Below are 57,548 nucleotides of genomic sequence, written 5' to 3' on the forward strand. Positions count from 1 at the left end.
CTCGAACGAGGGCTTTTTTGCTTCTTTCCGCTGTGCGCAGAACGTCAAAGCATCACATCCGCACCGGTTTCGCTCGACTTCAGCATGGCGATGCACATTTCCAGCGTGCCCTTCGCCCATTCGCCGTCGTGCAGCGGCGCGCGTCCGTCGACGACCGCGCCATACAGCTCGTCGACCACCTCGGCACGCGGTACGGCCGGCGGCGGCAGCGGCAGCGTTTCGCGCCGCGCGTCGCCGTAGACGACAATCGAATCGGGCAGCGGGCGCACGTCCGCGTGTTCGCACGATACGATCACCGGGCCAAAGTGCTGATGAAAGCGCCGCGGCTCATCCGCAGTGGACAAAGGCGGCTTGTATGCCGAGCCGCCGTATGTGCCCGCGGCCTTGAGCCTGGCCTCGTCGCCCGACGACGCCAGCGTCTCCAGGCGACGCCGGGCGCTGCCGTATGTGTCGGGGCTCGTGCGCTCGCCCATCTCGCCGAACCAGCCGTTCCACTCGTCGGTGTTGAAGTGGCCGTAGCCGTTGTACGACAGCGAAGCATAGGCGCCGTTCTCGAACCAGATCAGCGCCGAATAGGCGCCTTCGGTCGGGCGCGACGGATCCCACCGACCGACGCTTGCACGCAGCCGCGTCGCGCGTGCACCCGCCAGCAGGCGCACGATGTCGACCTGGTGCGCTGCCTGGCTGAAGACGGCACCGCCGCCTTCAGCCGTTGCCAGTTCCTCGGGTCGCCGAGGACGATACAGGTAGTCGGTGTAGTTCACCGCCTGGATCATCTTCACTGCGCCGAAATCGCCGAGGCTGATCAGCTCGCGCGCCCGAAGATACGGCGTATCGAAGCTGTGGCAATGGCCGACGATCAGATGGACGTTCGCCGCGCGGCATGCCGCGATCATCCGATCGCAGTCGGCCGCGGACAGCGCCATCGGTTTTTCGACCAGCACGTGCTTGCCCTTCGCAGCGGCAATTTCGGTGTGCTGCGCGTGGAATTGATGCGGACTGGCAACATAGACGACCTCGACGCTGGCGTCGTTCGCCAACGTCGCCACGTCGTCGTAAGCGGGCGCGCCGAAGTCGGCCGCGAACTGCCGTCGTGCTTCGTCACGCGGGTCGCATGCGGCGACGAGCTGAACCCTGGGATCGCGCAGGAAGGTCGGCAGCATCAGCGAGAATGCCCGTCCCAGTCCTGCGACCCCGATGCGCAATCGGCGCTGTTCCATGGTCGTGGCCCCCGTTATTGCTGGACCTGGTAGTCCGTGGCGATCGCAGAGGGCTGGTCGGCGGGCTCCGGGTTCTGCTTGCTGACGTAACGCGCGTCAAATGTGCGCCAGTCGATTTCCTTCGGCACGACGGCCTGGTACGAACACACGTTCGGCGGAATCGCCTTCGCGCCCGTGCCGATCGCGTCGCCGCCCTGCTGGAGTTCGGCGATCGCATCGATCATCCGACGACGGAATTCGACGATCGCGAGATCGCTTGCGCCGAGACGCTCGTCCGAGCGGTTCGCGATCGGGCCCATCGTCACCCACATCGCGATGTCCTGGTTCGGGAAGCCCGTAATGCCCGTGAAGTTGCCGGCCTTCATCGCTTGACGATCCTGCCAGAAGCGGTTGTCGTGATTGCGCAGCGGACGATAGTACGAGTCGAGATCGATGCCGACCTGCTGACGCAGGAATTTGCGCCAGGTTTCGGTTTCCGGCGTGGTGTCCGGATCGCCCCACGCGATGAAGTAGAACGCCGTGTTCGTGTCGTCCATCGGCACGTTGATGTTCGCGACGTTGTAGAGATTGTTCGGCGGAATCAGCACCGTCCCCGGCGCCACGAACACCGTCGAACGCACATAGTCGTGCGTGCTCGCGTTGAAGATCGGGCGGCGCAGCGCGGCGTAGCGGAAGCCATAGTCGGTGCGTTCGACCTGCAGGCGCGGCGCCTTGTCGGTGGACGGGCGCAGCCAGTTCTTCGAGGTTGCCTCGGCGCCGCCGACGCGCGCCGGCACGAAGTCCGACGAATGCAGGCTGGAGCTGTGTGCGGAGTCGATCGCGCCTTCGAGAATCTGTGCCCAGTTGCACGGCAGGAGCGCTTTCGCGATGCTCACTCGCGTGTCGGCAGTCGGCGCCCAGGCCGGCGGCGCGAACGCGGGGACGGGGTCTTGCGGGCCCATGTACGCCCATACCATGCCGCCCCATTCCTGCACCGGATAGGCCTTGTGCTTGACCTTGTCGGTCATGCAGCTCGAGGCCGGCTCGGAAACCATTTCGAGCACGTTGCCGGCGACGTCGAACTTCCAGCCGTGATACAGGCAGCGCAGGCCGGCGTCTTCATTGCGACCGTAAACGAGCGAGGCGCGGCGGTGCGGGCAGTACTCGTCGAGCACGCCGACGCGGCCGTCCGAATCGCGGAATACGACCAGATCCTCGCCGAACACACGCGCTTTCACCGGGGCGCCGTCCGGCTCGCTTACCTCCTCGGTCAGGCACACCGGCGTCCAGTGCCGGCGCATCAACTGGCCCATCGGCGCGTCGCCTTCGACGCGGCACAGCAATTCGTTTTCTTCGTTGGTCAGCATGTCATGTCTCCCGGCGATCGCTCGCCTTTATCAGCAGGTGTTGACCAACTATATTAGAGATCTAGTTAAAATGGCAAGCGACTTTTCGGGCGTACTCGGGAAACTACGAATGGTCTGGCGGCAGCGATCGTAGCGACGGGGCCAATATGTCGATAGCTCGAGGAATGCTGGCGTGGATGAATCGGGTAGACGAGACCGCGCGAATTCGACCCACGGCCACCATGTCCCCCGCCCACTCAACGCCGCGCCACCTCGCCGCTATCCGCCGACCACCCGCCGCCGAGCGACTTGTACAGCGCGACGAGCGCGAGCGCCGTATCGCGCTCCGTCTGTGCGAGCTTGTCGTCGGCCGCGTGCAACGCGCGCTCCGCATCGAGCACCGGCAGGAAGTCGGTGAGCCCCTGCCGGTAGAGCCGCGTCGCGACCGTCACCGCGTCGCGATCCGCCGTGACTTCCTCGGCGAGCCGGTCGCGCCGCACCTGCGTGCGACCGTATGACGACAGCGCCGTTTCGACGTCGCGCAGCGCGCCCAGCACCGTGCGGCGGTACACGGCAGCCGCTTCGTCGGTACGCGCCTGTTCGGCGCGGACCGCGAAGCGCACCTTGCCCGCATCGAAGATCAGCCAGCTGATGTTGGGGCCGACTTTCAGGTAGCGGCTCGGCATCGCGAGGAATGACGACGCGTCGAGGCTCTGGAGGCCGGCCACGCCCGTCAGCGAAAAGTGCGGATACAGGTCGGACTGCGCGACGCCGATGCGCGCGTTGGCCGCCGCAAGGCGCCGCTCGGCCGCGCGGATGTCGGGGCGGCGCTTCAGCAGGTCCGACGGCAACCCGATCGGCACATCGGCGACGGGCGCGGGAATCGGGCCGGGCGCGTCGAGCTCGGCCAGCACCTGTTCCGGCGGATGCCCGACGAGCGCGCCGATCCGGTAGATCGCCGCGCGCGCGTCCGCCTCGAACGCGGGAATGTCGGACTCCGTGTCGGACACCTGCGCCTGCGCGCGCAGCACGTCGAGGCGCGATGCGAGCCCCGCGTCGAATTGCGAGCGCGTGAGCGCGAGCGCGTCGCGCTGCAATGCCGCATCGTCGCGCGCCACCGCGAGGCGGCGTTGCGCGCCGCGCAGCTCGACGTAGTTGCGCGCGATTTCCGCGAGCAGCGTCAGCATCGCATCGCCGTGGTCGGCAACCGCCGCGTCGTACGACGCATCGGCCGACTCGACGGTGCGCCGCGTGCCGCCGAACACGTCGATTTCCCACGACGCATCGAAGCCGGCCTGGTACAGGTTGCCGTTGGTGCCCTTGCCGAGCCCGCCGGGCTGCACGCCGACCGGCACGTTCGCGCTGCCGTGCGTGCGGTCGTACGCGGCGCCCGCCTCGAGCGTCGGGTAGTAGGCCGAGCCCGCGATCCCCTGCCGTGCGCGCGCCTCGCGCACGCGCGCCTCGGCCGCGTCGAGGTCGGGCGCCGAACGCAGCGCGTCGTCGATCAGGCGGTCGAGCACCGGGTCGCCGAGGTTCTTCCACCACATGTCGGGCGCGGCCTGCGCGGTCGCAAGCGGCGCGGCGGGCCGCTCCGCATAGGTCGCCGGCAGCGCGGGATGCGGCGCGACATAGTCGGGGCCGACCGTGCAGCCGGCGAGCCACGCACAGAACGCCGCGGCCGCGATCGCGGCGATCGACCGGGTGCGCCGCACTGACGGAACAGGCTGCACTGGCAGCGCGGACAGAGCAGACTGAACGGGCCTCATGCCGCGCGCCATCAATTCAGGAATCCGAGCCATGCCGGCAGCTCCCGAATGGCGATGCGCGTTTCGACCGACATGCCGGGCGAGATCCAGCGCAGCGCGTCGCCCGGCTTGTCGAACACGATCTTCACAGGCACGCGCTGCACGACCTTGACGAAATTCCCGGTCGCGTTTTCCGGCGGAAGCAGCGCGAAGCGCGCGCCGGTGCCGCGCTGGATGCTGTCGACGTGGCCGCTCAGGCGCAGGCTCGGGAATGCGTCGACGCGGATCGTGACCGGCTGGCCAGGACGCACGTCGGTGAGCTGCGTTTCCTTGTAGTTCGCGATGATGTACAGCGTTTCCGGCACGACCGACAGCAGCACCTGGCCCGGCTGCACGAAATTGCCGGGCTCGACACTCTTCCGCGCGACGGTGCCGTTCTCGGCCGCATAGACCTTCACGTACGACAGGTTCAGGTTTGCTTGCGACAGCGTCGCGCGCGCCTGCTCGACCGCGGCCTCGGCCGTCAGCGCCTGCGAGCGGGCGAGCCGCGCCTGCGCCTGCGCGGCGTCGATGCGGACCTGCGCGGCGACCGCGGTCGCGCGCGTGCTGGCCGCCGCCGCCTTGCCTTCGTCGACGCGTTCCGACGACACCGCGCGGATGTCCGACACGGACTGCAGGCGGCCGAGATTGGCCTGGGCGAGCCGCGCGTTGGCCTGCGCGACGTCGAGCTCCGCGCGTTGCCGGGCGACGTCCGCATCGGCGACCGGAATCTGGTCCTGCGCTTCGCGCAGCTTGCCCTGCGCATTCGCGAGGCTCGCCTGCGCCTGCGCGAGCTGCACCGCGTAGTCGCGCGGATCGAGCTCGACCAGCAACTGGCCTGCGTGCACCTTGCTGTTGTCGTCGACGTACAGCGTCTTCACGTAGGCCGGGATCTTCGGGATGACCGACACGACATGCGCATCGACGTACGCATCGTCGGTGGTCTTCTCGTACAGGCCGGGCACGACGAAATAGAGCGCGGCGAGCGCGAGGATCGCGACGCCGGAGATGGCGATCGTCAACGAACGGCGGTTGCCGGCTGGCTTCTCGGCCGGCTTCGCGGGCGGATTAGCAGCCGAACTCGCGGCCGACGGCGCGGCGCTCGCCGGGGCGTCGGGCTGCTTGGGCGGCAAGGTTTCGTTCATGGCGATTCTCGGCGGGGAGGGCGTGGTGGCGTCGTGAGACGGCGGGCGGTCACGTGGGTCCTTACTTGGTCTGAACAGGAGTGGGCGGGACGATCGGCAGCACGCACAGCGCGAGCACGCCGACGATCGCCATGAAGGCGAACGCGTCCGCGTACGCATAGGTCGCGGCCTGGCGCGCGCCGTGCTCGGCGAGCACGCGCAGCGCCGCTTGTCCGCCTTCGATCGGCGTATAGCCGCCGTTCGCGCCGAGCGTCGACGCGACCCTGGCGAGCCAGTCGCGGGTGACCGGGTTGTCGACGCGGACATGGTCGTAGAGCCGCGCCGAATGCAGCGTCTCGCGATGCGAGATCAGGATCGTCAGGATCGCGACGCCGAGCGACGCGCCGAACTGCCGGAACGTCATGTACAGCGACACGCCGTCGAGCAGCCGGTTCTGGTCGATGCGCGCGACCGTGCCGCTGCCGACGGCCGGCAGCAGCGGCGCGAGGCAGCACGCATACAGCACCAGCGGCACGACGAAGTACGGGCCCGGCGTGCCGGACGTCATCAGCCGGTTGAACGTGACCATCGACGCGATCAGCAGCAGCAGCGCGATCGCGATCGCCTTGCGCTGGCCGATGCGCGCGATCAGGTCGACCATCGACGGCCGGATCGCGGCCGCGAACAGCGCATACACGCACATGATCTGCCCGGTCTGCGACGCGCTGTAGGTCTGGCCGGCGAGATTGCGCAGGAATTCGGGCAGCACGAACACGCTGCCGGACAGGATCATCCCCGTGAACACGCCGAGTACCGCCGACGACAGCACGTTGCGGTCGAGCAGCAGCTCGAGGCACAGCAGCGGCGTGCGGTTCGACGGGCTCGACTGCCACGCGATGAACAGGATCAGCGCGGCCGCGCACGTGAAGCCCAGCGCGCGCAGGTGGGCGGAGCCGAACCAGTCGTCGATCTCGCCACGGTTGAGGATGATCTGCAGCGACACCAGCGCGATCGCGAGCAGCACGATGCCGGGCCAGTCAGTCGCGATGTGGCGTTCCGACGACGGCCGCGGCAGCGTCGGGAAATGACGGGTGATCAGCCACAGCGCGCCCGCCGCGTACAGCAGGTTCGGCAGCAGGATCAGCCGCCAGTGATAGTGGTCGGTGATGTAGCCGCTCGCGAGCAGGCCCGCGGCGCTCGACAGGTACAGCACCGTCGATACGCGCATCAGCGACGGGCTGCGCTGCGGCTTCGGCATCAGCACGTAGATGCTCGCCCGCCACCAGACGACGAGCCCCGCGCCGGAGAACCCCTGCAGCGCGCGCCAGAACAGCATCGAATCGAGTTCGGGCGACAGCATGACGCCCATCGACGTGGCCGCGAACGCGACGACGGTCGCAAGCAGGAAGCGCTTGTAGCCGACGTGTCCCGCGAGCCAGATCGACACCGGCACGCCGAGGAACAGCGCGCTGCTGTAGACGGTCAGCAGCCAGCTCGCCTCGTCGGCGGACACGCCGAGCGAGCCGGTGAGGTCCGGCAGCACGAGGTTCATGCTGTCGAACGTATAGAACTCCATCCCGGTCGCGAGGCCGAGGCCGAGCAGCAGCAGGCGAACCTGCGCGGGCGTCATCGCGATTGCGGCGGCAGGCGGCGCGGCCGCCGCGGGCGGGGCGGAGGAAGTGGTTTCGCTCATGTCTTGCCAGGCAGGCGCGGCGGCGCGTCGTGATCGGCGCGCCGCCGCGGTACAGGACGGTGCAGGTCAGTGGCCTTCGCTCGCGCCGAACATCGTCTTCGCGTAGATGATGCCGAGGCCGTATGCGCCGCCGAACTGGGCAGCCGTCGTCGTGGTCTGCACGTAGGTGTCCGTGCGCGCCCAGTCGCGCTGCAGTTCGAGCAGGTACTGCAGCGACGTCATCGGACGTGCGCCGGCCTGGATCATGCGCTGCATCGCGCGCTCGTGCGCTTCATCGGACACGTCGCCGCACGCGTCGGCGATCACGTAGACCTCGAAGCCCTGGTCGAGCGCGGACAGCGCCGGGCCGACGATGCAGACCGACGTCCACAGGCCGGCCAGCACGATGCGGCCCTTGCCGATCGCGTTCACGCGCTCGGCGATGCGCGGATCTTCCCAGGTGTTCATCGACGTGCGGTCGATCAGCTTCTCTTCCGGAAACACCGACGTGATTTCTTCGAACATCGGGCCCGAGAAGCTCTTCTCGGCGACGGTCGTGAGGATCGTCGGCACCTTGAACTCCTTCGCGGCCCGGGTGACGAGCGCGGCGTTGTTGCGCAGCGAGACGGCGTCGATGGACTTGGTCGCGAACGACATCTGCGACTGGAAGTCGATCATGATCAGCGTGTGATTGGTCGGATCGAGCAGCGCCTTGCCGGGTTGGGCTTTTGCAGTGGGCATGATGAATCTCCGTTGCAGGTTGGGTGGACAGTCGGACGTGGTTCCCGGGTCAGGCGCCGCGACCGGCCAGATCGGCCGGCCGTCGGGCTGCCCCGGGGACGAAAGTCGTCGCATGCGGCGCAAGGCGCGATGCCGCGGCGCAGCGACGGTTGGGCGAATCAGTGTCAGTGTCGGCAGGTGTCGGCTCGCGTCACTCCTTCCGGCCGGAGCCGGGGATCAGGCCGCAGGCATGCACGCGGCGGCGCGATGGGCCGCATCGCGAACACCTGCGACGGTTCGGCTCATCGGCGCGTCCCGCTTCGTCCGCTACAGGCTCAGCCACGCGGCGAGCGAGTACTGGCCCGCACCGGCGATCACGAGCGTGCCGAACATGATGATCAGCATCCACGCGAACTGCGCCTGCTGCGCGGTCCATTCCGGATGCACGCGCAGCAGCGCGATCGCCGAGATGATCATCACGGGCAGCGACGCGAGCCGCGTCGCGAAGCCGACGATCACGAGCAGCGGGCACAGCACTTCGGCGAAGATCGCGAAGACGATCGACAGCAGCTTGCCGAAATGGAACGGATCCTCGATCGCTTCTTCCTCGCTCGTGAAGTGCCGGATCTTCGGCAATCCGTGCACGATCAGCAGCAGCACGCCGGCGCTGACGCGCAGGAACAGCAGTCCGAGGTCCGTCGTATGCGCGGTGAACTGGGTCAAGGTGTCGTTCATGTCCGGTGGAGCAGGGGGTGCCGATCGTTCCGATGGTGCATGGGGCCGTGTTTCAGAATGCGAAGCAGCTGCAGCCGAGCGCGCCCCAGAAGCCGTTGTCGTCGCTCACGGGCACGTTGCTGCGCCACGCGAACAGGTGGCCGTGACCGTGTACGCCGCACAGTTTCGCGCAACCGTCCACGCACGCGCGCTCGGAGGCGGACGCGACGGGCCGGTAGCGGCTGTAGCCGCCGAATTCGGCCACCGGCGACCACGCGGGGCTGACCGGCAGCGGCGGCGGCGCGAGCGGCGCGAACTCCTCGTCCGCGTGCACGACCTTGCCGTTGACCACCGTCAGCACCGACGACAGGTACTTGATTTGCAGCTCGTCGACCGTGAAGTAGTCGTCCGTCAGCGCCGCGAAATCCGCGTACTGGCCCGGCACCAGCGCACCCTTGCGGTCGTCCTCGCTCGAGAACCACGCGCTGCCGACCGTGTAGCGGCGCAGCGCCTCCATCCGGTCGAGCCGGTTGCGCTCGGTGTACAGCGCGGTGCCGCCGACCGTACGGCCCGACACCATCCAGTACAGCGACACGAACGGGTTGTAGCTCGCGACGCGCGTCGCGTCGGTGCCCGCGCCGACCGGCAGCCCCGCCGCGAGCATCGTGCGGATCGGCGGCGTGCGCGTGGCGGCTTCCGCGCCGTAGCGGGAAATGAAGTATTCGCCCTGATAGGCCATCCGGTGCTGCACCGCGATGCCGCCGCCGAGCGCGGCGATGCGCGCGATGTTCGCGTCGGAAATCGTCTCGCAGTGGTCGAAGAACCAGCGCAGCCCGTTGAACGGAATCTCGCGGTTGACGGCCTCGAACACGTTCAGGAACCGGCTGATCGATTCGTCATACGTCGCGTGCAGCCGGAACGGCCAGCGGTGCTGCACGAGCAGTCGCACGACGGCGGTGAGCTCTTCCTCGAGCGACGCGGGCAGGTCGGGGCGCGGCTCCAGGAAGTCCTCGAAGTCCGCGGCGGAGAACACGAGCATCTCGCCCGCGCCGTTCACGCGCAGGAACTCGTCGCCGTCGCCGGGCTTCGTCATCTTCACCCACTTCGCGAAGTCTTCGATCTCTTTCTTCGCGTTCTGCGTGAACAGGTTGTACGCAATGCGCATCGTCAGTTCGCCGCGCTTCGCGAGGTCCATGATCACTGCGTAATCGTCGGGATACGCCTGATAGCCGCCGCCCGCGTCGATCGCGCTCGTGACGCCGAGGCGGTTCAGCTCGCGCATGAAATGCCGCGTCGAGTTGATCTGGTCGTCGTGGCCGAGCTTCGGCCCCTTCGCGAGCGTCGCGTACAGGATCCCCGCGTTCGGGCGCGCGATCAGCATGCCGGTCGGGTTGCCGTGCCGGTCGCGCTGGATCTCGCCGCCGGGCGGGTTCGGCGTGTCCTTCGTATAGCCGACCGCGCGCAGTGCGGCCCCGTTGAGCAGCGCGCTGTCGTACAGGTGCAGGATGAAGACGGGCGTGTCCGGCGCGATCGCGTTGATCTCGTCGAGCGTCGGCAGGCGCCGCTCGGCGAACTGCAGCTCGTTCCAGCCGCCGACGACGCGCACCCACTGCGGCGCGGGCGTGCGCGCGACCTGGCGGCGCAGCATGTCGAGCGCGTCGGCGAGCGACGGCACGCCGTCCCAGCGCAGTTCCATGTTGAAGTTCAGGCCGCCGCGAATCACGTGCAAATGCGAATCGTTCAGGCCCGGGATCACCGTGCGGCCTTGCAGGTCGACGCGCGGCGTGCCGTCGCGCGCATGGCGCATGATCTCGCGGTCGTTGCCCGACGCGAGGATCCGGCCGTCCTTCACCGCGAGCGCGGTGACGAACGACCGCTTGTCGTCCTGCGTCGCAATCTTGCCGTTGAAAAAGATCGTGTCCGCTACCGCGGCGTCATTCGTCTGGGCTGTCATCTGGCGTTTCCCGTGGGTGCTCGCGATGCGAGCCGTGAGGGCGTGCCGACACGATGCAACATGTCGGCGTCTTGCCCGCAACATTAGGCAAGCCGGCGATGAAAGTCCTGAGAACCACCTGAAATGTTCTGAAAGGCCGTCGATGGCGCGTGCACGCGCTGCGCAGAAGCAAGCACGCCGGCCCGCGATACGGGTACGATCGCGCGCGCAGGCAGCCGACGTTCGTGCGTCGCGTGGAACCGCCAGGACCGTGTCACCCGCGTGACGGATCGCATTGTGCGTTGCGCAAGGCGGTCACAGGCTGGCGCGATCGCGGGCGCGACAGACATGTTCGCGCGCGAGCCGGGCGAGCCGGGATGGGCGAGCCTATCGCGCGACGAATGCGGTCGTTCGCATATTCAGTTTCATCGCCGAGTTTCAACGTCGCCGAGCCGCTGCAGCCGGATCACCAATAGCACTCGTAAAAGAATCCTTGATTACCCAATTCAGCCGGTCGGGAATCCTCATGCGAAACGGCTGTCCGTTTTAATGATCGAAACAGCGGCGGGGGCCGCCTGTCTTGACCGAAACGCCGGCATTCGTCCGGAAAAAAAGACCGGGTTTCGGGGCATTCGTATTTCGGACAATCGTGGCCACATCTTCTGCATCAATTCAAATAATTCGATCGTTGAATTCCAAATATTCAAATCATCACACGTTGTAAATGACGTAGCATAGGGCTCCCGAATGGCGCCCCGTTGTACTTGTATCAGGCGTCGCCGATCGACTCTCGGAAACACCGTCTCGCCATGATCCGGATTGGGCCCCTAGACGTCCTTCTCGACAAACGCGAGGTTCGCCGCGACGGCGAGCCGCTGCGACTCGGCAGCCGCGCGTTCGATGTCCTCGAACTGCTGATCCAGGCCGAAGGCGGCCTGGTATCCAAGGACGAACTCATGCGCCACGTGTGGGCGCATACCATCGTCGAGGAAAACAACCTCCAGGTGCAGATTGCTGCGCTGCGCAAGGCGCTCGGTGCAGACCGCGGCCGGATCGTGACTGTTCCGGGGCGCGGCTACCGGCTCGTCGCCGCGCACGACAGCGTAGGCGCCGAGGCCGACGCCGCCGTGCCGGCCGCGCCTGCGCCGTTCGCGCTGCGGCCCTGCGTCGCGTCCGATGCGTCGGCGCTGGTCGGACGCCAGCACACGATCGCCGACATCCTCGCGGCACTCGAGCGCTCGCGCGTCGTCACGCTGGTGGGCGCGGGCGGCATCGGCAAGACACGCGCGGCGGAGGAAGCGGCCGCGGCCGCGCACGCATGCGCGCAGTTCGAGGACGGCATCGTATTCGTGCCGTTCGCGTCGGTATCGAATCCACGTTTCGCGCTCGATGCGCTCGCGAGCGCGCTCGGGATGCCGCAGCCGGCGGGCGGACTGTCGCTCGACGCGATCGTCGCGCATCTGGCCGGACGCCGCATGCTGCTCGTGCTCGACAACTGCGAGCACCTGATCGACGCCGCCGCGCAGATCGCCGGCGCGATCACCGACGCGCACCCGGGAATCGGCGTGCTGGCGACCAGCCGCGAGGCGCTGCGCATTCCGGGCGAACGGCTGCAGCCGATCCCGCCGCTCGACGTACCGGCGGAGGATGACGGCGACGACACCATCCTGCATGCCGCCGCCGTCCAGCTGTTCGTCGCCCGTGCGCGGGCCAGCGACCCGCGCTTTCCGCTCGATGCGGCGAGCCTGCGGTTGATCGGTTGCGTGTGCCGCCGGCTGGACGGGCTGCCGCTCGCGATCGAACTCGCCGCGGCGCGCGCGGCCGTGCTCGGCATCGAGGTGCTGGCAGAGCATCTCGACGACCATTTCCGGCTGCTGGCAGGCGGCTTCCGGACGGCATTGCCGCGCCACCAGACGCTGAAGGCGATGCTCGACTGGAGCTACCGTCTGCTCGACGACACCGAGCGCGTGCTGCTGCGCGCATTGGGCGTGTTCCTCGACGGTTTTTCACTGGATGCGGTCTATCACATCGCCGACGCGCGCGGCGTGTCGCGGGCTGCGGCGCTCGACGCGCTCGGCGGGCTCGTTGCGAAGTCGCTCGTGATCCGCGAGAGCGCGCACGGCGCGACGCGCTACCGGCTGCTGGCCGTCACGCGCGCGTACGCGTTGCAGCAGCTCGAGGACAACGGTGAACGCAAGGCCGCTGCGCTCGCGCATGCGCGGTATTTCCGGACGCTGCTCGCGCAGACGCCGCGCGCGAGCGACACGGCACAGCCCGGCGCATGGCTCGACGCGTTCCGGCACGAACTCGGCAACCTGCGCACCGCGCTCGACTGGGCGTTCGCGCCGAGCGGCGACCGGACGGTCGGTGTCGAACTCGCGACGATGGCGGTGCCGTGCCTGTTCGACCTGTCGCTCGTCGCCGAATGCTGCGAACGTGCGCGCATCGCGCTCGACGCGACGCTCGATCCGGAGATCGGGCCGGTCTCCGCCGGCACGCGGATGCGGCTGCTCGCGGCCTACGCGGCGTCGCTCGCCTATACGGCCGGGCCGACGCGGGCCGTGCATGACGCGTGGGCCGACGTGCACGCGCTCGCGATCGCCGAACGCGATACCGAATACGAACTGCGCGCGCTATGGGGCCACTGGAGCGCCTGCCAGCAGGCGGGCGACGTGCGCGCCGCGCTGCAGTGGGCCGGCCGGCTGAGCGAGCGGTCCCGGGTGCTCGATCACCCGGCGTCGCAGGTACTGGCGCTGCGCAGCGAAGCCGTCGCGCTGCACTATCTGGGCGAGCAGGACACGGCCCGCGAACAGCTCGACCGGATGCTGGATGCGTACGAGCACGGCGCGCATCGCTGGACGAACCTCGGCATGCACATCGAGCAGGGGATCGTCGCGCAGGCGACGCTGGCGCGGGTGCGCTGGTGCCAGGGCAGCAAGGACGACAAGGACGAAGCGCTGCGGCTCGCGCAGCAGGCGTTCGACAAGGCGTGCGTCTATGCGCACGATCTCGTGACCGGCTATGTGCTGGTCGAAGGGCTGGTGCCGATCGCGCTGCTGTCGGGGGCGCTCGACGTGGCGGCGCAAGGCATCGCCGCGCTGCGCACGTGCGCAGCCCGCGCCGGATGCGCGACCTGGCTCGCGTGCTGCGATTGCTACGACGAATATCTGCGTGCCGATACCGATGCCGGCACGTCGCGGCTGCCGCAGTTCGAGGCGGCGCTCGATGCGCTGCGCGCAACCGGGTTCCGCGCACCGCTCGCGCTGCTGCTCGCGCGCTACGCACGTTGCCTGTACGACGACGGGCGGCTGATCGAAGCGGCCGAAACGTACGCGCTGATGCGGCAGCATGCCGACACCAGCGGAGAGCGCTGGTTCGTGTCGGAACTCGAGCGGTTGCGTGCCGATCTCGCGCTGCCGGCGCGTGCGTTGCATGCGCCGCCCGTTACGCGCCAGGTGCTCGACGCGTGGTGGAACGCTTAGGGCAAGCCCGTCATCGGCGTGAACAGGCGCTGATCAGATCAATGCGGTGAAACGGTCGACGAGGTCGGTGCGGTCGAGTTGCTCGACCCACCAGAGCAGCGCGCGTCCGGCCTCGTCGTCGCGCCACGCGAGATAGCAGTGGGTGGTGTCGCGCATGCCCGTCACCTGGCGCGCGACGAGCTTGCCGTCCGCGATCGCGCGCGCCGCGATGCATTCCGGCAGCGTGCCGACCGCGAGCCCTTCGCATTGCGCGGCGAGCTTCGCGGCGAGCGTCGGCACGGCGAGGTACGGCTGGCCCGCATCGATCGCGACCGAGCGCGGCTGCGATTCGCGCGACGTATCGCTGATCACCGCGCCGCGATACTGGACGACCGACGTCATCGACAACGGCTCGGGCAGTTCGGCGAGCGGATGGTTCGGCGCGACGGCGAACACGTGCTTCAACGAGCCGATCGGCCGCGCGATGATGTTCGGCAGCACCGGCGGTTCGCCCGCCGCGCCGACGACGAGATCCGCGCGGCGTGAAATCAGCGCATCCCAGGTGCCGCCGAGCACTTCGGTCGACAGGCGCAGCCGCGTATCCATGTTGAGCCCGTAGAACGTGTGCACGTACGGCCACAGCGCCTCGAACGGCAGGATTTCGTCGACGCAGATGCGCAACTCCGTTTCCCAGCCGTCCTGAACGCGTTGCGCCTTCAATTCGAGCGCCTCGGCGGCGCGCAGCAGCCGGCGGCCCTCCTCGACGACGACGCGGCCCGCGTGCGTGAGCTTCGCGCGCCGGCCGCTGCGATCGAACAGCGCGATGTCGAGGTCGCTTTCGAGCTTCTGCACGAGATAGCTCAGCGCCGACGGCACGCGGTGCAGGAGTTCGGCGGCCTCGGCGAACGTGCCGGTCCGGTCAATGGCGTCCAGCGCCTCGAGCGCTTCGAATGACAACTTCATCGCGGGTCCAAAAGGGAGAGTGCATCGGATCGTCATGCTACCGGCACGGGCCTGCATTCTCGCACGCGATCAAGAAGATTTCAGTCGTGAATCCCCGAATGGGCGATCGCGCGACGTCGAACAAGCGGTCGCGCAATACGCGTCAAGCCGCCTCGGACAGCGTCGCGCAATCAGGAAAATTCAGGCCCGGTTCAGGACATCTGCACGGCGTTCGCCTAGCGTGTAGACGCGATGCCGGCCCCCAACGACGCCGGCCGCCGCCGTGTGCCACCTCGTGTGCGTACGCGCCGTCTTTCGACAATCGACAATTCACGACACAAAGGAGAACTTGCCATGATCCGGATTCGCGTGGTCTCGGCAGTGGTGGCGGTGGCGGCATCGATCGGTCTGACGCTCGTCGACCCGCCGGTCGCCGCCGCGCAGGATGCGACGCAAGCGGCTTCCGTGCCGATGAGCGCCGCGTCGGCGAAGCAGGTTCGCAAGGCGCAACGCAAGGCGGCCCGCAAGGCCGCGCGGGCGAAGCGCAACGCGGAACTGAGCACGCTCGAGAAGAACGGCTATCGTATGAACGGCGGCAACCAGAACGACTACCCGGAGAATCTCCAGAACGCCGAGCGCAAGGCCGCGGCGGCCAAGGCTGCCGCCGGCGGCGCCGGGACGACTGCCCCGTCGCAGTGATGGCGTGAATGCCGCGACGACACGGCGCCCGCGCGCAGCGGCGCCGTGTCGTACGCACCCGCACCCGCACCCGCACCCGCACCCGCACCCGCACCCGCACCCGCACCCGCACCCGCACCCGCACCCGCACCCGCACCCGCACCCGCACCCGCACCCGCACCCGTTTCCCCGGGCGTGACGCCCATCCGAGTGCAAACGATTGCCGAAATCCTTGCGCATTCGGCAGACTCCATCTCCCTTTGCCAAATGAATTTTCAGGGTTAACGCTCTGTTCAACGCACCGCGCTGGCGTGTATATTTGCATCAACTTATGCAAACGATTGCAAAAAGGATATCATGTCAACGATAGATCGACCGAACGGAATCATCGACGACGTGGCTTCGGTCACGTCGATCGTGAAGGCGGCAATGTCCGGCACGCAGGATGCGCGTCTGAAGGAAATCGTCGATGCGCTCGTCGAGCACGGGCACGCGTTCCTGAAGCAGGTGCGCTTGACCGACGCGGAGTTCGAACAGGGGCTCGCGTTCCTGCGCGAGGTCGGGCAGGCGTGCAACGACCGCCACAACGAAGTCGTGCTGCTCGCCGACGTGCTGGGTTTCTCGACGCTGGTGGCGTTGCTGAACAACGCGGATGCGAGCGGGCGGACGCCGGGCGCGTTGCTGGGGCCGTTCTATCGCGGCGGCGCCCCGGCGTACGACAGCGACCATTGCATCGCGTGCGACGGGTCGCCCGGCGCGCCGCTGTTCGTCCGTGCGCGCGTGCTCGACACGCGCGGCCTGCCGGTCGCGAATGCGCAGGTGGACGTGTGGCAGGCGTCGCCGGTCGGCCTGTACGAGAACCAGGACGACAGCCAGCCCGACCACAACCTGCGCGGCCGCTTCCGCACGGATGCCGACGGCGCGTTCAGCTTCCGCAGCGTGCGTCCGGCAGGCTATCCGGTGCCGACGGACGGTCCGGTCGGCGCGTTGCTCGCCGCCCAGCAGCGCCATCCTTACCGCCCCGCGCACCTGCATTTCGTGATCGTCGCAGACGGCTACGCGACGCTCGTGTCGCAGGTGTTCGCCGACGATTCCGACCATCTGGACACCGACGTCGTGTTCGGCGTGAATCGCCGCCTCGTCGGCACGTTCGAGTACTACACGGCCGGCACCGGCCCGCACTCGGACCAGCACGTCGCGTACTACACGCTCGATTTCGATTTCATCCTGGCCGAAGGGACGCCGACGTACCCGACGCCGCCGATCAAATGATGAGGAATTGTCGATGACCAGCATGCTGCAAGGAAAAGTGGCCGTCGTGTTCGGCGGTACGGGAGGCATCGGCGCCGCGACCGCGATGCGGTTCGCGCGGGCCGGCGCGCGTGTGGTCGTGGTCGGCCAGCACGACGCGGAGAAGGCCCGCCAGGTGGCCGCCGGGTTGCCCGGCGACGGGCATCGCGGCGCGGTCGCGTCGATCACGGACAGCGCCGCGCTGAACGCGCTGGCCGACGACGTGCGCGAGCGCGAAGGACGCGCCGACATTCTCGTGAACGCATCGGGCTTCACGAAGGCGGTCAGGCACGCCGACCTCGATGCGCTGACCGACGAGCTGATCGACGACATCATGAAGGTGAACTGGCGCGGCCAGTTCGCGGCGATCCGCGCGTTCCGCACGCTGCTCGATGCGTCCGGCAGCGGCGTCGTGGTCAACGTGTCGTCGATCGCGGCGACGACGGGCGTCGGCAGCAACATCGCGTACTGCGCGGCGAAGGCCGGCCTCGACGTGATGACGGTCGCGCTCGGCCGCGCGCTCGCGCCGCGGATCCGCGTGCTCAACGTGTCGCCGGGCGTCGTCGACACCGGTTTCGTGCCGGGGCGCGGCGACGATTTCAACGACAAGGCGGCCGCGACCACGCCGCTCGGCCGGATCGGCGCGCCGGACGACGTTGCCGCCGCGATCGAGGCGTGCGCGACGCAGCTCACGTTCAGCACGGGCGTGACGATTGTCGTCGACGGCGGCCGGCGGCTGAACTGACGGACAGGAGAACGACATGCATGCACGCAAGACCCTGATCACCTGCGCGATCACCGGCAACATCACGCGGCCCGACCAGCACCCGCGCCTGCCGGTCACGCCGGAGCAGATCGCCGACGCGTCGCTCGAGGCCGCGCAGGCCGGCGCGGCCGCGGTGCACATTCACGTGCGCGATCCGCAAACCGGCCGCCCGTCGATGGACGTGCGCCTGTACCGCGAAGTCATCGAGCGCATTCGCGCGGTCGACCGCGCACTGATCATCAACCTGACGACCGGCCCCGGCGGACGCTTCATCCCGAGCGACGACGATCCGAAGGTCGCCGCGCCCGGCACGACGCTGCTGCCGCCCGAGAAGCGCGTCGAGCACATTCTCGAGCTGAAGCCGGACATCTGCAGCCTCGACCTGAACACGATGAATTCCGGCGCGGAGGTCGTGATCAACACGCCGAAGAACGTCGAGCGGATGGCGAACGTGATTCGCGAGGCGGGCGTGAAGCCGGAGCTCGAGATCTTCGATTCGGGCGACATCCATCTGGCGCGCGACCTGATCGCGTCGGGCGTGCTCGACGGCCCGGGCCTGTGGACGCTCGTGACGGGCGTCAAGTACGGCTTCGCGGCCTCGCCGGAGACGCTGCTCTATGCGCGCGGCCTGTTGCCGCCCGGTGCGATCTGGTCCGCGTTCGGGATCGGCCGCTACGAGTTTCCGATGGTCGCGCAGGCCTGGCTCGCGGGCGGGCATGTGCGGGTCGGGTTCGAGGACAACCTGTACCTCGAGAAGGGCGTGCTCGCCGACAGCAATGCGGCGCTGGTCGCGCGTGCGAAGGACATCGTGACGATGCTCGGCGGCGAGGTGGCCACCAGCCGCGAAGCGCGCGACATGCTGGGGCTCGCATGAGCGTTCCGTGTGAAAACAGACTGAAAACACACCGTAGGGGAGAACAAGCTTGAAGAACATCCGCGTTCAGGAAAAGAGCAAAGACATCGATTCGCTTTCGCTGGCGATCGAGACGCAAACCATGCCGGCCTGCGGCGACGCCGATTGCCTCGTCGAGATCGCGAGCGCGGCGGTCAACCCGAGCGACGTGAAGGCCGTGCTCGGCTTCATGCCGCACGCGGTGTGGCCGCGCACGCCGGGCCGCGACTACGCGGGCCGCGTGATCGACGGGCCGGAGGCGCTCGTCGGCAGGGCAGTGTGGGGCAGCGGCGGCGAACTCGGGATCCGGCGTGACGGCACGCATGCGCGCTACCTCGTCGTGCCCGCGCACAGCGTGCGCGAGAAGCCGGTCAACCTGACGATGGACGAAGCGGGCGCGATCGGCGTGCCTTTCATCACGGCGTTCGAAGGGCTGCGGCGCGCCGGCGGCGCGAAAGCGGGCGACGTCGTGCTCGTGCTCGGCGCGAACGGCAAGGTCGGGCAGGCGGCGATCCAGCTCGCGACGATGGCGGGCGCGCAGGTGATCGGCGTCGAGCGCGCGGGGCAGCCCGGGGTGCAGTCTGACATTGGCCACGCGAGCGACAAGGTGCTGATGATCGACGCGTCGTCGCACAACCTCGACGAAGTCGTGCGCGACGTCACGAACGGGCACGGCGCGGACATCGTCTACAACACGGTGGGCAGCCCGTATTTCGAGCGCGCGAACCGCGCGATGGCGACGGGCGGCACGCAGATCTTCATCTCGACGATCGAGCGGCCGGTGCCGTTCGACATCTTCGCGTTCTATCGCGGCCAGCACACATATGTCGGGATCGATACGCTCGCGCTCGACGCGCGCCGCGGTGCGGCGATCCTCGACGAGCTGCTGCCCGCGTTCGAACGCGGCGCGTTGAAGCCGTTTCCGATCGACGACGAATACGTGTTCGATCTCGATGACGCCGCGCACGCGTATCAGGCCGTGTATCGCGGTGCGGCGCAACGCGTGCTGCTCAAGCCATGAACGTGACCCGCTTCGGCGACGCGCCGCAGTATTTCCCCAGCCATCACTTCCTGATGCGCTGCGTGCGGTTGCAGGGGCACGAGGCGGGGCCCGCCGAATCGCTATGGCTCGGCGTGTCGACGCTCGAGCCGGGCGGGCACACGTTGCTGGACGCGTCGCCGGTCGAGAAGCACTACGTGGTGCTCGACGGTGAAGTCTGCGTGGAGTCGAACGACGGCGAGGTCGTGATGCGCCGCTTCGATTCGTGCCGTCTCGCGCCCGGCGAGCCGCGTGCGCTGCACAACCGCACGAACCGCCCCGCGATGATCCTGCTCGCGATGCCGCTGCTGCGGCCCGCTTCGCAGTGACGGCGGCCGATCGCATGCCAGCGCCGCACGATGCGCGGCCCGACGATGACGACGCCTGCCGGCTGTCGGAGATCCGGTTCGAGCCGGGCACGCGGCACACCGTCGAAGCGGACGCCGGCGGCCGCTTCGTGCAGGTGCTGAGCGGCGGCGTGTGGATCGGCAGCGCGCGGCGCGCGCATTGCGTGATCCGCGGCGGCGGCGTGTGGCTGCCGCCGTCGGTCGCGCACCGGCTCTATGCGCCGTACGGCGCTGCGCTGCGCGAGCTGCGCGTTGCGCCGGCGTCGAGCGCCGCGCATGTGCATTCGCGCCGGATCGCCCGCTGCTCGGACGTGCTGACGTCGCTGCTGTCCGACAGCGGACGCGGCGCGCTTGCGCGTTCTCCGGCGGCGTTCGCCGCGCTGCTGCTCGACGAGCTCGATGCGGCGGCACGCGACGGCGCATGGGAACTCGCGATCGACATGCCGTCACCGGTGAGCCGCATCGCGCCGCTGTGCGACGCGATGATCCTGGACCCTGGCCGCGACACGCGGCTCGACGCCGTCGCCGCACGGGCGGGCATCAGCGAACGGACGCTGCACCGGCTGTTCGTCGACGAACTGGGCATCAGCACCGGGCGTTGGCGGCAAACCGTCCAGGCCGGCGGCGCGATGTGCGCGCTGGCGCTCGGCATGCCGGTCGCCGCGGCCGCGCGTGCGCTCGGCTTCACGCCGAGCGCGTTCTCGACGTTCTTCAAGGCGCGCGTCGGCCGTGCCCCTCACCATTGGCTCGCGCAGCGGGCCGCGCGGGACGGCGCGCGCACCGAATGATGTGCTGTTGTGCCTGCGAGAGGCATCTGCGGATTGCCTGGATGATGTGATACGTCCGCGAGAGGCGTCTGCCGATTGCCTGGATGGCGCGATGCGCTCGCGTGAGACGTCTGCGGCTTACCTGGACGCGGCGCGCGGCGGCGCCGTGGAGCCGCGCACCATCAGTTCCGGCGGCAGCGTGATGCGCAGCGGCGCGGCGCCGGGCGTCGCGATCCGCCCGAGCAGCAGCCGGGCCGCCTGGCGGCCCATCTCGCGATGCTGGATCCGCAGCGTCGTCAGCGGCGGGTGCAGCATGTCGACGAGCGGCATGTCGTTGTGGCCGATCACCGAGATGTCGGCCGGGCACGCGATCCCGCGCGCGGCGAACACGTCGTAGCAACCGAGCGCGATCAGGTCGTTCGCCGCGATGATCGCGGTCACTTGCGGATGCGCGTCGAGCAGCTGCTCGCACGCGGCGCGCCCCGCTTCGCGCGTGAACTCCGCGGCCTCGACGACGACGCTGCCGGTCACGCCGTGCTGGTGCGTCGCGATCTGGAAGCCCTGCAGGCGCGACAGGCCGGTGGCGAGCCGCTCGGGGCCGGACAGGTGCGCGATGCATGTGTGGCCGAGCCCGACGAGGTGCTCGACGGCGAGCCGCATCGACAGGAAATCGTCGTTGACCACCTCGGGCACTTGCCCGCCGTCCTCGCCGCGATTGACGAGCACGACCGGCACGCCGTCGAGCAGGCAGCGGCGCACGAGCGGATCCTGCCGCGCGGCCGTCGCCAGCACGAGCCCGTCGACCTGCCGCTCGAGCATCTGCTCGAGCATGCGTTCCTGGTCCTTCGGCTTGCCGACGATGTTCGAGATCAGCACGCCGTACCCGCCGGCCGCGAGTGCTTCCTCGATGCCGCAGACGATCGGCGGAAACACCGGGTTCTCGATATCCGGCAGGCACACGCCGATCACGTGCGACTGCCCGCCGCGCAGCGCCGACGCGAGCCGGTTCTGCCGATAGCCGAGCGATTTCGCGGCGGCCAGCACGCGGCGCACGACTTCGTCGCCGATCAGGTGGCGCGTCGCAGGGTTCAGCACGCGGGAGACGGTCGATGCGTTGACGGAAGCGGCGGCCGCCACTTCGCGGATCGTGACGCGGCCGGCGCCGCGCGTATCGGATGTCGTGGTCATGGAACGGGTCGGTGGATGTGCGCCGATTGTATCGGTGCAAAGGGTTGCCATCAATGTTGCAGGTAAAAACCCTAGTGATTACGGCGGCGAGTACGCATTGACAACGGATTGCGCAGCGCTAGTATATGCATACGTTTGCATTGAAGTCATCCGCAACTTCGGATCACGAATGACGCGGATGCAGACGGGCGTGACACATGACCGTGCGGGACCGCGCATTCATCCGGCACGAAAGATCAGACGAATAGGCGTCGGCGCCTTTTGAAATCGGCGCGGTTGCAGATCCGTCGGGTGGCTGGCGCGTGAGGCGGCCGCAGGTCGCGTGCATGATTCACTACCGGCCGGATCTTTGCGTCCGGATATGCAAACGGTTGCATAAGTATCAACGGGTATCGACAAGTATCGGGCCGCCCGGCGGACCGGCAGCGCGACGGATGGTGTCGCGCCGGAGCACGCGGGCACGCGAGGACGCGCGGGCAGCCCGGCCGAAGCGAACGAACAGGTGGAAGGAGACGGACTTGAAACGCAGACAGGCAGCTTCAGGCAAGTGGTCCGGCGTGCGTATGGCGCTCGGATGCGTCATCGCGCTGGGCCTCAGCAACGGCAACAGCGCTCTCGCGGCGAACGAGACGCTCGCCGCGTTCTACAAGAACCAGGTCGATCCGCATTTCGCGCTCGTGCATGCGGGCGTCGATTCGGCCGCGAAGCGGCTCGGCGTGTCCGTCACGCACTACGCGCCGACGCGCCCGAACGATCTAGGCGAACAGTTGAGCGAGCTCGAGGACGTGAGCGTCCGCAAGCCCGGCGCGGTGCTGTTCATGGGCGTCAACCCGCGCGGCGTGGTGCCGGCGATCGAGAAGATCAACGGAATCGGCATCCCCGTCGTCAACTACAACGATCGCGTCGCCGGCGGCAAGTTCGCGTCGGTCGTCGTCGCAGACGACTTCAACCTCGGCCATGACGTCGCCCGCTATCTGTTCACGAGCCTCGGCGGCAAGGGCAATGTCGTGATCCTCGAAGGCGTGAAGGGCTCGACGACGAGCGACGAACGCGTACGCGGCTTCCGGCAGGCGCTTGCGGAATTCCCGAACGTGCACCTGCTCGCGTCGCAGCCCGCGAACTACCAGCGGCTGCAGGCGCTGCAGGTGACGGAGAACCTGATCCAGTCGAATCCGAAGATCGACGGCGTGCTCGCCGCGGCGGACGTGATGGCGATGGGCGCGATCGAGGCGCTCGAAGCGGCCGGCCGCAAGGACACGAAAGTCGTCGGCATCGGCGGCGTGCCGGAATCGGTGAAGGCGATCAAGGACGGGCGTCTGCTCGCGACCGCGGAGTTCAACGGCTTCAAGATGGGCTGCATCGCGACGATGGCTGCGGTGCGCACGCTGCGCCACGAGCCGGTGCCGCCAACCGTGCTGATCAAGGGCATCGTGATCGACAAGACGAACTACGCGCCGTTCGAGCTGCCGGGCGACCAGCGGCAGTGTCCGGCATGGGGCGACGTCGTCAGCAACTGACGTGACGGCGCCGGGAGCGACGATGCGCGGCGAGGCGCGCATCGTGCCGCGCTTCCGACCGCGCCGTCCACCTCCTGGGGGAAAACATGGAAACCACGACTTCGGCCCCGACGGTGCCGCGGCTCGAGTTGCGCAAGATCTGCAAGAGCTTTCCGGGCGTGCGCGCGCTGTCGGACGTCGACTTGCAACTGTATCCGGGCGAAGTGCACATGCTGCTCGGCGAAAACGGCGCCGGCAAATCGTCGCTGATGAAGGTGCTGTTCGGCGCATACCGCGCCGATGAAGGTGAGTTCTTCTTCGACGGCGAGCCGGTCTCAATCGGCTCGCCCGCCGATGCGAAGCGGCTCGGCATCGCGGTGATCTTCCAGGAGTTCTCGCTCGTCCCGCATCTGTCGATCGCGCAGAACATCTATCTCGGGCGCGAGCCGCGCAACCGCTTCGGCCTCGTCGATCATCGCCGGATGCACGCGGACGCCGCGGCCGTGCTCGGCGAACTGGGGCTCGCGTACGACACGCGCATGCAGGCCGCCGAGCTCGGCGTCGCGCAGCAGCAGATGGTCGAGATCGCGAAGGCGCTGTCGCACGATGCGCGCGTGCTCGTGATGGACGAGCCCACGGCCGCGATCTCGGACCGCGAGGCCGACGCGCTGTTCGCGGTCGTGCACCGGCTGCGCGATGCGGGCGTCGCGATCGTCTACATTTCGCACCGGATGAAGGAGGTGTTCGATCTCGGCGATCGCGTGACCGTGCTGCGCGACGGTCGCCTCGTGAAGTCGATGCCGGCCGCCGACACGACCCCCGACGAACTGATCGCGCTGATGGTCGGCCGCTCGGTCGGCACCGTCTACCAGCGGCGCTACATCGGCGAGCCGGGCGACATCGCGCTCGACGTGCAGCAGCTGACGACCGCGACCGGCGTGAAGGGCGTCGACCTGCACGTGCGGTGCGGCGAGATCGTCGGCCTGTCCGGGCTCGTCGGCGCCGGGCGCTCGGAGGTCGTGCGGGCCGTGTTCGGCGCGGACCCGATCCAGGGCGGCCGTGTCGAGATCTTCGGCGAAGCGGTGACGGGCGGGCCGCACAAGATCGCCGCGCGCGGCGTCGGCCTGATTCCGGAAAACCGCAAGCACGAAGGGCTCGCGCTCACGCGCTCGGTGCACGAGAACCTGCTTGCCGCGAGCCTGTGGCGGCTGTTTCCTAAGGGCTGGTACCGCGCGGAAGAGGCCCGGCGCGCGACGCGCGAGCTGATCGATTCGCTGCGGATCGCGCCCGGCGACCCGGCCAAGCGCGCGCAGTTCCTGAGCGGTGGCAACCAGCAGAAGATCGTGATCGGCAAATGGCTCGCTGCCGGGTGCCGGCTGTTCATCTTCGACGAGCCGACCCGCGGCATCGACATCGGCGCGAAGACCGAGATCTTCGCGCTGATCGAACGCCTCGTCGAAGGGGGCGCGGCGGTGCTGCTGATCAGTTCGGAGCTGTCGGAGATCGTGCACGTGTGCGATCGCGCATACGTGATGCGGGAAGGTGCGATCTCCGGCGAGCTGCCGCGAGACCGCTTGAGCGAGCGCAACATCCTCGCGCTCGCGATGCATGAGGAGGCCTGATGAATACGAATGGACAACAGCAAGGACAGCGCGCGGCGGCGCGGCGGCGGCGGCCGCTGCCGTCGATCGTCTGGGCGAGCGCCGCGCTCGCGGTAGCGGCGGCGCTCGGGGTGCCGGGCTTCGCGTCCGGCGGCAACCTGTCGGACATCGGCCTGCAGATCGCGATGCTCGTCGTGATCGCGATGCCGATGACGCTCGTGATCCTCAGCGAAGGGCTCGACCTGTCGGTCGGCGCGGTGCTGAGCCTCGGCGGCGTCGTATTCGCGCAGACGCTCGCAACGGGCGCCGGCGTCGTGCCCGCGCTGCTCGCGGCGGCGGGCGTCGGCGCGCTGGCCGGCGGCGTGAACGGCACGCTTGTCGCGCGGCTCGGCCTGCCGCCGTTCGTCGTCACGCTCGGGATGCTCGGCATCGCACGCGGCATCGCGCTGGTGCTGACCGACGGCAACGCGGTCGTGGTCGCGACGCCGTCGGTGGCCGGGCTCTACGCGTCGTCGATCGCCGGGATTCCGTTTCCGATCGTCTGCGCGCTCGCCGCGTGGGCGCTCACGCATCTGCTGCTCTATCACACGAAGTTCGGCACCTACGTGTTCGCGATCGGCGGCAACCGCGATGCGCTGACGCTGGCCGGCGTCAACGCGAAGGTGTTCCACGTCGCGATCTACGTGCTGAGCGGACTGTTCGCCGGGCTCGCCGCGCTGCTGCTCGTCGGCCGGATGAACGCGGCCGAGCCGAACGCGGCGATCGGCATCGAGTTCGACGCGATCGCCGCCGTCGTGCTCGGCGGCACGTCGTTCGAACGCGGCGACGGCTGGCTCACCGGCACCGTGCTGGGCGTCGTGACGATCGGCATGCTGCGCAATGCGCTCAACCTGCTCGGCGTCGAGTCGTCGCTGCAGGTGGTGTCCGTCGGCGTGCTGGTCCTGCTCGTCATTCTCGTCGACAGCCTTCGCAAATCCCGTTTCCTCGGAGCGCACGCATGAGTATCCAGAATCCTTCCCGGTTCGTGCTGAGCCAAGTCGGCCGGCTCGACGTCCGCCGCCACGTTCGCGACGAAACCGCCGCGCTGATCTACCGGCTGCTGCTGGTCGCCGCGATCGCGCTGGCGCTCACGATCGCAACCGACGGCTTCGCGACGTCGGCGAACCTGCTCAACGTGCTGCGGCAGGCGAGCCTGATGTTCCTGCTGGCGTCGGGGCTCACGCTCGTGATCCTGTCGGGCGGCTTCGACCTGTCGATCGCGGCGAACCTGACGCTGTCCGCGTGCCTCGCGGCGGGGACGATGAAGGCCGGCGGCTCGCCGCTGCTGGCGGTCGCAATCGCGATGGCCTGCGGCACATCGATCGGACTGCTGAACGGTCTGGCCGTCACGCTGCTGCGGCTGCCGCCGTTTCTCGCGACGTACGGGATGCTGTGGATCGTCCAGGGGCTCGCGTTCCACTACATGGGCGGCAACGAGATCTTCGGCTTTCCGGCGGGGTTCCGCGCGCTCGGCACCGGGTTCTGGCTCGGCGTGCCGCTGCCGGTCTACATGATGCTGATCGTGCTGGCCGGCGGCACGATCGTCACCGCGTGCCTCAATTTCGGCCGCGAGATCTATGCGATCGGCGCGAATGCCGAGGCCGCGCGTCTTTCCGGAATTCCGGTGCGCCGGCGTCGCATCGCGGTCTACACGATCAGCGGCCTGATGGCCGGCATCGCGGCGATCGTCTATCTGGCGCGCGTCAATGCGGCGGATTCCGCGATGGGCGAGCCGATCCTGCTGCCGGCGATCGCCGCGATCCTGATCGGCGGCGCGTCGTTGTTCGGCGGCACCGGCACGCTGGTCGGCACGCTGTTCGGTTGCGTGATCCTGTCGCTCGTGATCGACGGGATGAACCTGCTGAATCTCGATGCGAACTGGCAGCCGATGATGGTCGGCGCAATCCTGCTGCTCGCGGTGCTGGCCGATGCGCTCGCGCGGCGGCAGGGCGGCCGCAAAAGCTGACTTCTCGCTGACTTCGCGAGGTGCGCGACGCGTTCGATCGCGTCCGCGCATCCGTCCGATCCCGTCGCCGCTTCGGGACCGGACATAACAAAGAGACGATTTGACAAGCGGCGAGACTGATCGGCGAGGTGTTCTCGCCAGTGCCTGTCTAACATCGAGTTAACGATGCGGCGTGCAGGTTGCCGGGGCGGAAGAGACGAGAACCGATCGAGCGGATGCGGCGGACCTGACCGGATTCGATACTTCCTCACGCGACGGCTTGACACGACAGAAAAACAATTCGTAGTGCAAATGTATTGGAGTTCGTTTGCGATCAACGTCCGGCCGGTGGCCGGAAACATGGAGGGGAAAGGTGGAGATGAAGAGAAAAATGATCGCCGCGCTGGTGGGTACGGCGCTGAGCGGCACCGCGATGGCACAGAGCAGCGTCACGCTGTCGGGCAAGCTCGACGAAGGCATTACCTACGTGACGAACGAGGGCGGCCACTCGAACACGAAGATGGATAGCGGCGTGCTGTTTCCGAACCTGTGGATCCTGTCCGGCCACGAGGATCTCGGCGCCGGCTACAAGGCGGTGTTCAAGCTGTCGTCGCTCTTCAACCTGAACAACGGCGAACTGAACCAGCCGAACACGCTGTTCGGGCAGCAGTCGTGGGTCGGCGTCGAAACGCCGTACGGCACGATCACGCTCGGCAACCAGTTCGATTTCAGCGCCGACTACTTCGGCCAGTTCAACGTCAGTTCGTCAGGCAGCGGCTATGCGATCCACCAGGGCGACTTCGACCGTACGAACAACGACCGCCTGAAGAACTCGATCAAGTACACGAGCCCGACGCTGTTCGGCGGGCTGTCGTTCGGCGCGATGTACGGCTTCAGCAACACGCCGGGCAGCTTCCACGACAACAGCGGCTGGAGCGCGGGCGCGCAGTACGCGAACGGGCCGCTGACGATCGCGGCCGCCTATACGTACGTTGCAACGCCGACGATCGATCCGTACGCGCAGATCGGCGTGCATTCGTTCTTCGGCCAGCAGGTCGCGAGCGTGACCGACAACGTCGCGACCGATCTCGCGCCCGAGTTCCAGATCCGCTCGCTCGGCACGCTGGGCGTCGGCGCGTCGTATGCGATCGGCGACGTCACCGTGTACGGCAACTACAGCAACACGGTCCTGAAGTATCTCGACACGAAATCGGTGATGCATGTCTACGAAGGCGGCGCGAGCTGGCAGGTGACGCCCGCGTTCCAGCTCGTCGGCGGCTATCAGCACACGGGGTTCGAGGGGCATGCGTGGAACCAGGTCACGGCAGCCGCACTGTATGCGCTGTCGAAGCGCACGCAGGTCTACGTGTCGGGCGATTACCTGAAGGCATCGGCCGGCGTGGACGCCGTGATCGGCGCGAGCTTCGCGCCGTCGCTGACCGGCAAGCAGGGCGACGTGCGCGTCGGCATCTACCACACCTTCTGAGCGTGAGCGCCGAGCGCGCAGCGCAGAACACGGGTTTCCATCCCGGCGCAGGCCGGACACATCAACACGAGGTTGGAGGAGTCGAAACATGAAAAAAGTCATTTACGTGGCCGCACTGGCGGGCGCCGTCGCGGCAGGCGCGATGGCATGGGCGAGCGATGCGCCCGGCAACGGGCCGAAGCTGATCTCGAACATTCCGGTGACGAGCGCGAAGCCGTTCGGCTTCGACATCAGCGCGGCGTCGGACGGTAACTACTACCTGGCCGACGGCTCGAACGCGACGCTGGACGTATTCGATGCGAAGACGATGACGCTGCGCGACCGGATCAACGCCGATTTCGCCGGCATCGGGCCGACCCACGACAAGTCGGGGCCGTCCGGCGTGATCCCGATCCCGGGGTCGTCGATCGTTTATGTCGGCGACGTGAATTCCGTCAAGGTCGTCGACGTCGCGTCGAAGCAGCTCGTCAAGCGCATCGAGGTCAGCACGTCGGGCGTGCGCGCCGACGAAGGGTGCCTCGATCCCGTTCACCACGTCGTGATGTTCTCGAGCGGTGCTGAGGAGCCGCCGTTCGCGACGTTCATCAACACGGATACGCAGTCGGTGATCGCGAAGCTGCCGCTGAAGGATTCGACCGGCCTCGAGGCCTGCGCGTACGACCCGAAGGCGCAGAACTTCATGCTGAACAACGACGGCACGAAGGCGAACCCGAAGGGTGAAGTCGACCTGATTCCGGTGAAGGCGGTGCTCGAAGGCAAGCCGGAAGTGGCGGCCGTGTTCAAGCTGAAGGGCTGCGAAGGGCCGACCGGCATCGCGATCGGGCCGGGCAACGATGCGCTGATCGGCTGCGATCCGGATGAAGGCGGCAAGCAGACCACCGTGATCATCGATCGCACCAACGGCACGCCGCTCGCCGAGCTGCCGTTCGGCGGCACCGACGAGGCCGTCTACGACCCGGTGTCGAACCGCTACTTCCTGGCCGCCGGCCACCATTCGGCGAACAACGTGTCGCAGGTCGGCAACAAGGCCGCGAAGTTCGATCCGGCGCTCGGCATCGTCGACGCGAGCACGCGCAGCCTCGTCGCCGTCGTGCCGACGGGAACCGGGTCGCACTCGGTGGCGGTGGACGGCGAATCGCACCACGTGTTCGTCCCGTTCGCGAAGGGACCGTCCCCGCAGTTCGAAGGCACCGGCGTGTCGGTGTTCGCCACGGAGTAACCGGCGTACCGGCGTGACGGGCAGCTATCTCCAGTGACGGGCTGCGGCTTTCCCGCGAGGCGCGTGAGCGGCCGCCTCGCGGGTTTTTTTCGCCGGAACCGGGGGCGTTGCTGCACCGGGCTCAGGTCGGCTGTGGCGCGGTCGTGCCGGGCGATGGCTGCGCTGCATTCCCCGGGGTCTGCTGCTGTTGGGAAGGCGGGTGGTATCGCGGGTACGTGTGTTCGTGATGGACGTGGAAGTGCTCGTGCGCACCGGACGTTGCCGTCGCGAATGCACCGAGCGCGAATGCGGCACCGAGTATCCAGATCTTCATGGCGATTCTCCGGGCGCCCTGTCGAGAGCGCCTGAATCTAGGCTAGGCAGCGCCGGCGGTCCGCATTTATACGTGAATACCCTGAATCGTGGCCGGAAATGAAAGCGTGTCGCGCATGCGTTCGATTGCCGGCCACGGCGGCCGTGACGGAAACGCGATGCACGTGCCGGGATTTTTCGGACTTGCTGGTAAGCGCCCGGGCTTTACGGTCAACGGAATTCGACGATCGGCCCGTACGCTGCGGTGTAACACGAATGGTTGGAGACAACGAAGTGATGAAGTCGAACGTCAGGTTCCCGTTTCGTCGAGCGCGTCGAGCGGCATGCGCAGTCGCCGTGGCGGCCAGTTGCGCGGGTGTCGCGCCGGGCGCGAATGCGCAGCAGGCCGCGCCCGCGCCGACGACGAGCTACGCGCTCAGCTATGCGCAAACGCAGAAGCTGCTCGGCATCGCGGTGGCGGCCGCCAACGCGCGGCATCTCGCGATGAGTTTCGCGGTGGTCGATCCGGGCGGCCATCTGCTCGCGGCGGTGCGGATGGACGGCGCACCGTTCGCGACGCTCGACTTCGCGCGCGGCAAGGCGTTCGCGTCCGTCGCGCTCGGCGGCCAGTCCGGCGCGACGCTCGAGCAGCGTTATCGCGACGACCCGTCGGAGTACAGCAACGTATCCGGCGCCGCGTATTACGCGCCGTTCCTGCCCGCGCGGGGCGTGTTTCCGGTGTTCCAGGACGGACACCTGCTGGGGGCGGTCGGCGCGGGCGGCGCGCCTTCCGCGATCGACGACGAAGTAATCAAGGAAGCCATCGAGACGTTCGGCGCGCGAGTCGCGCGATGACGGCGTCTCTTCATTGAAAACATATCAGGATGACTTATGAAAAACACCACGGATAAATCCGGTCAGTACGACGTCGACGCGAACGGCATCGAACCGGCGCGCGCGACGACGCAGGACGGCACCGCGCTCTGCCGGCGCACGATGCTCAAGCTTGGTTTCGGCGCGCTCGCGGCGGGCGCAACCGGGTTCGCGGGCGCCGCGCGCGCCGCAACGGGCGCGGCGTCCGCAAGCGGCAGCGCGATGCGGCCGTTGCCGGGCGGCAAGATCGTGCGTCTCGTGCCGTCGTGGGACACGGTGCAGGTCGGCCGGATGGAGCCGGGCACCCCGTCCGCAGTGACGGTCCGCTCGGGCGACACCGTGTGGTACGACGGCACATGGACCAACTGGGGCAACGAAGCGAAGTACGGGATGACGTTCAAGGAGCGCGAGCCGATCCGCAAGAAGTATCCGAACGGCGCGTTCTCGCTGATCGGGCCGGTTGCGATCGACGGCGCGCAGCCGGGCGATCTCGTCGAGTGCCGGCTGCTGAAGATGCGGCCGATCGACTGGGGCTGGAACTCGGCGCCACCCGGAGTCGGCGCGCTGCCGCACGACTTCGCGCCGTACCTGCGCTATCTGAAGTTCGACGATCAGCGCACTTACGCGTCGTACGTGCCGGGCGTCAACATTCCACTGAAGCCGTTCCAGGCCTATCTCGGCACGCAGCCGCCCGGCGACCGGCCGACCAGTGCGAACCTCGCGGGCAGCTATGGCGGCAACCTCGACTGCGCGGTGCTGAACGTCGGCAGCTCGGTGTTCCTGCCGGTGCATACGGCCGGCGCGCGCGTGTGGACGGGCGGCTCGATGGGCGCGTCCGGCGAAGGCAACGTCGACCAGACGTCGATCGAAACCGCGTTCGAGGAAATGCGGATCCAGTTCGTGCTGCACAAGCAGAAGGGGCTCGACGGTCCGATGGCGGAAACGCCCGAGCACTGGATCGGCTTCGGCTTCTCCGACAGCCTCGAAAGCGCGCTCGTCGCGTGCCTGCGGCAGATGATCGGCTGGCTGTCGGCCGCCACCGGCATCGCGCCCGAAGACTGCTACGGCATCTACAGCGTGGCGGGCAGCTTCCGCGTGACGCAGTACGCGAACCAGACCCATACCGTCTACGCGACCGTGCCGCCGAAGGGCATCCACTGCATGTTGCCGAAGCGGATCTTCTCGGCCGAGCTGCAGCGGCGCATTTCCGCGTACGTGCGTGCCTAGTGCGCGCCTGGTGCACGCGTAGTGCACGACGCATCGTTCGTTTTGTGTGTGCATGCGGCCGCGCGGTCGTTCGGGTTCCGGACGCGCGCGTGCCGCAAGGAGGCAGGATCATGAATGTGAAAGACCCGAAGCCGGTTGCGATCGGCGACGTGAGGCCCGACGCGGGCACCGGCAGCACCGCCGGTGCGACCGGATGGCGTTTCGCGCTGTTCGTCTGTTTTCTCGTCGTGGTGCTCGACGGCTTCAACACGACGTCGATTTCGTTCGTCGTGCCGACGCTCGCGCACGACTGGCAGTTGAGCGCCGCCGCGTTCACGCCGGTGTTCGTCGCGACGAACGTCGGCGCCGCGCTCGGCTTCATCGTGACGGGGCCGCTCGCGCAGCGCTTCGGCCATCGGCTCGTCGGCTTCGCGAGCGTCGTGCTGTTCGGTGGCGCGACATGGCTCACGATGTATGCGGGCAGCGTCGCCGCGCTGTCGGCGATGCGCGTGCTCGCGGCGGTCGGCCTGGGCGCCGCGCTGCCGATCGCAATCTCCGCGTCGGCGTCGATCATCGGCGCACGGCACAAGGTTGCCGCGTCGCTGCTCGTGACGACCGGCATGTCGGTCGGCGCGGTGATCGGCGGTGTCGTCGGCGGCCCGCTGATGCACCGGTTCGGCTGGCAGGCGGTGTTCATGCTCGGCGGCGCGCTGCCGTTCATCGTCGTGCCGGCGTTCTACCGGATCCTGCCGGCCGGTGCGCCGTCGCGCGCCGAGCGTGCGCCGCAGCAGCGCGCGAACCCGGTCAAGGCGCTGTTCGGCGACGGCTTCGCGGCCTACACGGCGCTGCTCTGGCTGTTCTCGTTCCTGATCTTCATGGACGTCTATGCGCTGCTGTTCTGGCTGCCGACGCTGCTGCTGTCGTTCGGCTTTTCGCTCGACCACGCACCGGCCGGGATGGCGGCGTTCAGCATCGGCGGGCTCAGCGGCAACCTGCTGATGACCGCGGCGGTCGCGGCAATGACGCTCGCCGGCACCGTGCGCGTGAAGTCTGCACTGACGGTCGGCATCGTGGTCGTGATCGCGGGTATCGCGACGCTGTCGCATGTTGCCGTTCCGCCGGCGGGCGTGCTGCTGCTGATCGGCGCGATCGGCGCGGGGCTCGTCAACGGGATCATGGGCCAGACCGCGCTGGCGGTCGGCTTCTATCCCGAGCACTTGCGCGCGACCGGCGTCGGCTGGGGCCATGCGCTCGGGCGCGTCGGCTCGTTCGTCGGCCCCGCGATCGGCGGTGCGCTGCTGTCGCTCGGCTGGGCGCCGCGCAGCATCGTGCTGACCGCGATCGTGCCCGCGTGCGCGGCGATCGTCGTGCTCGGCGCGCTGTCGGTCGCCGGGCGCCGTGCTGCTGCGGCTACCGCAGTCACGTCACCGGGCCGCTGATCCGTTCGTGCCGCTTTCCCGTTTCGTTGACTTCATTTCACTTAACTCGATCTGACTCATACCGATGAAAATCATTGCCTATCTCGACGCCGGCCGCACCGCGCTTGGCGTCGTCACCAGCCCGACCCACTTCATCGCGGTCGCGGACGTCGCGCCGGACCTGCCGGCGGACCTGATCGCGATCCTCGAGCACGACCGTGGCCTCGCGCACCTGCGCGAAGCGACCGAAGGCCGCACCGGCGACCGCGCGCTCGCCGACGTGACGCTCAAGCCGTTTCTCAGCCGGCCGAACGCGATGTGGGCGCTCGCGCTGAACTTCAAGAGCCATATCGCCGAGACCGGCCTGCAGACCAACCCCGACTATCCGCATCTGTTCCTGCGCATCCCCGCGTCATACGTCGGCGCGGGCGAGCCGATCGTCGCGCCGCCGGAACCGGTTGCGCGTGCATTCGACTACGAAGGCGAGCTGGGCGTCGTCATCGGCAAGCCGGGGCGTTACATCCCGGTCGAGCGCGCGATGGAGCATGTGGCCGGCTATACGTGCCTGAACGAAGGATCGGTGCGCGAATACCAGATGCACAACCGCCAGTTCGGTCTCGGGAAGAATTTCGAGGCGTCGGGCGCCTACGGTCCGTGGCTGATGACGCCGGACGAATTCGGCGATCCCGCGCGGCATACCGTGCTGACGCGCATCAACGGCGTCGTCCGGCAGCGCGCGCCGCTCGACGACATGCTGATCGACGTCGCGCACACGATCAGCTACCTGAGCCGCGGCTACCGGCTGCGACCGGGCGACCTGATCGCGATGGGCACGCCGGGCGCGCTGAAGCCGCAGCCCGGCGACGTCGAAGGCCAGGACCTGTCGCGCCAGTACGGTCCGTTCCCGACGCCCGGGCTCGTGCACATGCGGCCGGGCGATTCGGTCGAAGTCGAGATCGACGGCCTCGGCGTGCTGCGCAATCCGGTGGTTGCCGATGCGTCGTTCAAGGAGGGGGCGCGATAGCCGGCGCGACAGGCCGACTACGTGGGGCGACAACGGGGGCCGACAAGGGCCGACAACATGGGCCCGGCGCAGCGGCCGGGCCCGATTGTTTCGGGGCGCGGTGAGCGCCCCGCATCGTTCATTCCTGCGAGTTGCCGAGCACGACCGAATGACGGCGGAATTCGCTCGGCGGCACGCCCATGTGTTGCGAGAAGAAGCGTGTGAAATGGCTGTGCTCCTCGAAGCCGAGCTCGTCGGCGATGTCGGCGAGCGGCCGGTCGCTCGAGCCGAGCAGTTGAATCGCATGCGACATGCGCACCCAGTCGATGTAATGCTGCGGCGAGATGCCCATGCAGCGGCGGAACTGCTCGAAGAAGCGCGAGCGCGACAGGCCGACCTGCGCGGCGACCTGCGCGACGCTCGGATTCGGCACCGGCGAGCGCTTGATGAAGTCGAGCGCCTTGCGGATCCGGAAATCGACGGGGCGCGTGGACGGCGCGATGCCCGTCGTCAGCGCCGGATCCGCGAAATCGCGTCCGAGCGCGGACACGAGGTCTTCGAGAATCGGCAGGCCGCCGTCGTCGTGCGCGACGAGGTGGTGGGTGATCGCGGCGGCCAGGCGCTCGACGTGGTGGCGCACGTCCGGCGTGACGACGACCGCAGCCTCCGGAAAGATGCCGGCGGGGCCGCCTTCCGCGAGCTGCAGCCGCGCACGCAGCCAGGACGTCTCGACGACCAGCGACAGGATCAGCGACGGCATGTCGCCGTTCGCGCTTTTCGCGTGCTCGATCCACGGATTCATGCAGATCGCGCGGTCGCTCGTCAGCGTGTATTCGTTGGCGCCGATGCGAAAGCCGCAGTCGGCGCCGCCGAGCTTGAACAGGAACTGGTACTGCGCGTGCGCATGCGCAACGAGCGGGCGGCTGATGAAGTTCACCGTCGCGCGGCCGAAGTCGCCTTGCAGGATCCAGACGGGCTTGTCCGAATCGATCGTCATGGGGGGCATACCGGATTCCTTTCATTGCAGTGCGATGCCACCGTGGCATGCGCATGCCCGTTATGGGGTCGTTGCCGTTCCATCGAACGTTGCAAAGCATAACGAAGCATTCTCAACGCATGTCACTTAATCAAATGAATCGCGGCGCGTCAATCCGTACAAGACACAAGCCGGCCCGAGAGGCGACGGCATGCGGCAGTTTCAGCGCGAATTCCGGACATTTTCGGACGATGCGGCAAGCGACCGCTTCATTCGGTCAACGCGTCGCGCGTCTGTCGCGCGATAGTGAGACCGGCGCGCGGCATCACGCGCATGACGGCACATGGTGAACGAGAAGAGGGGCGATATGGGATGGTTTGAGCACGAAGGCATCCGCTTTGCATATGAAGAGTCTGGTCCGCGGGGTGGGCCCGTCGTGGTCTTCAGCCACGGCTTCCTGATGGACGGCGAGATGTTCCGGCCGAATGTCGACGCGCTGGGGGACGCATTCCGGTGCATCGTGTGGGACCAGCGCGGCTTCGGCGCGACCGGGCCGACCGACCGGCCTTTCAGCTACTGGGATTCCGCGCGCGACCTGATCGGCCTGCTGGATCACCTCGAGATCGCGTCGGCGTCGCTGGTCGGCATGTCGCAGGGCGGGTTCGTGTCGATGCGCGCCGCGCTGCTGGAGCCCGACCGGTTTCGCGCGCTCGCGCTGATCGCGACGCGCAGCGACCGCGACGACCGGTCCGTCATCGAATCGTTCGAGCAGTTGCGGGCCGAATGGGCGCGCAACGGCGGCACGAACGTCGCCGCCAACCTGGCTGCGTTTCTGCTCGGCCCCGACTATCCGGCGTCGGCCTGGACCGAGAAATGGCTGCGCTTGCCGCGTGAGCATTTCGACCATCCGGTCGATGCGCTGACGACGCGGGACGACATCACGAGCCTGCTCGGCGACATCACGCATGCGTCGATCGTCTTCCACGGCAATGCCGACGCGGCGATCGATCCGCGCTGCGGCGAGGCACTTGCCGTGAGGCTGCCGAATTGCAAAGGGCTGGTGAGCGTGGCGGGGGCCGGGCATACGCCGAACCTGACGCACGCGCATCAGGTCAATCCGCCGCTGAGGGACTTCCTGCTGCGTTACGGACGCTGATGGATACGCCGTTTCGTGCGGAGTTGGCCGGCGCCGCGTTGTGGGTCGATGGCGGCGTGGTGGACACGATCGCCTGAGCACGACGTGCGTGGTGCGTGCGACGCGCCGCACGCACACGCGCGCACGCACGCACAATCATGCCGGCCCCATGATGCGGGTGCCGAGCGAGATCCCGAGCTCCGACAGCGACGCGTTGATGCGTCGCTGCGTGCGTTCCCAGCGCGACAGCGCGGCGCCGAACGCCGTCCTTTTCGCCGCCCCGTGCGCCACATCCCGCAGCGCGTCCGCGAGCCCGACCGCGTTGTCGGCCGCTTTCGCGACGCCGGCCGCCGTATGCGGCCGCACGAGGCAGGCCGCATCGCCGAGCAGGACCGCGCGACCGAACGCCATCCGTTCGACGTCGAGATCCAGGATCGCCTGCGCGAACGGCGCGTGCGTCGCGTCGACGAGCGCGGCGAGCGTCGGGGCGAGCAGCCGGCGGCCCGCATCCACGAGTTCGAGCCGGTTGTCGTCGCGCATCGCGCCGGGCGGCAGCGATCCGTCGCGCTGCGTGCCGTCCTGCGCGAGGAACAGCGCCGGCAGCCGGTCGTGCGCGAGACGCCGGTACCAGACCCAGTTCACGCGCCGCTTGCCCGGCTCGACGGTGCCGTCGCGGCCGGGCACCAGATAGGTCAGGAACAGGTGCGCGTCGCCCTGCTGGAACGTGAAGCGGTCGCGCAGCACGTGCAGCACCGCGTCCGGCAGCTCGTGTTCGTCGACGAGCCCGCGCCACGCGACGTAGCCCGCGTAGTCGGGCTGCACGTCGGGCAGCAGTTGCGCGCGCACGCGGGAGCGGCCCCCGTCGGCACCGACGAGCAGCTCCGCCTGCTCGATGCGGCCGCTCGCGAAATGCGCGGTCACGCACGCATCATCCTGCTCGAGCCGGTCGAAGGTCTCGCCCGCGAACACGACGTCCGCGGGCAGCGCGCGCTTGAGCGCGGTGTAGATCACGTTCCATGCGGTCTGGGTCTGCGGCATGCGAAAGCGCTGCACGATCTGGTCGCTTTCGTCGAGGTAGATCCGGTCGATCGAATCGACGCCCGCGTCGCGCGGCACCGGCACGTGCCCGAACGCGAACGCGTTGACGATCGGCGATTGCAGCACGATGCCGCCGCCGCGGCTGTCCAGCTCGTTCGGCGATTGCTCGAACACCTTGACGCGCCAGCCGGTCGCGCGCAGCGCGTGCGCGGTGAAGAGTCCACCCACCGACCCGCCGATCACGATGGCTTGCGGTCCCGATGCGTCGTTCATGCGTCGCTCCTGTCGAGGGCCGGGGCACGTGCATCGTGAGCCCGATCCGGGTTGGCCCTGTCGCCGGCAGGGGCGTGCGTGCGGCCGAGGATCACCCTTCCCAGCCTTGCAGGAAATCCAGCAGCAGCGCATTGACGCGCTCGGGCTGCTCTTCCTGCGGGAGATGCCCGCATTGCGCGATGGGCTCGGCGCGCAGGTTCGTCGCCATGCCTTCCCATACCGATTTCATGTCGAACATCTTGCCGACCGCGTAGAAATCCTCGCCCCAGAGCGCCATGGTCGGACACGCGATCCTGACATCCGCATCGGCGAGGTCCTGTTTGACATCTTCCGCGTTCGCGCGGTAATCCGCCATCGCGCCGCGCACCGCGCCGGGCCGTCGATACGCGCGCACATACGTGTCGAACGCGTCGCCGGAGATCGCATGCGGGTTGTAGCACCAGTCGGAAAAGAAATGGCTGAGCCATTCGGCTTCCTTGCCCGCGATCAGCGTTTCCGGCAGGTCCGGCACCTGATGGAACAGGAAGAACCAGTACGCGCGGGCCGTCTGTGCCGTCATGTTCTGCGCGACGACGCGCGTCGGCACGTTGTCCATCACGACGAGCCGGTCGAGACGCTCAGGATGGTCCTTCGCGAAACGCGTCGCGACGCGCGCGCCGCGATCGTGCCCGACCAGCGCGATGCGGCCGATGCCGAGCGCGTCGAGCAGCGCGGCGAGATCGCGCGCCATGTTGCGCTTGTCGTAGCCGGACGCAGGCTTGTCGCTCTCGCCGTAGCCGCGCAAATCGGGCGCGATCACGCGATAGCGCCGGGCCAGCACGGGAATCTGGAAGCGCCACGCAAAGCTGGTTTCCGGGAAGCCGTGCAGCAGCACGACGACGGGCCCGCTGCCCGCGTCGATGAAATGCTGGCGGATGCCGTTCGCGGTGACGGTGTGATGCGCGATCGCAGGCGAGTCGTGAGTCATGGGCAGGTCCCTGTTCGGATCGGGGCGCGCGGCCGGTGCGGCGGCGCGAATGCTGTTCGAGCATAGGCGAAGCCGCGCGCGAGGTCGCATGAATTGTTCTGAAACGTGTCGAGGCCCGCACGCGCGCGGCAACGCGTTCAGCACTTCAAGACGATTAAGTTGTCGTCCGGCCCCGCACGTCCTCTAATGCGCTGCATGGGTGGCGCAGCGTGCGACGCCCCGGCGCGCGAGAGCCGCCGCTTGCACGCGATGACCCGTGATGACCTGTCCGACCGCCGGAGGAACCGAAACGTGAAGATGCCGCATGTCGATTCGTCCGTCGTGAAGCGCCGCGCGGCGATTGCACGCGATCTGCGCGCGATCGTCGGCGACGAGTGGGTGCTCGACAGCGAAGCGGAACGGCGTCCGTACGAATGCGACGGACTGACCGCGTACAGCGCGTTGCCGCTGCTTGTCGTGCTGCCCGATACGACGGCGCAGGTGAGCCGCGTGCTCGCGTACTGTCACGCGGAGCGCATCAAGGTCGTGCCGCGCGGATCGGGCACGTCGCTGTCCGGCGGCGCGCTGCCCGTCGAGGACGGCATCGTGCTCGGCACCGCCCGGATGAACCGGATCGTCGACATCGACGCCACGAATCGCGTCGCGCGCGTGCAGCCGGGCGTGCAGAACGTGCGGGTCACCGAAGCCGTCCGTTCGCTCGGACTGTGCTACATGCCGGACCCGTCGAGCCAGGCGATCTCGACGATCGGCGGCAATGTCGCCGAGAACTCGGGCGGCGTGCATTGCCTCAAGTATGGCGTCACGTCGAATCACGTCACGGGGCTGGAGGCGGTGCTGATCACGGGCGACGTGATCAGGCCGGGCGGCGCGTTCGTCGGCGGCGCCGACGGCGAGTTCGACCTGTGCGGCGCGCTGATCGGCTCCGAAGGCCTGCTTGCCGTCGTGACGGAGATCACGGTGCGCCTGACGCCCGAGCCGCCGCTCGCGCGCGTGCTGTCGCTCGGCTTTGCCGACGTCGAGCAGGCGAGCCGTTGTGTCGGCGCGATCATCGGCCACGGGATCGTGCCGGCGGGGCTCGAATTCGTCGACCGCAAGGTGATCGACGCGGTCGCATCGCTGCTTGGCGAAGTGCCGCCGCCCGGCGTCGAGGCGCTGCTGCTGTGCGAACTGGACGGCACGGCGGTCGAAGTGGACGCGCTCGCCGCCGAGGTCGAGCGGATCGCGCGCGAAGCGGGCGTCGCGGACCTGCGGATCAGCCGGACCGAAGCCGAACGCGAACGGCTGTGGCGCGGCCGCAAGCTCGCGTTCGGCGCGATGGGCAAGGTGGCCCGCGACATCTACGTGACCGACGGCACGATCCCGCGCGGGCGGCTCGCCGAGATGCTGAGCCGGATCGACAGCCTGTCGAAACGGCACGGGCTCGGCTACGCGAACTGCTTTCACGCGGGCGACGGCAACCTGCATCCGATGGTGCTGTTCGATGCCGCGAAGCCCGGCGACCTGGAGAAAGCCGAGGCATTCGGCGCCGATATCCTGCGGGCGTGCGTCGATCTCGGCGGCGTGCTGAGCGGCGAGCACGGCGTCGGCGTCGAGAAGCGCGACCTGATGGACTATCAGTTCGCGCCGAACGATCTCGCGCAGCAGCAGCGGCTCAAGTGCGCGTTCGATCCGGACGAGCTGCTCAATCCCGGCAAGATGTTTCCGACGCCGTGCCGTTGCGTCGAGCTCGGCCGCATGCGCATCCGCGACGGCAACCTGCGCTTCGCGGACGTGCCGCGCTTCTAGGAAACAGACATGTCCGAGATTGCCGCAGGCACGACCCTCGAGCGCATCCACCCGCGAGACACCGCAGACCTCGTCGACATCATTGCCGATGCGAACCCGCACGCGCGCTCGTTCGAGATCGTCGGTGGCGGCACGAAGCGCGCGTTCGGCGAACCGGTGCGGGCGGATGCGCTGCTCGACCTGTCCGCGATGTCGGGCATCGACTTCTACGAACCCGAGGAACTCGTGATCAAGGTGCGCGCCGGCACGCCGGTTGCGACAGTGCGCGCGGCGCTGGCCGCGCATCGCCAGCAGCTCGCGTTCGAGCCGCCCGACTACGGCGCGTTCTTCGGCGGCGAACTGGAGCGGGACACGATCGGCGGCATCGTGGCCTGCAATCTCGCCGGCCCCCGGCGCATCCTGTCCGGCGCTGCGCGCGACGCGGTGCTGGGCGTGGAGGGCGTGAACGGCCGCGGCGAGGCGTTCAAGGGCGGCGGGCGGACCGTGAAGAACGTGACCGGCTATGACGTGCCGCGCCTGATGACGGGCTCGTTCGGTACCCTGGCCGCGCTCGCGTCGGTCACGCTGAAGGTGCAGCCCGCGTGGCCGGACGAGATCACGCTGCTGGCCGACGGGCTCGACGACGAGACGGCGATCGGCTGGCTCGGCGATGCACTGCGCCTGCCGTTCGAGGTCAGCGCGGCCGCGCACGTCGGCGGCTTCCTCGGCGACCCGCCGACGACCGCATTGCGGCTCGAGGGGTTCGGCGCGTCCGTCGCCGGGCGCCGGACGGAACTCGTGCAGCGCGTCGGCCGCGTTGCGCCGCTGCGCATGATCGACGGCGACGCGAGCCGCACGTTCTGGCGCGCGCTGCGCGACCTGCATGCGTTCGCCGGCGACCGCGACGCGTGCGTGTGGCGTCTGATGCTGCCCGCAACGCACGCGCCGCGCATCGTCGCATCGCTGGGCGGACAAGCGATCTACGACTGGGGCGGCAGCCTCGTGTTCGTCCGGACGGATGCCGCGGGCGTGGCCGCACAGTCCGCAACGCTCCGGCAGGCCGTCGAAGCGGCCGGCGGACAAGCGTGCCTGTTCCGCGCGCCGGCGGCGTTGCGGCGCGAGGTCCGCGCGTTTCATCCGCGCCCGGCCGGACTGCGCGCGCTCGGCGAGCGCGTGCGGCAGACCTTCGATCCGAATTGCGTGCTCAATCCGGGCAGGCTCGAACCCATCGATATGGGAGCAGCGTGACATGAGAACCCGCATCGGCGACGCAGCGCTCGCCGACCCCGACATCGCGCTGTCGAACGACATCATCCGCACCTGCGTGCATTGCGGCACCTGCCTGTCGCACTGCCCGACGTATCAGGTGCGGCACGACGAGAACGACAGCCCGCGCGGCCGCATCGTGCTGATGCGGAACATGTACGAGACGGGCGGCGCGCCCGACCCGAAGACGGTCGAGCATCTCGACCGCTGCCTGACGTGTCTCGCGTGCGAAGCGATCTGCCCGTCGGATGTCCAGTATTCGAAGCTGATCGCGCATGGCCGCGAATACGTCGAGACCCATTACCGCCGGCCGCTCGCGCAGCGCGCGATCCGTCGCGCGCTGACCGTGCTGATCCCGAGCCCGCGCCTGTTCCGCGCTGCGCTGGCGGCGGGCAAGCTGTTCCGCCCGCTGCGCTCGGCGTTTGCCGGGCCGCTGCGGGCGATGCTCGACATGACGCCCGTCGCGCCGCTGCCGGCCGCGAGCGCTGTCGACCGCCCGCAGGTGTTTCCCGCGCAGGGAAAACGCCGCGCACGGGTCAGCCTGCTGAACGGCTGCGTGCAGACCGTGCTGGATCCGGCGATCAACGAAGCGACGATCCGGCTGCTGCAGCGGCACGGCATCGAGGTCGTCGTCGCGCGCGGCGCCGGATGCTGCGGCGCGCCGGCGGAGCACATGGGACTCGACGAGCGCGCGCTGCCGATGGTGAAGGCCAACATCGACGCGTGGCTGCGGGAGGCCGACGGGCCGGACGGGCTCGACGCGATCATCGTCAACACGTCCGGCTGCGGCACGTCGCTGAAGGCCTACGGGCATGCGCTGCGGCTCGATCCGGCATGGAAGGACAAGGCCGCGCGGGTCAGCGCGCTCGCGAAGGACATTTCGGAATTCGTCGCGCCGCTCGGGCTGAAGACGCCGGTCGTGCCGCCCGGGTTACGGGTCGTCTATCACGCCGCGTGCTCGATGCAGCACGGGCAGCGGATCGTGCGGCCGCCGCTCGACCTGTTGCGCGATGCGGGCTTCGACGTCGTGCAGCCGCCGGACAGCTTCATGTGCTGCGGGTCGGCCGGCGTGTACAACCTGCTGCAGCCGGCGATCGCGGGCGAATTGAAACGGCGCAAGGTCGCGGCGATCCGCTCGACCGACGCGGAGATCGCCGCAAGCGGCAACATTGGCTGCATGACCCAGCTCGCGGATGCGGCCGGGATTCCGTTCGTGCATACGGTGCAGCTGCTCGACTGGGCGACGGGCGGTCCGGTGCCCGATGCATTGCGCGACAGCGCCGCCGTGCGCCGGGCCCGGGGTTCCGGCTGACGGCGGCCTCATGTGAAACGGGGGACGGCGGGCATCGGCCATCGGGGCCGGCGTGCGCGTGTCCATGAAGCTTGCTGACACTGGCGAGAAACCGGCGCCCGCGCGGGCGTCGAACAAGGAGCGTGCGATGCGATTTGCAGCCTATGAAAAGGAAGGACGTCGCGGCCTGGCCGTCGAACGGAACGGAAACTGGGCCGGCCTGGCGGCCGGCGACACGGGCTATCCGGGCGACCTGGATGCGTTGCTCGCGCAGGGCGCCGATCTTGCAGCGGTTGCGGAGCGTCTCGCGCGCGGCGTGCCGGTCAAGCTCGACGCGGTGCGGGTGCTGCCGCCGTTCGGGCGGCCGAACAAGATCCTGTGCGTCGGGCTCAACTACGTCGATCACTCGACCGAGACCGGCTTCGCGAAACAGACGTATCCGACCGTGTTCGCGCGGTTCGCGTCGAGCCTGATCGGCCACGGCGAGCCGATCGCGCTGCCGCCGCAGTCGTCGGAGCTCGATTACGAGGGCGAACTGGTCGCCGTGATCGGCACGGGTGGCCGGAATATCGCGCGCGAGCGCGCGCTCGACCACGTCGCCGGCTATTCGCTGTTCAACGACGCGACGCTGCGCGACTATCAATTCCGCACGCCGCAATGGACGATGGGTAAGAACTTCGACGGCACGGGCGCGTTCGGGCCGTGGTTCGTCACGGCCGATGCGCTGCCGCGCGGCTGCAAGGGGCTGAGGATCGAGACGCGCCTGAACGGCGAAGTCGTCCAGCACGCATCGACGTCGGACATGATCTTCGACGTGGAGACGCTGGTCACGCTGCTGAGCGAAGTGATGACGCTGCAGGCCGGCGACGTGATCGTCACCGGCACGCCGGCCGGCATCGGCATGGCGCGCGATCCGCAGCTGTGGATGAAGGCGGGCGACGTGTGCGAGGTCGAGATCGAACGGATCGGCGTGCTGCGCAATCCGGTCGCGAATGCCGCGTCGGCCGCCTGACGCGACGTGGGCTGACGCGCCGGCTGGTCGCCCCTTGTGCCAGCTCGGTCAGTTCGGTCAGCTCCGTCAGCCCCGTCCGGCGCGTCAGGGGTATCGGCAGTGCGTCACGCGCGCTTGCGGCGCGCACCCGGCGCGCCGCCGCCAGCGAGCTGCTTCAGCGCGGCCGGCGTGCCGTGCAGGAACGCGTCGATCTGCCGCTCGATCTCGGTGTCGAGGTCGTCCGGCACCGGCAGGCCGTAGACCCACTTCCTGACGCCCAGGTAGAAGATGCTCGCGTGCAGGCTCCAGATCAGTTCGATTTCCGCGTCGCGCTGCGCGGCCGACGCCGGCGTGACGATGTCGTACGCGTGCCGCAACTCGCGCAGCACGGGCAGGAACACGCGTTCCCGGAGCCGCGACAGGTAGCGCGTGTTGAAGCCTTCGCGGCTCAGCCCCGCGAAGATGAACGTGCGGATCCATTCGCGCCGCAGGATCGTCTGCGCATACGAGCGGTAGAACGTGACGAGCCGTTCCTGCAGCGGGATCGAGCGGTCGGCGATCAGTTTTTCCCACTCGGGATTCCACGTGTAGACCTCGTCGTACACGCGATCGATCAGCGCTTCCTTGCTCGGGAAGTAGCGATACAGCAGCGGCTGCGTGACGCCGATCTGGCGCGCGAGTTCGCGCGTGCTGCCGGAGAAGCCGTGCGTCGCGAAGTGCTCGACGGCCTTCTCGACGATCTGCCGCTCGCGCGCCTCGGGCGTGAGTCTGCGGCCCGGCGGGACCGCGGTGCCGGGGGTGTCCGTCTCCTGTTTGACGGACGACGTGCTGCGCTTGCGTTCGCTCATGCATGGGCTCCTGACAACGGGCATTCTTAACTATCGATCGAAAAATAGCAAGGCGCGGCCGAATTCGGCGGATTCAGAAAAATTCAGTGCGTGACCATGACTTTAAGAATGGCTTTCACTAGTCTGGCTCCCGAACCGCCACATCGGCCCGGCGCGATGCAATCCGGCTTGCCGGGCAGGGTGGCGAAACCGGAGTGGACCATGCCCTATTTGATCTCGCTGGCTGCAGGCATCGTCGTCGGCCTGCTGTATTCCCTGGTGCGCGTGCAATCGCCCGCGCCGCCGCTGATCGCGCTGATGGGCCTGCTCGGCATCGTGCTCGGCGAGCACGCGATCCCGTTCGTGCAGGCGCAGCTTCGGCCGCCGACTGCGCAGGTGCAGCAGGCGCCCGCCGACGTCAACTGCCCGGGCACCGCGCCGTGCAGCAAGGACAAGTAAGCACGGCCAGCGCGGCCGCGGCGAAGTCCGACCGCGTGCGCGGCGAGGATACGTTTCTCGCATCGATCGCGGGCTACGTCGACACGCTCGGCTTCGTCGCGCTGTTCGGCCTGTTCACCGCGCACGTCACCGGCAATTTCATCCTGATCGGCTCGGGCCTCGCGGGCGCCGGGAACGGCCTCGCGATCAAGTGGCTCGCGTTTCCCGCGTTCATTGCGGGGATCGTCGGCGCGCGCGTGCTGGACCACCGCATGCTTGCGCACGGACACGGCGCGCGCGCCCGTGCGCTGTATGCGCTGCAGGCCGTGCTGCTGGCGGCCTTCATGCTCGCGGGCGTGCTGTCGTCGCCGGTCGGCGACGCGGACGCGCCGCTGACGATCGCATGCGGCCTGCTCGGCGCGGCGGCGATGGGCGTGCAGAACGCGCACGGACGGCTGACCGCCCGCTCGGTCGTCGCGAACACCGTGATGACGGGCAACGTCACGCAGGCCGTCATCGATGCGTTCGACTGGCTCGTGCCGCTCGCCGCGCCAGCCGATCGCGACGCGGCGCGCGCGAGGTTGTGGCGCACGCTGCCGCCGGTCGCCGGCTTCGCGCTCGGCGCGCTCGCGGGCGCCACGGGCTATCTGCTCGCGTCGTTCTGGGCGCTGGCGCTGCCGCTCGCGGCGCTGGTCTTCCTCGCGTACCAGTCAGGCAGGCCGGCAGCGCGGCCGCTACTGCGCTGAAACCGGTGCAGCATGTCGCTGCACGCATTGACAATAAGGAGAACTAGATGAGTTCAGTGAATGTGCGAAGCGTGCTTCGTATTGCACGTATCGCGGCGGTGTCGATGGCGATGCTCGGCGCGGTGTCGACCGTGACGCCGGCGCTCGCCGACGTCACGCATCTCGATACCGGCGCCGCGCGCATGCCGGTCGTGTCGGTCGGTTCGCAATACTCGACGACGCACGTGTACGTGCCCGGCGAGCAGATCGACGCGTTCGTGGACAGCTTCATCGCGACGTTCGGCGGCAAGGCGTCGCAACGCGCGGTCTTCACGGTCACGCCGACGCCGAGCAAGACGGCATCGCAGTATGTGCAGACGCCGGTCGGGATGCTGTCGGTGTTCGCGTTCGAGACGCCCGTGCCTTATCCGTTCGGCAGCGAGCGCACCGGCTATCTCGTCACCGACATGGATCAGGCCGTGCGCGCGGCACGCAGCGCGGGCGCCGACGTGATCGTCGACACGTTCGACGATCCGATCGGCAAGGATGCGGTGATCCAGTGGCCGGGCGGTCTCACGATGCAGCTGTACTGGCACACGAAGGCGCCGACGTACGGGCCGCTCGAGCGGGTGCCGGACAACCGCGTCTATGTGTCGCCGTACATGGCCGACAGCTTCATCAAGCGTTACGTGCGCTTCTCGCACGGCACCGTCGTGTCCGACAGCCGTCGTGCGGACGGCGCCGAAATCGGCCGTCCGGGCGACAAGATCCGGCGGGTGCGGATCCGCTCGGGCTTCGGCAACATGCTCGTGTTCGTCACCGACGGCCGCCTGCCTTATCCGTACGGCCGCGAGGTGACCGGCTATCAGGTCGCGGATCTCGACGCGACGCTCGCGAAGGCGCGCAGCGCCGGCGTGAAGGTGCTGTCCGAGCCGAATACGGCCGTCGAAGGCCGCACGGCGATGGTCGAGTTTCCCGGCGGCTATATCGCCGAGATCCACGAGCAGACGAAGTAACGGGGCGCCGGCCGATGTCGAGTGTATGGCAACAGACGCTGTCGGGCGTCGTGCTGGCGGGCAGCCTGCTGACGCAGTGCGGCGGTGCGTCCGCCGCGCAGGAGGCAGGCGCCGCCGACGCGGCCGCGCCGCCGGTGTGCGGTACGAAACGGCCTTCGGTGATGTTCAACCGCTGGCAGGAAAACTGGTCGGCGCTCGCCGATCCGTGCGTACCGCGCAAGCCGTTCGACGCGCTGAAGTACGTGCCGCTGGGCGGCGATCCGTCCACCTATCTGTCGCTCGGCGCGAACCTGCGCGAGCGCTTCGAGCTGAACAACGCGCCGCTGTTCGGCCTCGGCGGCGCGCACGACGACAACTACGTGATCCAGCGCACCGAAGTGCATGCGGACCTGCGATACCGCGGACATCTGCAGGCGTTCGTCCAGTTTGCCGATGCACGGCCGTTCGGCAAGGACACCGTGTCGCCGGTGGACCGGAATACGCTCGACATCGAGCAGGCGTTCGTCGCCTATGTCGACCGGATCGGCGGCGGCACATTCAAGACGCGCGTCGGCCGCCAGCAGATGGCGTTCGACCTGCAGCGTTTCGTGTCGGTGCGGGATGGCCCGAACGTGCGCCAGTCGTTTGATGCGCTGTGGGCCGACTATGAAATCGGCAAGTGGCGCCTGATCGGCTACGTGACGCGCCCGGTGCAGGTGCGCAACGACGCGGTGTTCGACGACGTGTCGAACCGGCACCTGAGATTCGACGGCGTGCGCATCGAGCACTCGGCCGTCGGGCCCGGCGAACTGTCGGGCTACTGGTCCCGCTACACGCGGGACAACGCGCGTTTCATCGGCGCGGCCGGCACGGAGCGGCGCGACGTGTTCGACCTGCGCTATGCGGGGAAGGCGGGCGGGTTCGACTGGGACGCCGAGACGATGTTCCAGACAGGACGCGTCGGGCAGGACACGATCGGTGCATGGGCGTTCGGCATCCTGAGCGGCTATACGCTGGCGTCGACGGCGGGCAGGGCGCGCGTCGGCCTGCAGATCGACGGCGCATCCGGCGACACGCATCCTGGCGACGGACGGGTGGGGACCTTCAATCCGCTGTTTCCGAACGGCTATTACTTCACGCTTGCCGGCTATACGGGCTACAGCAACCTGATTCACGTGAAGCCGTCGCTGACGTTCAGGGCCACGCCGACGGTCACGCTGCTGACCGCGGTCGGGTTCCAGTGGCGCGCGACAACCGCGGATTCGATCTACGCGCAGGGAATGATGGCCGTGCCGGGCACGGCCGGCAAGGGCAACGCGTATACCGGCATGTATGCGCAGGTGCGCGCGGACTGGGCCGTCAATGCGAACGTCGCGCTGGCCGTCGAGGCCGTTCACTTCGAGGTCGGCAGTTCGATTCGTGCGCTCGGCGCACGCAACGCCGACTATGTCGGCGTCGAGGCGAAGTTCGGTTGGTGAGGTCCGCCGGCGCGGTTGGCGGGCACAGCGGGCGGGATTCGGCGAACATTCGCCTGCCAGCGCGGCGCGGCCGGGTTGCCGCACGCGCGTCGCGGCATCAGCCCGGCGCGCTCGCAAGCGACGCGACGAAATCGATGAACGCGGTCACGCGCTTCGAGCCGCGCTGGTTCGGCAGATAGAGCGCGCTGATGACCGAGCGCGCCGTGTCGGGCGTCACGTCGTACTGCTCGAACAGCTTGCGCAGCCGGCCCGACTGGATGTCCGCGTCGACGAGCCAGTCGGGCAGCAGCGCGATGCCGGCGCCGTCGAGCGCGGCGTCGCGCAGCACTTCGGTGTGATTCGACTTGAGGCGCCCCGACACGATCACCTTCGTTGTGCCGTGCGCGTCCGCAAACGTCCACGTCTGCTGATCGCCGCCGAACTGAAAACGCAGGCACGAATGATCGACCAGTTCGGTCGGCGTGGCCGGCGTGCCGTGCGCGTCCAGATAGTTGTGGCTCGCGACCACGTAGCGTCGGAGCGTGCTCAGTTGCCGCGCGACGACGTCCGCCGACGGCGCCGCTTCGCCGAGCCGGATCGCGACGTCGATCCGGTCGACGACGAGATCGACGCGCTGGTCGGTGAGCTGGATATCGAGGTCGAGCTTCGGGTAGCGCGCGAGGAACGCCGACACATGCGGCGTGATGCAGCGGATGCCGTACACGACCGGCACGGACACGCGCAGCGGCCCGGATGGCTCGTCGCCGCGATCGGCGACCAGCGCGTCGGCATCGGCCAGGTCCTCGAGCAGCTGCTTCGCCCTCGCGTAATAGACGGCGCCCGCGTCGGACAGCGTCACTTGCCGGGTGGTCCGGTTCAGCAGCACGGTGCCGAGCGACGCCTCGAGCGCGTCCACCGCCCGCACGACGGACGACGCCGCAAGATCGAGGCGCCGCCCCGCGCTCGAGAAGCCGCCGGCTTCCGCCACTTCCACGAATGCGCGCAGCGCGGAAAACTTGTCCATGTTGTCGCCCTTGTTCGCCTTTATTCGCCTTTGTTCGAGCCGCAATGTTGCGTTTCATGCGGTTCGCATTCTATCGCCGGGCCGCCTGATGCGCTGGCTGCGCACGAATGGGCCGGATATTCAGGACGTTTCATATCTGGCTCAGGATTTTTGGGCCGGCGCCGACTAAGCTCGTTATCGTGACGAACCGCGCCCGCCGGCCGGCGGCGCGGTTCGTCGACCTGTGGCGCAACCGGTGCCGCTGTGTGCGCGTGTGCGCCGGACGCACACCGCGACCCCGCGCCGTCGCGCGATCGAACCGAACGCGCACCGCGAACCCGCGCCGCCGTCGCGACCGAACCTGACACGTACCGCCGTGCAACGAGGACGAGGCCATGACCGACCATTCCGCTCCTGACGCGCCCGATCTCTCCACGCCTGACGGGCCCGACGCCCCCGCGCGATCCGATCTGGACGCGCCGTACTCGTCGCTCGAATTCCGGCGGCACCAGATGTTTCCGCGCCTGTCGCCGGCGGAGATCGGCAGCCTGCAGCGCTTCGCGCGGCCGATGTCGTTCGCGGCCGGCGACCGCATCTTCGAAACGGGCCGCGTCGCGCTCGGGCTGTTCGTGCTGCTGCGCGGCAAGGTCCGGGTCTGCACGCGCGACCGGCTCGGACGCTCGACGCTCGTCATCGAGCACGAGGCGGGGAATTTCATGGCCGAGATGGCGCAGCTGTCCGGCAAGCCGTCGCTGGTCGATGCCATCGCGCTGACGGATTGCGACACGCTCGTCGTCGAGCCCGAGCAGTTGCGCGCGCTGATCGTCGCGGACGCGCTGCTCGGCGAGCACATCATGCGCGCGCTGATCCTGCGCCGCCTCGGCCTGATCGAGAAAGGGGTCGGGCCGATCATCGTCGGCGACAGCACGGATGCCCGGCTGGTCAGGCTGCAAGGGTTTCTGCGCCGCAATGCGCACCCGGCGGCCGTGCTCGACGTGCGGCACGACAGCGCGGCAGTCAAGCTGCTCGCCGGCATCGCGGCGGGGCCGGCGGATTTTCCGATCGTGTTCTGCCCGAACGGCTCCGTGCTGCGCGCGCCCGACGAGGTGCAGCTCGCCACCTGCCTCGGGCTCGTGCCGACCTTCGAGCCCGGCCGCCACTACGACGTCGCGATCGTCGGCGCGGGCCCGGCGGGGCTTGCCGCGGCCGTCTATGCGGCGACGGAGGGGCTTGCCGTCGCCGTGTTCGACCTGCGCGCGCCCGGCGGGCAAGCCGGCGCGAGCGCGCGCATCGAAAACTATCTCGGCTTCCCGACCGGCATCTCGGGGCAGGCGCTCGCGGCGCGCGCGTTCCAGCAGGCGCTGAAATTCGGCGCGCATCTGGCGATTCCGGTGCGGGTCGAAGCGGTGCGCCGGCAAGCGACGCATCTCGAGCTGACGCTGTCCGACGGACAGCGCATCGGCGCGCGCACCGTGGTGATTGCGAGCGGTGCGGCCTATCGCCGGCCGTCGGTGCCCGATCTCGCGCATTTCGAAGGGCGGGGCACGTATTACTGGGCGTCCCCGATCGAGGGCCGGCTCGTGAGAGGGCAGGACATCGTGCTGATCGGCGGCGGCAATTCGGCCGGCCAGGCGATCGTGTTCCTCGCCAATTTCGCGCGCAGCATCCGCGTGCTGATTCGCGGCGACGATCTCGGCGCGAGCATGTCCCGCTACCTCGTCGACCGGATCGGCGCGTTGCCGAACGTGCAGGTCTGCCGCGGCTGCACGCTCGAGGGCCTCGACGGCGACGACTGCGGGCTGACCGGCATCCGGATTCGCCGCGACGGCGAAGTCGAAGCGATCGCGACGCGCCATCTGTTCCTGTTCATCGGCGCCGATCCGAGGACCGACTGGCTCGCGTCGAGCGGCGTCGAGCTCGACGACCGGGGCTTCGTGATGACGGGCGTCGCGCAAGACGGCGGGCGGCTGCCGCTCGAAACCAGCGTGCCGGGGATGTTCGCGATCGGCGACGTGCGGTCCGAGTCGGCCAAGCGCGTCGCGTCCGCAGTCGGCGACGGCGCGGCCGTCGTCAGCCAGATCCACACGACGCTCGCGGGCCTGGACGCCAGCGCACACGAACGGAGCGCAACATGACGCGTCGCAACGGGTGGACGATCGCGAATCGCATCGGGCTCGCACTGCTGATCGCATGGGGCATCGGCGTGTGGGCGTCGGTCGGCTTCGCAACCGCGCACCGCGCCGGCAACCAGGCGCCGGGCTTTTATCGGCAGAAGGTCGGCGACGTCGAAGTGATCGCGCTGTCCGACGGCACGCATCCGTTTCCGATCGATACGGTCATGCGCGGCATATCGAAGGACGAGATCAAGCGCGACCTCGATCGCGAATTTCTCGAGCAGCCCGTGCAGGGATCGATCAATGCGTTCCTGGTCGACACGGGCTTGAAGCGGATCCTGATCGATTCGGGCGCCGGCGTGCTGTATGGCGACTGCTGCGGCAAGCTGGTCGCCAACCTGCGCGCGGCCGGCTACGTACCGGAGCAAATCGACGAAGTGTGGCTGACGCACCTGCACAAGGATCACGTCGGCGGCATCGTCTCGCACGGCCAGATGACGTTTCCGAATGCGATCGTCAGGACGAGCGAGGCCGAGGCGAACTACTGGCTCGATCCCGACAACAAGGCGCGCGCACCGGAATTCCTGGGGTCCTTTTTCGACGCGGCGGCCGCGTCGGTCGCACCGTACATCGCGGCAGGGCGCTTCAGGACCTTCAGCGGCGACGCGACGCTCGCGCCGGGCATCCGCAGCGTGCCGATGCCGGGCCATACGCCGGGTCATACGGCGTATCTGATCGAGAGCGGTTCGGACGGACTGCTCGTGTGGGGCGACATCGTGCACGTCGCGGCGATCCAGTTGCAGGACCCCGACGCGACCGTTCAGTACGACAGCGACGGCGCGGCCGCGCAGCGCACGCGTCGCGATGCGCTGAAGCGTGTCGCGGACAAGCGGTATCTGGTCGCCGCCGCGCACATTGCATTTCCGGGGTTCGGGCATCTGCGCCGGGATGGCGCGCAGTACGATTGGGTGCCGGTCAACTACGACGCGACGCCGCTGCCCTGACGGCGCCGCCGCCGCGCGTCACGCGCATCGCACGGGCTGTGCGTTCGGCTCGTTCAACGCGATACGCTGCGCCGCCACGCGCCCGGCGAGCTGCCGAGCACCTTGACGAACACGCGGCTCAGATGGCTCTGGTCCGCGAAGCCGCACGCCGCGGCGATTTCGACGAGCGACATGTCGGTCGTCTCGATCAGTTGCCTCGCCTGCGTCACGCGCTGCTCGATCAGCCACTGGTGCGGCGTGCGGCCCGTCGTCCGCGAGAACGCGCGGATGAAATAGCCGCGCGACAGGTCGCATTCGTTCGCGACTTCCGCGATCGACACGCCGAGGTTGGCCTTTTCCATCAGGAGTTCCTTCGCGCGCGCCGTCTTCGCCGGCGACAGCACGCCCTTGCGGTGCAGTTCGCATTCGAGCGCGTTGCCATAGCGCCGCACGAGATGCGAGCCGATCGCGAGCCCCATCTGCTCGACGAACAGCGTCGTCAGCGGGCCCGGTTCCTCGAGGCTGTCGGCGACCGCATGCGCGAGATGGCCGAGCACCGGATCCTGCTGGTCGATCGCGCAGGTCAGGCCGCCGATCAGGGTGTCGCCGTAATCCTCGCCGAGGCGGTCGAGATACGGGCGCGACAGTTCCACGAGCACGAAATCGAATTCGCCGTACAGGTCGGCGCGGAAGTCTTCGGAAAAATCCCGGATGTAGATCGAGTCGTTTACGAACCGCTTTTCCGTTTGTCTCGTGCCGCGGAATAGCGTACGGCGGTGCCCGCCGTTCAGCGAAATGCCGATCAGGAAGCCGCGATCGCACGCGGGCATCACGATGCGTTCGAAATGCGCGTCGCGCATGCATTTGCGATAGAGCCTCAGGTCGCCTGCATTTCTTTCGATATCCTTACTCAGCATGCTCGGCGCGCATCCGAGCGTGTCTTTCGACGACGGCACGGTGGGCGCGATGACGGATGGAGGCATGTCGGAAGGTCCTTGTAAGGCGTGGGGCGAGAAATAATTGGTAATTAGTTTATACGGCCCTTGTGACTGCCCCAAGCCGATTGAACGAATTTCCGCTCTTTATCCGGTGAATTGCTCGGGCGCTGTGATGCACCCACCGGCTGTCGCCGCATGGAATCGGTTTCGTCGCGCGGCATCGCGTGAATGCGCTGCGCATTTTCCTTCAAGACACGCGTTTATACGGTGTTTACACTCCGCTCATATTTTGGGAATTGCGCGTCCGGCCCGCATGGGCAAGGGCGCCGACCTCGGCCACGTGAACCGCAGCGTTCGCATGGCCGCCATCAAGGGACGCCTGGAGGCAGCCATGATCCAGATCGGGACATTGTCAGTCGACTTCGAGCAACGCGACATTCGCCGGCAAGGCCTGTCGCTGCACGTCGGCGCGCGCGCGCTCGACATTCTTGAAGTGCTGCACCGGGCGAACGGTGCGGTCGTGTCGAAGGACGACATCATGGATGCCGTGTGGCCCGGCACGATCGTCGAGGAGAACCGGCTTCAGGTTCATGTCGCGGCGTTGCGCAAGCTGCTCGGCACGAGCCGGGACCTGATCAAGACCGTGCCGGGCAGGGGTTACGTGCTGGTGGGCGGCTCGCCTGCCGGCCGCCGCGCCGTGCAGCCGGTGGAGCCGGCCGAGGCGTCGCCCGGCGTGGAGCCGGGCGCGTCATCGACGCAGCTCATCGGGCGGCACGCGGAAACCCGGCAGATCGTCGACATGATCGACCGGACGCCCGTCGTCACGCTGGTCGGCGCCGGCGGCATCGGCAAGACGAGCCTCGCCGTCGAGGTCGCACACGACATCAGGCGCCGCACCGGCGAGACCGTCCATTTCGTCGAGCTGGCGCGCGCATCAACGCGCGACGACGTGTTGCGCACGCTGGCGAATGCGATCGGCATGGCGGCGGACGACGCGCCTGCGATCGACGGTCTTGCCGGCGCGATGGCGGCGTCGCCGTGTCTGCTCGTGCTCGACAACGCCGAGCACGTGATCGACCTGATCGCGAGCCTCGTGGAAACGCTCGCGGCGCGCACCGACCGGCTGCGCGTGCTCGTGACGAGCCGCGAGCCGCTCCATATCTCGGCCGAATGCGTCTTTCGCGTCAATCCGCTCGCGGTGCCCGGCGGCGACGCCACCGTCGACGAGATCGCCGGCTGCTCCGCCGTCGAGCTGTTCCTGTGCCGCACCCGCGCCGCGACGGCGGACTGCGTAATCGACGACAACGGCATCCGGCTGATCGGCGACATCTGCCGGCGCCTCGACGGCCTGCCGCTCGCGATCGAACTCGCGGCCGCGCGGGTGGCGACGCTCGGCATCGATGGCGTCGCGTCGCGTCTCGACGACCGGCTGAACCTGCTGACGGGCGGGCTGCGCTCCGCGCTCCCGCGCCATCAGGCGCTGCGCGCGACGTTCGACTGGAGCTACGTGCTGCTGGATTCCGCCGCACGGTCGCTGTTTCGCCGGATGGGATGCTTCATCGGCCCGTTCACGTTCGACGCGGTGCGCGCCGTGGCGCTGGAGCCCGGCGCGTCGATCGCCGAGATGATTTCCGGACTCGGCGAGCTGGTCGCGAAGTCGCTGCTGAACGTCGAATTCAGCGGCGCGAATGCCCAGTACCGGCTGACCGAATCGACGCGCGCGTATGCGCAGGAGAAGCTGCGCGACGAGGGCGAGCTCGAGCGCGTCGCCGTGCGCCATGCGCACTATGAGCACGTTGCGCGCGAGCAGGCTGGCGCGACGGCGCCGCTCGCGGCGGCGGGGATGGGGATGGACACCGCCCTTCGGCCGCCATCGGCCGACCAGCAGGAGCAGACGCCGGAACCGACGGTTCGCGACGCACCGGTGCACGACACGGAGCAGGCGATCGCGCTCGAACACGAGTGGCTGGCGCTGTCGCGGACGGACGAATGGTGCGCGCAGGCGAAACGCGCGCTCGACGAAATCGACGCGGGGTCGCCCGGCGCGTTCGACGCGGAAGGCGAAATGCGCTTGCGCGCCGCGTATGCGTCGGCGCTGTTGCATACGTCCGGCGACGTGCACACGGCCGCCGCGATGTGGGATCGAACGCTCGGATTGGCCCGCGGTGCCGGCAACGACGCGCTCGAGGCCTCCGCGTTGGCCGGGCAGTGGAACACGACGCTCGCGATGTCCGACATTCACGAGTCGCTTCGTTACGCGACACGCTTCGAGCGGGCGGCCGAGCGCAGCGGCAAGCGATCGCAGCGGCTGCTCGCGACCGCGATGGTGGCGACGTCGCTCCATTATTTCGGCGAGCATGCGCAGGCGCGCGAGCGGCTGGAAACGGCAACGGACGCGCTCGCCGACACCCGCGAGCCGATGCGCGCGGAGCTTGCGCTCGGCATCGACGCGGCGACGCTCGGCCGCACGATGCTCACGCGGCTCGTGTGGATGCAGGGCGAACCGGAGCATGCGATGCGGCTGGCCACGCAGGCGGTCGAGCTCGCGCGCCGGCGCAAGTCCGGATTGTCGCTGTGCATCGTGCTCGGCGCCGCCGCCGTGCCGATCGCGCTGCGCTACGGCGACCACGATGCGATCTCCGACTATCTCGCGACGATGCTGTCGGAGGCCGACGCGAACGGGTTCGACATCTGGCGCAGTCATGCGGAATGCCTCGCCGGCCAATTCGACATCCAGACCGGACACCCGGGAGCAGGGCTGGCGAGGCTGGAACCCGCGTTGCGGCGCGTCGAGGCAAGCGGATTCCACCGCCTGCTCGCGCCGCTGGTCGTCGCGTATGCGGAAGGGCTCGCGCGAACCGGGCGGGCGGTCGAGGCCTGCGCGAAGCTGGATGTGACGCTCGCGCGCTGCCGGGCGAGCGGCGAGCACCTGTTCCTGCCGGAGCTGCTGCGCGCGAAGGGGCTGGCGATGCTCGAGCGCGCGCGCAATGCGGACGAGGACGTGGCCGTTGCGTACGAAGCGGAAGCGCGCCGCCATCTGCACAGCGCGATCCATGCCGCGAACGAGCAGGGGGCCGGCATGTGGGCGCTGCGCGCGACGCTGGATCTTGCCGATTACCTGATCGAACGCGGGCGAACCTGCCAGGCGTCTTCGATGATTGCGAGCCTGGCCGGGCGCTTCGATCTCCAGTCGCGCGCGTACGACATTCGCCGGCTGGTGCGTCTGCGCAATTTCATTCGGGTGGATGATGCGCCGCCCGCGCATCGGCCGCGCGTGCGGATCGACGCCACGCACGACACGGTATCGGCTTGGGCCGGCGTCGCGCAGCAACTCGCGTGAATGCGTATCGTCGCCGGCAGGGGCCGGCACGCGTTCGTGAGCGCCGCGATGCACGCCGAAGCCGCGTCCATCCGGGGCGGGATTCGCTTGTTGTGACGCGCGCTTCAGGGCGCCGTCCGGGACGCATTACAACAAGCTTCACAACAATTCAGGCTCGCGCAAGGCATTTCGTCCGGCGCGGCACTATCGTCGTTGACGGAGGCCTGTGCCGGCTGCCGGCAAGCGGCACGTCCGGTTGCGCACAGCCGCCGCTGCGTCGTGCCTGCGCGATGCGTGACGCATCCGCGCGGCCTGGCCGGATCGGGGCGTCTCGCGACGTTCAAGGGGAAAAGCAATGGTCCGCGTATCGTCGACGGATAACAATCTTGCGCGCATCGTCCGCGACAGCCGGATACGCGCGCGCGCTGGTGCTTGCGCGGTCGCCGGCCGGTGCCGGACGTGAGCGGAGGCGTGCCGATGCATGACACGGCGGAACCGGCGCGGACGGCGGACCTCGTCGTCTACAACGGCAAGATTGCGACACAGGACGACAGGCGGTCGTTCGTCACTGCGCTCGCGGTGAAGGACGGCCGGATCGTCGCGTCCGGC

The 57,548-nt window shown here is 68.4% G+C and carries 50 protein-coding genes (1 of these 50 running past the window's edge); 33 read left to right on the forward strand and 17 right to left on the reverse strand.

The features are described 5' to 3' along the window. Positions 1-44: 44 nt before the first annotated feature. The 8 genes from ACV229_RS20690 to ACV229_RS20725 form a co-directional block, all read right to left on the reverse strand. Positions 45-1,220 (reverse strand): Gfo/Idh/MocA family oxidoreductase, encoded by a 1,176-nt coding sequence (locus ACV229_RS20690; RefSeq protein WP_448084962.1) that lies wholly within the window; start codon positions 1,218-1,220, stop codon positions 45-47. 14 nt (positions 1,221-1,234) lie between these two features. Then, on the reverse strand, positions 1,235-2,566 hold the full coding sequence (locus ACV229_RS20695) for a Rieske 2Fe-2S domain-containing protein (protein ID WP_448084963.1): 1,332 nt from the start codon (positions 2,564-2,566) through the stop codon (positions 1,235-1,237). A 236-nt stretch (positions 2,567-2,802) separates the two neighbouring features. Further along, positions 2,803-4,344 (reverse strand): efflux transporter outer membrane subunit, encoded by a 1,542-nt coding sequence (locus tag ACV229_RS20700; RefSeq protein WP_448084964.1) that lies wholly within the window; start codon positions 4,342-4,344, stop codon positions 2,803-2,805. Further along, complete coding sequence (locus ACV229_RS20705) at positions 4,323-5,474, reverse strand: HlyD family secretion protein (protein WP_448084965.1); 1,152 nt, start codon at positions 5,472-5,474, stop codon at positions 4,323-4,325. The genes ACV229_RS20700 and ACV229_RS20705 overlap by 22 nt, the downstream gene beginning before the upstream one ends. Positions 5,475-5,535: 61 nt before the next feature. Then, positions 5,536-7,146, reverse strand: a complete 1,611-nt coding sequence (locus tag ACV229_RS20710; RefSeq protein ID WP_448084966.1) for an MFS transporter — start codon at positions 7,144-7,146, stop codon at positions 5,536-5,538. A gap of 66 nt (positions 7,147-7,212) precedes the next feature. After that, positions 7,213-7,866, reverse strand: coding sequence for a hydrolase (locus ACV229_RS20715; protein ID WP_448084967.1), 654 nt, complete (start codon positions 7,864-7,866; stop codon positions 7,213-7,215). Positions 7,867-8,172: 306 nt separating this feature from the next. Further along, positions 8,173-8,580, reverse strand: a complete 408-nt coding sequence (locus ACV229_RS20720) for a DoxX family protein (protein WP_448084968.1) — start codon at positions 8,578-8,580, stop codon at positions 8,173-8,175. A 52-nt stretch (positions 8,581-8,632) separates the two neighbouring features. Next, complete coding sequence (locus ACV229_RS20725; RefSeq protein ID WP_448084969.1) at positions 8,633-10,513, reverse strand: amidohydrolase; 1,881 nt, start codon at positions 10,511-10,513, stop codon at positions 8,633-8,635. Positions 10,514-10,774: 261 nt separating this feature from the next. Between ACV229_RS20725 and ACV229_RS20730 the strand changes: the two genes are divergently transcribed. Continuing rightward, positions 10,775-11,230, forward strand: coding sequence for a hypothetical protein (locus ACV229_RS20730; protein WP_448084970.1), 456 nt, complete (start codon positions 10,775-10,777; stop codon positions 11,228-11,230). Between the two features lie 71 nt (positions 11,231-11,301). Next, entirely contained in the window at positions 11,302-13,974 is a 2,673-nt protein-coding gene (locus ACV229_RS20735; protein WP_448084971.1) for an ATP-binding protein, read from the forward strand. Between the two features lie 33 nt (positions 13,975-14,007). Here ACV229_RS20735 and ACV229_RS20740 read toward each other — a convergent pair whose 3' ends face one another. After that, positions 14,008-14,916 (reverse strand): LysR family transcriptional regulator, encoded by a 909-nt coding sequence (locus tag ACV229_RS20740; RefSeq protein WP_448084972.1) that lies wholly within the window; start codon positions 14,914-14,916, stop codon positions 14,008-14,010. 333 nt (positions 14,917-15,249) lie between these two features. Here ACV229_RS20740 and ACV229_RS20745 point away from each other — a divergent pair, with 333 nt between their 5' ends. From ACV229_RS20745 to ACV229_RS20775, 7 genes are all read left to right on the forward strand, one after another. After that, positions 15,250-15,594, forward strand: a complete 345-nt coding sequence (locus ACV229_RS20745; protein ID WP_448084973.1) for a hypothetical protein — start codon at positions 15,250-15,252, stop codon at positions 15,592-15,594. Between the two features lie 336 nt (positions 15,595-15,930). Further along, entirely contained in the window at positions 15,931-16,845 is a 915-nt protein-coding gene (locus ACV229_RS20750; protein ID WP_448084974.1) for a dioxygenase family protein, read from the forward strand. A 13-nt stretch (positions 16,846-16,858) separates the two neighbouring features. After that, positions 16,859-17,608, forward strand: coding sequence for an SDR family NAD(P)-dependent oxidoreductase (locus ACV229_RS20755; protein ID WP_448084975.1), 750 nt, complete (start codon positions 16,859-16,861; stop codon positions 17,606-17,608). Between the two features lie 16 nt (positions 17,609-17,624). Next, on the forward strand, positions 17,625-18,503 hold the full coding sequence (locus tag ACV229_RS20760) for a 3-keto-5-aminohexanoate cleavage protein (RefSeq protein WP_448084976.1): 879 nt from the start codon (positions 17,625-17,627) through the stop codon (positions 18,501-18,503). Between the two features lie 49 nt (positions 18,504-18,552). Next, positions 18,553-19,542 carry a quinone oxidoreductase family protein gene (locus tag ACV229_RS20765; protein WP_448084977.1) on the forward strand — a complete coding sequence of 330 codons (990 nt, stop codon included), beginning with the start codon at positions 18,553-18,555 and terminating at the stop codon, positions 19,540-19,542. Beyond that, positions 19,539-19,889 carry a cupin domain-containing protein gene (locus ACV229_RS20770; RefSeq protein ID WP_448084978.1) on the forward strand — a complete coding sequence of 117 codons (351 nt, stop codon included), beginning with the start codon at positions 19,539-19,541 and terminating at the stop codon, positions 19,887-19,889. Before ACV229_RS20765 ends, ACV229_RS20770 begins: the two co-directional genes overlap by 4 nt. Before the next feature lie 14 nt (positions 19,890-19,903). After that, complete coding sequence (locus ACV229_RS20775; RefSeq protein ID WP_448084979.1) at positions 19,904-20,695, forward strand: helix-turn-helix domain-containing protein; 792 nt, start codon at positions 19,904-19,906, stop codon at positions 20,693-20,695. Positions 20,696-20,812: 117 nt separating this feature from the next. Here ACV229_RS20775 and ACV229_RS20780 read toward each other — a convergent pair whose 3' ends face one another. Next, a complete protein-coding gene (locus tag ACV229_RS20780) occupies positions 20,813-21,862 on the reverse strand; it encodes a LacI family DNA-binding transcriptional regulator (RefSeq protein WP_448084980.1) in 1,050 nt (349 codons plus the stop codon). 518 nt (positions 21,863-22,380) lie between these two features. On the opposite strand from ACV229_RS20780, the gene ACV229_RS20785 reads away from it, so the two are divergent. The 6 genes from ACV229_RS20785 to ACV229_RS20810 all read left to right on the forward strand — a co-directional run bounded on the left by ACV229_RS20785 (position 22,381) and on the right by ACV229_RS20810 (position 29,648). Continuing rightward, complete coding sequence (locus ACV229_RS20785; protein WP_448084981.1) at positions 22,381-23,379, forward strand: sugar ABC transporter substrate-binding protein; 999 nt, start codon at positions 22,381-22,383, stop codon at positions 23,377-23,379. Positions 23,380-23,465: 86 nt separating this feature from the next. Next, complete coding sequence (locus ACV229_RS20790) at positions 23,466-24,980, forward strand: sugar ABC transporter ATP-binding protein (protein ID WP_448084982.1); 1,515 nt, start codon at positions 23,466-23,468, stop codon at positions 24,978-24,980. Further along, a complete protein-coding gene (locus ACV229_RS20795; RefSeq protein WP_448084983.1) occupies positions 24,980-25,960 on the forward strand; it encodes an ABC transporter permease in 981 nt (326 codons plus the stop codon). Before ACV229_RS20790 ends, ACV229_RS20795 begins: the two co-directional genes overlap by 1 nt. After that, a complete protein-coding gene (locus ACV229_RS20800; RefSeq protein ID WP_448084984.1) occupies positions 25,957-26,964 on the forward strand; it encodes an ABC transporter permease in 1,008 nt (335 codons plus the stop codon). Before ACV229_RS20795 ends, ACV229_RS20800 begins: the two co-directional genes overlap by 4 nt. 358 nt (positions 26,965-27,322) lie before the next feature. Continuing rightward, positions 27,323-28,429 carry a porin gene (locus ACV229_RS20805; protein ID WP_448084985.1) on the forward strand — a complete coding sequence of 369 codons (1,107 nt, stop codon included), beginning with the start codon at positions 27,323-27,325 and terminating at the stop codon, positions 28,427-28,429. An 88-nt stretch (positions 28,430-28,517) separates the two neighbouring features. Continuing rightward, complete coding sequence (locus ACV229_RS20810) at positions 28,518-29,648, forward strand: hypothetical protein (protein ID WP_448084986.1); 1,131 nt, start codon at positions 28,518-28,520, stop codon at positions 29,646-29,648. A 121-nt stretch (positions 29,649-29,769) separates the two neighbouring features. Here ACV229_RS20810 and ACV229_RS20815 read toward each other — a convergent pair whose 3' ends face one another. Next, positions 29,770-29,961 carry a hypothetical protein gene (locus tag ACV229_RS20815; protein WP_448084987.1) on the reverse strand — a complete coding sequence of 64 codons (192 nt, stop codon included), beginning with the start codon at positions 29,959-29,961 and terminating at the stop codon, positions 29,770-29,772. Between the two features lie 335 nt (positions 29,962-30,296). Here ACV229_RS20815 and ACV229_RS20820 point away from each other — a divergent pair, with 335 nt between their 5' ends. The 4 genes from ACV229_RS20820 to ACV229_RS20835 all read left to right on the forward strand — a co-directional run bounded on the left by ACV229_RS20820 (position 30,297) and on the right by ACV229_RS20835 (position 34,460). After that, positions 30,297-30,794: a GlcG/HbpS family heme-binding protein gene (locus ACV229_RS20820; RefSeq protein WP_448084988.1), complete on the forward strand. Its 498-nt coding sequence runs from the start codon at positions 30,297-30,299 to the stop codon at positions 30,792-30,794. A 36-nt stretch (positions 30,795-30,830) separates the two neighbouring features. Next, the gene (locus ACV229_RS20825; protein ID WP_448084989.1) at positions 30,831-32,039 is read left to right on the forward strand and encodes an acetamidase/formamidase family protein; all 1,209 of its coding nucleotides are present in this window, start codon (positions 30,831-30,833) and stop codon (positions 32,037-32,039) included. A gap of 110 nt (positions 32,040-32,149) precedes the next feature. Then, positions 32,150-33,457 carry an MFS transporter gene (locus ACV229_RS20830; protein ID WP_448084990.1) on the forward strand — a complete coding sequence of 436 codons (1,308 nt, stop codon included), beginning with the start codon at positions 32,150-32,152 and terminating at the stop codon, positions 33,455-33,457. Between the two features lie 64 nt (positions 33,458-33,521). Next, the gene (locus ACV229_RS20835; protein ID WP_448084991.1) at positions 33,522-34,460 is read left to right on the forward strand and encodes a fumarylacetoacetate hydrolase family protein; all 939 of its coding nucleotides are present in this window, start codon (positions 33,522-33,524) and stop codon (positions 34,458-34,460) included. A 118-nt stretch (positions 34,461-34,578) separates the two neighbouring features. On the opposite strand, the gene ACV229_RS20840 is transcribed toward ACV229_RS20835, so the two are convergent. Continuing rightward, complete coding sequence (locus ACV229_RS20840; RefSeq protein ID WP_448084992.1) at positions 34,579-35,445, reverse strand: helix-turn-helix domain-containing protein; 867 nt, start codon at positions 35,443-35,445, stop codon at positions 34,579-34,581. Between the two features lie 406 nt (positions 35,446-35,851). Between ACV229_RS20840 and ACV229_RS20845 the strand changes: the two genes are divergently transcribed. Next, a complete protein-coding gene (locus ACV229_RS20845; RefSeq protein WP_448084993.1) occupies positions 35,852-36,571 on the forward strand; it encodes an alpha/beta fold hydrolase in 720 nt (239 codons plus the stop codon). A gap of 135 nt (positions 36,572-36,706) precedes the next feature. On the opposite strand, the gene ACV229_RS20850 is transcribed toward ACV229_RS20845, so the two are convergent. Continuing rightward, positions 36,707-37,861 carry an FAD binding domain-containing protein gene (locus ACV229_RS20850; protein WP_448084994.1) on the reverse strand — a complete coding sequence of 385 codons (1,155 nt, stop codon included), beginning with the start codon at positions 37,859-37,861 and terminating at the stop codon, positions 36,707-36,709. Between the two features lie 91 nt (positions 37,862-37,952). Next, complete coding sequence (locus ACV229_RS20855) at positions 37,953-38,828, reverse strand: alpha/beta fold hydrolase (protein WP_448084995.1); 876 nt, start codon at positions 38,826-38,828, stop codon at positions 37,953-37,955. A gap of 297 nt (positions 38,829-39,125) precedes the next feature. On the opposite strand from ACV229_RS20855, the gene ACV229_RS20860 reads away from it, so the two are divergent. The 4 genes from ACV229_RS20860 (at position 39,126) to ACV229_RS20875 (ending at position 44,161) form a co-directional block, all read left to right on the forward strand. Next, positions 39,126-40,613, forward strand: coding sequence for an FAD-linked oxidase C-terminal domain-containing protein (locus ACV229_RS20860; protein ID WP_448085131.1), 1,488 nt, complete (start codon positions 39,126-39,128; stop codon positions 40,611-40,613). Between the two features lie 9 nt (positions 40,614-40,622). Further along, positions 40,623-41,840, forward strand: coding sequence for a glycolate oxidase subunit GlcE (gene glcE, locus ACV229_RS20865; RefSeq protein WP_448084996.1), 1,218 nt, complete (start codon positions 40,623-40,625; stop codon positions 41,838-41,840). 1 nt (position 41,841) lies between these two features. Beyond that, on the forward strand, positions 41,842-43,170 hold the full coding sequence (glcF, locus tag ACV229_RS20870) for a glycolate oxidase subunit GlcF (protein WP_448084997.1): 1,329 nt from the start codon (positions 41,842-41,844) through the stop codon (positions 43,168-43,170). Between the two features lie 127 nt (positions 43,171-43,297). Then, positions 43,298-44,161 carry a fumarylacetoacetate hydrolase family protein gene (locus ACV229_RS20875; RefSeq protein WP_448084998.1) on the forward strand — a complete coding sequence of 288 codons (864 nt, stop codon included), beginning with the start codon at positions 43,298-43,300 and terminating at the stop codon, positions 44,159-44,161. A 104-nt stretch (positions 44,162-44,265) separates the two neighbouring features. On the opposite strand, the gene ACV229_RS20880 is transcribed toward ACV229_RS20875, so the two are convergent. Beyond that, positions 44,266-44,988: a TetR/AcrR family transcriptional regulator gene (locus ACV229_RS20880; RefSeq protein WP_448084999.1), complete on the reverse strand. Its 723-nt coding sequence runs from the start codon at positions 44,986-44,988 to the stop codon at positions 44,266-44,268. 201 nt (positions 44,989-45,189) lie between these two features. On the opposite strand from ACV229_RS20880, the gene ACV229_RS20885 reads away from it, so the two are divergent. From ACV229_RS20885 to ACV229_RS20900, 4 genes are read left to right on the forward strand one after another with little or no spacing between them, the layout of a single operon-like run. Then, positions 45,190-45,426 carry a DUF1427 family protein gene (locus ACV229_RS20885; protein WP_448085000.1) on the forward strand — a complete coding sequence of 79 codons (237 nt, stop codon included), beginning with the start codon at positions 45,190-45,192 and terminating at the stop codon, positions 45,424-45,426. Further along, a complete protein-coding gene (locus ACV229_RS20890) occupies positions 45,408-46,151 on the forward strand; it encodes a YoaK family protein (protein WP_448085001.1) in 744 nt (247 codons plus the stop codon). Before ACV229_RS20885 ends, ACV229_RS20890 begins: the two co-directional genes overlap by 19 nt. A gap of 47 nt (positions 46,152-46,198) precedes the next feature. After that, positions 46,199-47,146, forward strand: a complete 948-nt coding sequence (locus ACV229_RS20895) for a VOC family protein (protein WP_448085002.1) — start codon at positions 46,199-46,201, stop codon at positions 47,144-47,146. A gap of 14 nt (positions 47,147-47,160) precedes the next feature. Beyond that, positions 47,161-48,603 carry an alginate export family protein gene (locus tag ACV229_RS20900; protein ID WP_448085003.1) on the forward strand — a complete coding sequence of 481 codons (1,443 nt, stop codon included), beginning with the start codon at positions 47,161-47,163 and terminating at the stop codon, positions 48,601-48,603. Positions 48,604-48,700: 97 nt separating this feature from the next. Here the strand turns inward: ACV229_RS20900 and ACV229_RS20905 are convergent, their stop codons facing one another. Then, a complete protein-coding gene (locus ACV229_RS20905) occupies positions 48,701-49,606 on the reverse strand; it encodes a LysR family transcriptional regulator (RefSeq protein WP_448085004.1) in 906 nt (301 codons plus the stop codon). Between ACV229_RS20905 and ACV229_RS20910 the strand changes: the two genes are divergently transcribed. The 3 genes from ACV229_RS20910 (at position 49,605) to ACV229_RS20920 (ending at position 52,703) form a co-directional block, all read left to right on the forward strand. Further along, positions 49,605-49,775, forward strand: a complete 171-nt coding sequence (locus ACV229_RS20910) for a hypothetical protein (protein WP_448085005.1) — start codon at positions 49,605-49,607, stop codon at positions 49,773-49,775. The genes ACV229_RS20905 and ACV229_RS20910 overlap by 2 nt on opposite strands. A gap of 205 nt (positions 49,776-49,980) precedes the next feature. Next, positions 49,981-51,720, forward strand: coding sequence for an FAD-dependent oxidoreductase (locus tag ACV229_RS20915; RefSeq protein WP_448085006.1), 1,740 nt, complete (start codon positions 49,981-49,983; stop codon positions 51,718-51,720). Further along, a complete protein-coding gene (locus tag ACV229_RS20920) occupies positions 51,717-52,703 on the forward strand; it encodes an MBL fold metallo-hydrolase (RefSeq protein ID WP_448085007.1) in 987 nt (328 codons plus the stop codon). The genes ACV229_RS20915 and ACV229_RS20920 overlap by 4 nt, the downstream gene beginning before the upstream one ends. A 53-nt stretch (positions 52,704-52,756) precedes the next feature. Here ACV229_RS20920 and ACV229_RS20925 read toward each other — a convergent pair whose 3' ends face one another. Then, a complete protein-coding gene (locus ACV229_RS20925) occupies positions 52,757-53,665 on the reverse strand; it encodes a helix-turn-helix domain-containing protein (RefSeq protein ID WP_448085008.1) in 909 nt (302 codons plus the stop codon). A gap of 346 nt (positions 53,666-54,011) precedes the next feature. Here ACV229_RS20925 and ACV229_RS20930 point away from each other — a divergent pair, with 346 nt between their 5' ends. Continuing rightward, positions 54,012-56,960 (forward strand): ATP-binding protein, encoded by a 2,949-nt coding sequence (locus ACV229_RS20930; RefSeq protein WP_448085132.1) that lies wholly within the window; start codon positions 54,012-54,014, stop codon positions 56,958-56,960. A gap of 456 nt (positions 56,961-57,416) precedes the next feature. Next, positions 57,417-57,548 carry the 5' end (the start) of an amidohydrolase gene (locus ACV229_RS20935; protein WP_448085009.1) on the forward strand. 1,722 nt of this gene lie beyond the right edge of the window, so the window shows 132 of its 1,854 coding nt (coding positions 1-132); it begins with the start codon at positions 57,417-57,419; its stop codon lies off the right edge, out of view.

This window comes from Burkholderia sp. MR1-5-21 (genome assembly GCF_053427715.1).

Excerpts from the sequence above, each read along its gene's own strand:
- ACV229_RS20710 (WP_448084966.1), bottom strand. The coding sequence starts at position 7,146 with ATGAGCGAAACCACTTCCTCCGCCCCGCCCGCGGCGGCCGCGCCGCCT.
- ACV229_RS20800 (WP_448084984.1), top strand. The coding sequence starts at position 25,957 with ATGAGTATCCAGAATCCTTCCCGGTTCGTGCTGAGCCAAGTCGGCCGG.
- ACV229_RS20725 (WP_448084969.1), bottom strand. The coding sequence starts at position 10,513 with ATGACAGCCCAGACGAATGACGCCGCGGTAGCGGACACGATCTTTTTC.
- ACV229_RS20920 (WP_448085007.1), top strand. The coding sequence starts at position 51,717 with ATGACGCGTCGCAACGGGTGGACGATCGCGAATCGCATCGGGCTCGCA.
- ACV229_RS20910 (WP_448085005.1), top strand. The coding sequence starts at position 49,605 with ATGTTGTCGCCCTTGTTCGCCTTTATTCGCCTTTGTTCGAGCCGCAAT.
- ACV229_RS20795 (WP_448084983.1), top strand. The coding sequence starts at position 24,980 with ATGAATACGAATGGACAACAGCAAGGACAGCGCGCGGCGGCGCGGCGG.
- ACV229_RS20855 (WP_448084995.1), bottom strand. The coding sequence starts at position 38,828 with ATGACTCACGACTCGCCTGCGATCGCGCATCACACCGTCACCGCGAAC.
- ACV229_RS20690 (WP_448084962.1), bottom strand. The coding sequence starts at position 1,220 with ATGGAACAGCGCCGATTGCGCATCGGGGTCGCAGGACTGGGACGGGCA.
- ACV229_RS20805 (WP_448084985.1), top strand. The coding sequence starts at position 27,323 with ATGAAGAGAAAAATGATCGCCGCGCTGGTGGGTACGGCGCTGAGCGGC.
- ACV229_RS20835 (WP_448084991.1), top strand. The coding sequence starts at position 33,522 with ATGAAAATCATTGCCTATCTCGACGCCGGCCGCACCGCGCTTGGCGTC.
- ACV229_RS20715 (WP_448084967.1), bottom strand. The coding sequence starts at position 7,866 with ATGCCCACTGCAAAAGCCCAACCCGGCAAGGCGCTGCTCGATCCGACC.
- ACV229_RS20740 (WP_448084972.1), bottom strand. The coding sequence starts at position 14,916 with ATGAAGTTGTCATTCGAAGCGCTCGAGGCGCTGGACGCCATTGACCGG.
- ACV229_RS20830 (WP_448084990.1), top strand. The coding sequence starts at position 32,150 with ATGAATGTGAAAGACCCGAAGCCGGTTGCGATCGGCGACGTGAGGCCC.
- ACV229_RS20925 (WP_448085008.1), bottom strand. The coding sequence starts at position 53,665 with ATGCCTCCATCCGTCATCGCGCCCACCGTGCCGTCGTCGAAAGACACG.
- ACV229_RS20705 (WP_448084965.1), bottom strand. The coding sequence starts at position 5,474 with ATGAACGAAACCTTGCCGCCCAAGCAGCCCGACGCCCCGGCGAGCGCC.
- ACV229_RS20770 (WP_448084978.1), top strand. The coding sequence starts at position 19,539 with ATGAACGTGACCCGCTTCGGCGACGCGCCGCAGTATTTCCCCAGCCAT.
- ACV229_RS20850 (WP_448084994.1), bottom strand. The coding sequence starts at position 37,861 with ATGAACGACGCATCGGGACCGCAAGCCATCGTGATCGGCGGGTCGGTG.
- ACV229_RS20720 (WP_448084968.1), bottom strand. The coding sequence starts at position 8,580 with ATGAACGACACCTTGACCCAGTTCACCGCGCATACGACGGACCTCGGA.
- ACV229_RS20760 (WP_448084976.1), top strand. The coding sequence starts at position 17,625 with ATGCATGCACGCAAGACCCTGATCACCTGCGCGATCACCGGCAACATC.
- ACV229_RS20915 (WP_448085006.1), top strand. The coding sequence starts at position 49,981 with ATGACCGACCATTCCGCTCCTGACGCGCCCGATCTCTCCACGCCTGAC.
- ACV229_RS20880 (WP_448084999.1), bottom strand. The coding sequence starts at position 44,988 with ATGAGCGAACGCAAGCGCAGCACGTCGTCCGTCAAACAGGAGACGGAC.
- ACV229_RS20745 (WP_448084973.1), top strand. The coding sequence starts at position 15,250 with ATGATCCGGATTCGCGTGGTCTCGGCAGTGGTGGCGGTGGCGGCATCG.
- ACV229_RS20905 (WP_448085004.1), bottom strand. The coding sequence starts at position 49,606 with ATGGACAAGTTTTCCGCGCTGCGCGCATTCGTGGAAGTGGCGGAAGCC.
- ACV229_RS20750 (WP_448084974.1), top strand. The coding sequence starts at position 15,931 with ATGTCAACGATAGATCGACCGAACGGAATCATCGACGACGTGGCTTCG.
- glcE (WP_448084996.1), top strand. The coding sequence starts at position 40,623 with ATGTCCGAGATTGCCGCAGGCACGACCCTCGAGCGCATCCACCCGCGA.
- ACV229_RS20735 (WP_448084971.1), top strand. The coding sequence starts at position 11,302 with ATGATCCGGATTGGGCCCCTAGACGTCCTTCTCGACAAACGCGAGGTT.
- ACV229_RS20840 (WP_448084992.1), bottom strand. The coding sequence starts at position 35,445 with ATGCCCCCCATGACGATCGATTCGGACAAGCCCGTCTGGATCCTGCAA.
- ACV229_RS20875 (WP_448084998.1), top strand. The coding sequence starts at position 43,298 with ATGCGATTTGCAGCCTATGAAAAGGAAGGACGTCGCGGCCTGGCCGTC.
- ACV229_RS20860 (WP_448085131.1), top strand. The coding sequence starts at position 39,126 with ATGCCGCATGTCGATTCGTCCGTCGTGAAGCGCCGCGCGGCGATTGCA.
- ACV229_RS20755 (WP_448084975.1), top strand. The coding sequence starts at position 16,859 with ATGACCAGCATGCTGCAAGGAAAAGTGGCCGTCGTGTTCGGCGGTACG.
- ACV229_RS20790 (WP_448084982.1), top strand. The coding sequence starts at position 23,466 with ATGGAAACCACGACTTCGGCCCCGACGGTGCCGCGGCTCGAGTTGCGC.
- glcF (WP_448084997.1), top strand. The coding sequence starts at position 41,842 with ATGAGAACCCGCATCGGCGACGCAGCGCTCGCCGACCCCGACATCGCG.
- ACV229_RS20815 (WP_448084987.1), bottom strand. The coding sequence starts at position 29,961 with ATGAAGATCTGGATACTCGGTGCCGCATTCGCGCTCGGTGCATTCGCG.
- ACV229_RS20700 (WP_448084964.1), bottom strand. The coding sequence starts at position 4,344 with ATGGCTCGGATTCCTGAATTGATGGCGCGCGGCATGAGGCCCGTTCAG.
- ACV229_RS20695 (WP_448084963.1), bottom strand. The coding sequence starts at position 2,566 with ATGCTGACCAACGAAGAAAACGAATTGCTGTGCCGCGTCGAAGGCGAC.
- ACV229_RS20825 (WP_448084989.1), top strand. The coding sequence starts at position 30,831 with ATGAAAAACACCACGGATAAATCCGGTCAGTACGACGTCGACGCGAAC.
- ACV229_RS20775 (WP_448084979.1), top strand. The coding sequence starts at position 19,904 with ATGCCAGCGCCGCACGATGCGCGGCCCGACGATGACGACGCCTGCCGG.
- ACV229_RS20810 (WP_448084986.1), top strand. The coding sequence starts at position 28,518 with ATGAAAAAAGTCATTTACGTGGCCGCACTGGCGGGCGCCGTCGCGGCA.
- ACV229_RS20780 (WP_448084980.1), bottom strand. The coding sequence starts at position 21,862 with ATGACCACGACATCCGATACGCGCGGCGCCGGCCGCGTCACGATCCGC.
- ACV229_RS20930 (WP_448085132.1), top strand. The coding sequence starts at position 54,012 with ATGATCCAGATCGGGACATTGTCAGTCGACTTCGAGCAACGCGACATT.
- ACV229_RS20885 (WP_448085000.1), top strand. The coding sequence starts at position 45,190 with ATGCCCTATTTGATCTCGCTGGCTGCAGGCATCGTCGTCGGCCTGCTG.
- ACV229_RS20900 (WP_448085003.1), top strand. The coding sequence starts at position 47,161 with ATGTCGAGTGTATGGCAACAGACGCTGTCGGGCGTCGTGCTGGCGGGC.
- ACV229_RS20895 (WP_448085002.1), top strand. The coding sequence starts at position 46,199 with ATGAGTTCAGTGAATGTGCGAAGCGTGCTTCGTATTGCACGTATCGCG.